Origin of the sequence: Actinomadura rubrisoli (genome assembly GCF_004349215.1) — a bacterium.
In the GTDB taxonomy this organism is placed as follows: domain Bacteria; phylum Actinomycetota; class Actinomycetes; order Streptosporangiales; family Streptosporangiaceae; genus Spirillospora; species Spirillospora rubrisoli.
Genome location: NZ_SMKU01000027.1, coordinates 1 through 46,436 on the forward strand (window position 1 = coordinate 1; position 46,436 = coordinate 46,436).

A 46,436-nucleotide genomic window follows, 5' to 3' on the forward strand; every position below is an offset into this window, starting at 1 on the left:
CCACCACCCCGCGGGTGCTGTCCGGTATCCAGCCCACCGCCGACTCGTTCCATCTCGGCAACTACCTGGGCGCGCTACGGCAGTGGGTGGCCCTGCAAGACACGCACGAGACGTTCTACTGCGTGGTCGACCTGCACGCGATCACCGTCGAGCACGACCCTCCGACCCTCCGCCGCCGGACGAAGGTCGCCGCCGCGCAGCTGTTCGCGATGGGCGTCGACCCCGAGCGCGCCGCCGTGTTCGTGCAGAGCCACGTCCCCGAGCACGCCGAGCTGGCGTGGGTGCTGGGCTGCCTCACCGGGTTCGGGGAGGCGGGCCGCATGACCCAATTCAAGGACAAGTCGTCCAAACAGGGCACTGGGGGCACCAGCGTCGGCCTGTTCACCTACCCGGTCCTCCAGGCCGCCGACATCCTGCTGTACTCGCCCGAGCCGGGCGCGGGGGAGCGCGTCTTCCACGTGCCGGTCGGCGAGGACCAGCGGCAGCACCTGGAGCTCACCCGCACCCTCGCCGGGCGCTTCAACCACCGCTTCGGCGAGACGTTCGTCGAGCCCGAGCCCTACATCCCGGCGGGCGCCGCGAAGATCACCGACCTGCAGGAGCCGACCGCGAAGATGAGCAAGTCGGCGTCCTCGCCGCAGGGCATCGTCGACGTGCTGGAGGAGCCCGGCCCGATGCGCAAGAAGATCATGCGCGCGGTCACCGACACCGGCTCCGAGGTCGTCTACGACGAGGAGAAGAAGGCGGGCGTCACCAACCTGCTGCGGATCTACTCCGCGCTGGACGGCTCGTCCGTGCCGGACCTGGAGCGCCGGTACGAGGGCTCCGGCTACGGGCAGTTCAAGAAGGACCTCGCGCAGCTCGTCCTGGACACGTTCACGCCGATCAGGGAGCGCACCCTGGCCCTGCTGGAGGACGAGGAGCGGCTCGACCTGCTCCTCGCGCAGGGCGCCGGGCGCGCCTCGAAGGTCGCGGCGCGGACGATGGCGACCGTGCGCGAACGGGTGGGATTCGTGGGACGTGGTCACTGACCAGGCGGCCTCGGGGGGCTCGGAGGGATCGGGGGCCGGCGGCGCCCGCATGATCGGCGTCGCCATCCCGATCCCCGACCCGTACGGCTCGGCGCTGCAGAGCAAGCGCGCCTCGTTCGGCGACCCGCTCGCCGACGCCATCCCGACGCACATCACCCTCCTCCCGCCGACCGAGGTGGACGGGGAGGCGCTCGGCGTGGTCGAGAAGCATCTGCGCCGGGTCGCGCGCACCGAGCGGCCCTTCCGTATCCGGCTGCACGGCAGCGGAACGTTCCGACCCGTGTCCCCGGTGGTGTTCGTGTCGCTGGCCGAGGGGATCGGCGACTGCGAGCGCGTCCAGTCCCGGGTGCTGTCCGGGCCGCTCTCCCGGACGCTGCCCTTCCCGTACCACCCGCACGTCACCATCGCCCACCACCTCGCGGACGAGGTCCTGGACCGGGCGTTCAAGGACCTCGCCGGATACCGGGCCGAGTTCGAGGTCTGGGGGTTCTCGCTGTACGAGCACGGCGACGACGGCGTGTGGCGGCGCCAGCGCGACTTCGTCTTCGGCTCCGGCTCCGGCCCGGACACGTAGTGTTGAACGGCCGGTCACCGTGCGCCGCATCCTGCGGCCCGATCTGGGTACGGTGCCGTACATGCGGCAGGTGATCAATAGAGTGCAGCGGCAGGCCGAAAGCCTGCTGGACACCGGAAAAGACCTGCTGCGCGGCGCGCGCGCACGCTGGAGATGGTTCGACCACCTCGGACGGGCCTTCGACCGGTACCAGGAGCGGCGCGGCGACCGGCTCGCGGCGGCCCTCACCTGCTACGCGTTCCTGTCGTTCTTCCCGCTGCTGGCACTGGCGTACTCGCTGCTCGGCTACCTCGTCGGCGTCAGCAAGCAGGCCCGCGACTACTTCGTCGACGCCATCTACTCGCTGTTGCCCGGGCTGTCCGACCAGCTCCAGGTCGAGGAGATCGCCAGGTCCAAGACCACCGTCGGCCTCTTCGGCCTGGCGGCCCTGCTGTTCACCGGGCTCGGCTGGGTCCAGGTGCTGCGCGAGTCCCTGCGCGATATGTGGGGGAACGAGCCGGGCGGCGGCGGCAACTTCTTCCTCAAGTGGCTGTGGGACCTCGCCGTCCTGGTGTTCCTCGGCGTGATCCTGATCTGCGGGATGGTGACGTCGACCGTCACGACGTCCGCCACGCACACCGTCCTCAAGTGGTTCGACCTGGAGGACGTGCCGGGGGCCGGGACGGGCCTGCGGCTGCTGTCGCTGGCCTGCGCGATGGCGTTCAACACGGTGATCTTCCTGGTGCTGTTCACGCGGCTGTCGGGCACCCGGGCGCCGTGGCGGCGGATCGCCAAGGGCGCGCTGTTCGGCGCGATCGGCTTCGAGGTGCTCAAGCAGACCGCCACGCTGCTGATCGGGCGGACGACGCAGAACCCCGTCTACGCCTCGTTCGCCGTCCTGGTCGGGCTGATGGTGTGGATCAACGTCGTGTCCCGGTTCTCGCTCTTCGTCGCCGCCTGGACGGCGACCCGCAGCGTCGTCCTGACCGCCGACGCCGAAGCGGAGGCCAGAGCGGAAGCGGAGGCCAGAGCGGAGGCCGAGGCCGGTGCCGAAGCGGAGGCCGACGTCGAAGCCAAGGAGGCGGACGAGAAGCCGGACGAGGCGTCGCCGCCAAGCCCCGCGGAGCAGCGTGCCGAGCCGCTGCGCCGCTGAGCCTGGCTGAACCGGGGCCTAGGGAGCCCTTACCGGCCGGGGTCGTCGTAGGTCGGCTCCGGGGGGCCGTGCGGCTGCCGCGCGGACGAGCCGTCCCGGCGCCGGCGCCGTAGCACCAGGAACAGCACGCCGATCGCCAGACCCGCGCCGACCGCGCCGCCGCCGACCAGCATCCACATCCGGGTCGAGTCGTCGGAGGCCAGCGGCGCGTCCGGCAGCAGGCTGCCCGAGCCGTCCTTCCTGGTCTCCGAGGCGTCGCCGGGCGCGACCAGCGTGCCCACCGGCTTGATCTTGCCGCGCGTCGCGAAGCCCCAGTCCAGCAGCTCGGTCGCGTACTTGGAGGGCGGCATGTCGGCCTTCATCAGTGAGATCACGATCGTGTGCCCGCCGCGCCGCGCCGCGGCGACGTAGGTCTGCCCGGCGGCGATGGTGTAGCCGTTCTTGCCGCCCAGCATCCCCGTGTAGGCGTACCGCTCGCCCGGCAGCAGCTTGTTGTGGGTGTGGATCGGGTACCCGCCGACCTTCCGGCCCTTCTTGCGCTGGCTCTTGGACGGCGGCGCCGGGAACTGGAAGTCGATCGCCTGGACGTACTTGCGGTAGTCGGCGTTGCGCAGCCCCTCGCGCAGGATGAGCGCCAGGTCGTACGCCGAGGTGTGCTGGGTGCGGATGTTGAGGCCGAGGTCCTTGTCGAGGCCGTTCGGCGACCCGGCGAGCGTGTCGCGGGCGTTGATCCGCCTGGCTTCGGCGTTCATGTCGGCGAGCGCCTTGGCCATCCCGCCGTCGGCCTCCGCGAGCGTCACCGCCGCGTCGTTGGCCGACATCATCATCAGCGCGTGGAACAGGTCGGAGACCTTGTACTGCATCTTCGGCGTCAGCCCGACCTTGGTGCCCTCGACGTCGCAGGCCCGCTGGGACGGCCGGACGAGCCGGTCCGGGTCCAGCTTGGGGACGAGCGCCAGCGCGGTCAGCGTCTTGAGCGTGCTGGCCGGCAGGTACTTGCCGTGCGGGTCCTTGGCCGCCAGCACCTCGCCCGTGTCGGCGTCCGCGACCATGTACGAGGACGCCTTGATCTTGGGCGGCGCGGGCACCCCGGCCGCCTGGTTGACGACCATCCCCCGGCCGGCGAGCTGCGGCCCGCCGACCGGATCGGCCGGCGGCGCGGCGTGCCGTGCGGCCCGTCCCACCCCGGCCGCCGTGGCCGGTGGCGCCGTCAGCGAGACCGCGACGAGCGGCACCGTGATCACCGTCGCGGTGCGGCGCAGGCGCGCTCGCATCCGCCGTCGCTGTGGTCGCAAGCTCTCGCCGCTCCTCGTTCCCGCAGCCGCGAAGCTGCCCCCTACGCCCATGACTCCCCCGAAGACTAGGCGACGTATCCGGAGAAGAGGTACCCGAACGTGGAGACGGCGATCCTCGGGACGTACGGGATTCACCGTACGTAGGGGACGACTAGAATCGGTTACAGTCCGTCGTGCCCGGTAATTTTGGTCGGACTGACTAGTTCGTTCGAGTGGTGTCGCGGACAGGAGTGATGACCGAAAAGTACGCCCCGGCGCGTCCGGTGGAGGCCCGGACGAGTCAAATGATCCGCAAAGGGCATGGACACCCGACGGGGTCGCGCGCACGGCGTCATCATGGAGCGAACACCTGGCCTGGACCGGCGTTTGTCCAGGCTTAGGGACCCGCTGGCTGATTAGCGCCACGTGCCACGCAACGACCTGCAAGGATTGTGGACGGAGGTTGGCCGTGGCCATTGACTTCAACGCATCGAACGGGGCGACCCTCGGGGTCGAGTGGGAGCTCCAGCTGATCGATGTGGAGACCAGGCACCTGCGGCAGGACGCACGCGAGGTGCTCGCCGCCCTGCCGTCCCTCAGCGAGGGCTCGGTCAATCCCAAGATCAGGCACGAGCTCATGGAGTCGACGGTCGAGATCGTCACCGACATCTGCCACACCGTGGGCGAGGCCAAGAGCGACCTGACGGCCACCCTCGCCGCCCTCCGGGCCGCCGCCGCCGAGCGTGACATCGCGCTGGCCTGCACCGGCACCCACCCCATCAGCGACTGGCGCGACGCGGTCATGGCCCCGATGGGCCGCTACGCCCAGCTCATCGAGCAGATGCAGTGGCTGGCGCGGCGCATCCAGACCTTCGGCGTGCACGTCCACGTCGGCGTCTCGGACGGCGCCAAGGCGATCCCGATCGTGAACGCCCTGTCGGCCTACCTGCCGCACTTTCTGGCGCTGACGGCGTCCAGCCCGTTCTGGAGCGGCAGCGACACCGGGCTGGCCTCGTGCAGGGCCGTCGTCTTCGGACAGCTGCCGACGGCCGGTCCTCCCCACTCGCTAGACGATTGGGCGGCCTTCGAGGATTACATGGCGACGCTGATGCGCGCCGGAACGATCCGGACCATCAAGGAGGTCTGGTGGGACATCCGCCCGCATCCCGACTTCGGGACGGTCGAGATCAGGATGTTCGACGGCATTCCCACCCTGCGGGAGGTGGGCATGGCCGCCGCCCTGTGCCAGAGCCTGGTCACGCTGTTCGACCAGCAGCTCGACCGGGGCTACACGCTGCCCCGCCCGGACACCTGGGTGGTGCGCGACAACAAGTGGCGCGCGACCAGATACGGACTCGACGCCATCGTCATCACCGATGACACTGGAAGCACCGCACCACTCCGCGACGACCTGTACGAGCTGATCCGGGAACTGGAGCCCGTTGCCGATCGGCTCGGCTGCGCGGAGGAGCTCAAGGTGGTAGGGGAAGTTCTCGAACACGGGGCGCCGTACGAGCGGCAGCGGGCGATCCGCGCGGAGGGCGGGTCGCTCGAGAACATCGTCGACGCGGCGATCACCGAGCTCGCGGAGGACAGGTTCGTCACACTGGGGGAGGTCGCACATGCCGGAACCTGAGGAACCGGCCCGCCCGGGCGAACGGCCCGCGCGCCAGAGCCGCCCGGGGTCCCCGCCGCCCGGACGGCCCGGCGCCGCGTCCGGCCGGGGCCGCCCGGCGGGGGCCGCCGGGGACGCGGGCGGCGACGGCGAGGCCGCCGAAGCCGCCGGGGACGCCACGAACGTCAGAGCCGCCGAAGACGTCAGAGACGTTAAGGGCTCTGAAGACGTTAAGAGCACCGAAGACGTTGGAGATGCCAAGGACGTCGGGAGCAGCGGTACCGACACCACCATCGGGCGCGAGCCGTTCGGCTCCGCCATCGCGCAGGGGGCGCACATGACACATCCGGGACACGGGGTGATGCCCGGCCTAGAACCACCGACCGCTCCGGGCTCCGCGGACCCCGCGGGCCCCAAGGGCCTTGGCAACGGAGATGCCCGGGGCGGCGCCGCGGCGGGGACCGCGTCGCCCGCCCCGGTGTCCGGCGCGTCCGGTGCGGCCGGGCCGGGCTCCGCCGCGACGCTCGGGGGCGCCGCGTTGCAGCCGCAACTCGACGCGTTCCTGGCCGGGCACGAGGACGAGCTGGTCGCCTTCCGCCGCGACCTGCACATGCATCCCGAGCTGGGGTACGCCGAGCACCGCACGACCAAGCAGATCGCCGAGCGGCTGCGCGCGGCCGGGCTGGAGCCGCGGATCCTGCCGAAGGGCACGGGCCTGTTCTGCGACATCGGTCCCGCCGACGGGACGACGGTCGCGCTGCGGGCCGACATCGACGCGCTGCCGCTGCAGGACGAGAAGGAAGGCGCCCCCTACCGCTCGACGGTGCCGGGCGTCGCCCACGCGTGCGGCCACGACGTCCACACCGTGATGGTGCTGGGCGCGGGGCTGTTCCTGGCGCAGCAGGCGGAGGCGGGGCTGCTGCCCGGCCGGGTCCGGCTGCTGTTCCAGCCCGCCGAGGAGACGCCGGGCGGGGCGCTGGACGTGATGGCCGCCGGCGGCATCGCGGGCGTGGACCGCGCGTTCGCGCTGCACTGCGACCCGCGCATCGAGGTCGGCCAGCTCGGCCTGCGCACCGGTCCGATCACCGCGGCCTGCGACAAGGTGTACGTGAAGGTGACCGGTCCCGGCGGGCACACCGCCCGGCCGCACCTGACCGCCGACCTGGTCTACGCGCTCGCCAAGATCGTCACCGAGCTCCCGTCGGCGCTGTCGCGCCGGGTCGACCCGCGCTCCAGCCTGTCGCTGGTGTGGGGACGGGTGTCGGCCGGGTCGGTCGCCAACGCGATCCCGGACGACGGCATCGCCGAGGGCACCGTCCGCTGCCTGGACGACGAGGCGTGGCACCGGGCGCCGGAGATGATGAAGTCGCTGCTGCAGTCGGTGGCCGCCGCCTACGACGTGGAGGCGTCGCTGGAGTACATCCGGGGCGTCCCCCCGACCGTCAACGAGGCCGCCAGCGTGCAGATGTTCCGCGACGCCGCGGCGCAGGTCATCGACGAGGAGGGCGTGGTGCCCACCCCGCAGAGCCTCGGCGGCGAGGACTTCGGCTGGTACCTGGAGTCGATCCCCGGCGCCCTGGCGCGGCTCGGGGTGCGGACACCGGGCTCGCCGGGCGAGTACGACCTGCACCGGGGCGACTTCGACGTGGACGAGCGGTGCATCCCCGTGGGCGTGCGGGTGCTCGCCGCGACCGCGCTGACCGCGCTGTGGGAGGGCGGGCGTCCGGGCGACGCCGAGCCGATCGAGGGCGCCGCACTGGCCTGAACCCCCCGAGTAGCTCCCTTCCCCCCGGAGGGTCCCCCCGCTTCCGCGCAAGCCATGCCCTGACCTGTGGCGATATGTGTACGCATTGGTAACGGACCTGTTGCGAAACAGTGCAAGCAGGGAGTTTTCCACCAGCAGCGAGGTAGCGTCCCGATCGATTTCGGTGGCCGGTCGGCCGCCGACCGTGGGTGGGGAACGGAAGGAGCGCTACCTTGCGCCGTGGACTGAAGATTTCGCTCGTCACCGTGACGGGTGCGGCGCTGACGCTCAGCGCCTCCGCGTGCGGTGGCAAGAAGGCGGACACCGGCAAGGACGACGGGGACGGCAAGAAGTCCCTCAAGATCGGCCTCGCGTTCGACATCGGCGGCCGCGGCGACCAGTCGTTCAACGACTCGGCCGCGGCCGGGCTCGACAAGGCCAAGAAGGACCTGAACGTCACCACCGAGGAGATCTCGGCCAAGCCCGACGAGCCCGACTCCGACAAGGAGTCGCGGCTGCGCCTGCTCGCCAACAAGGGCTACAACCCGGTCATCGGCGTCGGGTTCGCCTACACCACCTCGCTGGTCAAGGTCGCGAAGGACTTCCCGAAGACCAGGTTCCTCGTCGTCGACGCCGACCAGTGCAAGGTGACGGGCGCGAACGTCAAGGGCGCCTGCTTCTCCGAGGAGCAGGGCTCCTTCCTCGTGGGCGCGGCCGCGGCGCTGAAGTCCAAGACCGGCAAGATCGGCTTCATCGGCGGCGTCAACGTGCCGCTGATCACCAAGTTCCAGGCCGGCTACGAGGCGGGCGCGAAGAAGGCCAAGCCGGGCATCAAGGTCCTGCCCGCCAAGTACCTGACGCAGCCGCCGAACTTCGACGGGTTCAAGAACCCGGCGCTCGGCAACGAGGCCGCCAAGGGGCAGCTCGACGGGGGCGCCGACGTGATCTACCACGCGGCGGGCGGCGCCGGGATCGGCGTCATCAAGACCGTCGGCGCGGCCAAGAAGTGGGCCATCGGCGTCGACTCCGACCAGTACAACCAGCCCGCGGTCGCGGGGGCCAAGGAGTTCATCCTCACCTCCATGATCAAGCACGTGGACGTGGCCGTGTTCGACTTCGTCGAGAGCGTCGCCAACAACACCTTCCAGCCCGGCACGAAGAAGTACGACCTGTCCAACGACGGCGTCGGCTACTCCCTCACCGGCGGCAAGATCGATGACATCAAGGCCAAGCTGGACGCGCTGAAGGCCGACATCGTCGCCGGCAAGATCACGGTCCCGACGAAGCCCTGACCCTCCTTCGCGGGGTGAGGAGGCACGTCCAGCGCAGCACGTCCAGCACAGCGCGTCCAGCACAGCGCGTCCAGCACAGCGCGTCCGACGCGGGACGTCCGAGGCAGGAGGAGGGGGTCTCGTGCCCGACCAGGTGCCGGCCGTGCGGCTGACATCGATCACCAAGCGGTTCCCCGGGGTGGTGGCCAACCGCGACATCAACCTCACCATCGAGCGCGGCGAGGTCCACGCGCTGTGCGGTGAGAACGGCGCCGGCAAGTCCACGCTGATGAAGATCCTCTACGGGATGCAGCGGCCGGACGAGGGCGCCATCGAGATCGACGGCGAGAAGGCCGCGTTCCGGACCCCCGCGGACGCGATCGCCCGCGGCATCGGCATGGTGCACCAGCACTTCAAGCTGGCCGACAACCTCACCGTGCTGGAGAACGTGATCCTCGGCGCGGAGCCCCGCCGCCGCGGGCGCATCGACTTCGGCGCCGCCCGCGCCAAGATCAAGGAGATGTCGCAGGCGTACGGGCTGCGCGTCGACCCCGACGTGCTCGTGGAGACGCTCGGCGTCGGCGAGCGGCAGCGCGTGGAGATCCTCAAGGTGCTCTACCGGGGCGCCCGCGTGCTGATCCTGGACGAGCCGACCGCCGTGCTCGTCCCGCAGGAGGTCGAGGAGCTGTTCGGCAACCTGCGGGTCCTGCGCGCCGAGGGTCTGACCGTGCTGTTCATCTCCCACAAGCTGGACGAGGTGCTCTCGGTCGCCGACACCATCTCGGTGATCCGGCGCGGCACCACCGTGGCGACGCGGCTCGACCCGTCCGAGGTCACGTCCCGGCGGCTGGCCGAGCTGATGGTCGGCTCGGAGCTGCCGACCCCGGAGCTGCGCGAGTCGACCGTGACCGAGGACGTCCAGCTGGACGTCGGCGGGCTGACGGTGCTCACCCCCGAGGGCCGCCCGGTCGTGGACGGGGTGTCGCTGCGCATCCGGCGCGGCGAGATCGTCGGGCTGGCCGGGGTGGAGGGCAACGGGCAGAGCGAGCTGATCGAGGCGATCATGGGCATCCGGCACGCGGACGCCGGGACGATCGCCTGCGGCGGCGAGGACATCACCCACTGGACGACCCGCCGCCGCCGCGAGGCCGGCATCGCCTACATCCCCGAGGACCGGCACCGGCACGGGCTCGTCCTGGAGGGGACGCTCTGGGAGAACCGCATGCTGGGCCACCAGACCCAGCGCCCGAACGTCCGCGGCCCGTGGGTCGACCGGCGCGGCGCCCGCCGCGACACGACCCGGATCGTCCGCGAGTACGACGTGCGCACCCCGGGCATCGACGTGCCCGCCGCCGCGCTGTCGGGCGGCAACCAGCAGAAGCTCATCGTCGGGCGGGAGATGTCCGGCGAGCCGCGCCTGCTGATCGCCGCGCACCCGACCCGCGGCATCGACGTCGGGGCCCAGGCCGCCATCTGGGACCACCTGCGGCGGGCCCGCGCCGCCGGGCTGGCCGTGCTGCTGATCAGCGCCGACCTTGAGGAACTCATCGGAATGTCCGACACCCTGCACGTGATCCTGCGGGGCCGGCTGGTCGCGGAGGTCGATCCGCGGACGGTCACCCCGGAGGAGCTCGGCTCCGCGATGACCGGCGCCGGAGGCGCGTCATGAGCGAGCCGAACGACCCGGCCCCCGGTTCCCCGGAACCGCCCGGCGGCGAGGACGCCCCGAAGCCCGCCCCGTCCGGGCCGGACATGGGGAAGGGCGGCGCGGCGAAGGGCGAGGCGGCGGCCGTGGACGACGTGCCGGAGCCGGTTCCGGCGTGGAAGGCCGTCCTGCAAGGGCTGGGCCCGCGCGGGCTGGCGCTGAAGATCGGCGCGCCGGTCCTGGCACTGCTGATCTCGCTGCTGATCACGATGGCGCTGCTGCGGAGCACCGGCGCCGACCCGGTCAGCTCGATCCAGAGCATGATCGACTACGGCACCACCGAGAACTCGATCGTCGACATCGTCAACCGCGCCACCCGCTACTACCTGTCGGCCGTCGCGGTGGCGATCGGCTTCCGGATGGCGCTGCTGAACATCGGCGTGGACGGCCAGTACCGGCTCGCGGCGATGCTGTCGGCGTCCCTCGGCGGCGCGCTCACGCTGCCCGCCCCGTTCGGCCAGATGCTGGTGATCGTGGCGGCGATGCTGGTCGGCGGGCTGTGGGCCGCGATCGCGGGCGTGCTGAAGGTCACCCGCGGGGTCAGCGAGGTGCTGTCCACGATCATGCTGAACGCCATCGCCACCGGCCTGATCGCCTACCTGCTGAACGACAAGCGGCTGGCGGAGGTGCGGCCCGGCAGCAACAACGTCGCGACCCCGCAGATCCCGTCCGACGGACGGGTCGGGCCGCTGAACGGCTTCCTGTCGGCGTTCGGGCTCGACCTGCCCGGCCGAGTGTACGGGCTGCTGCCGGTCGCGATCATCGTCGGGATCGTCTTCTGGGTGGTCATCAACCACACCCGGTTCGGCTTCGACCTGAAGGTGTCGGGGCTGTCCCCGACGGCCGCGCAGGCCAGCGGCGTCAGCGCCCGCCGGATGATCGTCATCACGATGGTGGCGTCCGGCGCGGTGGCGGGCCTGATCGGCATGCCGGAGCTGCTCGGCGCGTCGTATGAGTACTCGCTGAACTTCCCCGCGGGCCTCGGCTTCACCGGCATCACGGTGGCGCTGCTCGGCCGCAACCATCCGGTCGGCATCGCCCTCGCGGCGCTGCTGTTCGCGTTCCTCGACCAGACCTCCGACGTGCTCCAGGAGGTCGACGTGCCCAAGGAGATCGTCGGGGTGATGCAGGGCGTGGTCGTGCTGACCGTCGTCATCGTCTACGAGCTGGTCCGGCGCTGGGAGATCCGGCTCCAGCAGCGGACCGTGGCCGTCGAGCTGGCCACCGGCCACGACCTGGCCCGCGAGGGCGCTGGGAGCCCCTCATGAGCGCTACCGAGATCGTCGCCAAGGCGAAGGCGGCCGATGGCCGGGCACGGCTGCGCTGGCCGCACTACCTGCTGATCGCCGCGGGCCTGCTCGTCCTGCTGTCGCTGGTCCGGCTGATCGACGACGCCGACGACGTGACCTCCAGCGGGACGGTCAGCGCCGCGCTGCGGCTCGCCGTGCCGATCTTCCTGGCGGGCCTCGGCGGGCTGTGGTCCGAGCGCTCCGGCGTGATCAACATCGGCCTTGAGGGCATGATGATCCTCGGCACCTGGACGGGCGCCTGGGCCGGGTACCAGTGGGGCCCGTGGATCGGCGTGCTGTTCGGCGTCCTCGGCGGCGCGCTGGGCGGCCTGCTGCACGCCATCGCGACCGTGACGTTCGGCGTCGACCACATCGTGTCCGGCGTCGCGATCAACATCCTGGGGCTCGGCCTCACCCAGTTCCTGGCCGGGCTGATCTTCAACACCGGCGAGGCGAAGGCGCTGGGCGGCGGACCCCGGCAGTCGCCGCCGGTCGACCCGATCAGGACGCTGACGCTGCCGGTGCTGTCCGGCGGCGAGATCGGCGGCTGGAAGAGCCCGGACTGGCTCGGGTCGCTGGAACGCCACCACTGGTTCCTCGTCTCGGACGTGGCGGGCATCCTGCGCGGCCTGACCAGCGGGATGTCGCTGCTGACGCTCGTCGCGGTCCTGCTCGTCCCGCTCAGCTTCCTGGTCCTGTGGCGGACGGCGTTCGGGCTGCGGATCCGCTCCTGCGGCGAGGACCCGTACGCGGCGGAGTCGCTCGGCGTGCACGTCTACCGGATGAAGTACGCCGCGGTGATGATCTCCGGCGGGTTCTCGGGCCTGGCAGGCGCGTTCCTGGTCACCATCGCCGCCCCGCTCTACCAGGACGGCCAGACCGGCGGCCGCGGCTTCATCGGCCTCGCCGCCATGATCTTCGGCAACTGGCGTCCCGGCGGCCTCGCGGCCGGCTCGCTGCTGTTCGGGTACACCGACGCGATGAACGTGCGCGGCGGCGGCCAGGCGGTGCACGCGCTGCTGCTGTTCGTCGCGGTCCTGCTGATCATGGTGGCGGCCTGGCAGGCGGTGCGCGGCAACCGGCTCCGCCCGCTGGTCGCGACCGACCTCGGCCGCCGGGAGGTCCGCAACGCCTACATCGGCGCCGCCCTGGCGCTGGTCGCGTCCGCGGGCCTGCTGGCGTGGTTCCTGACGAGCGAGGCCGTCGCCGGCGAGCTGGTCTCGTTCACCCCGCACCTGACGACGCTCCTCGTCCTGGCCCTGGCAAGCCAGCGCCTCCGGATGCCCGCGTCGAACGGCCTCCGGTACAGGCGGGGTGAGGCGCGTTAGAGATCATGGACGTATGACGGATATTGACTGGGGTGCGCTGCGGGTTGCCGCGCGCGAGGCGATGGGGCGGGCCTACGCGCCCTACTCCGACTTCCCCGTCGGCGCCGCCGCGCTGGTGGACGACGGCCGCGTCATCACGGGCTGCAACGTGGAGAACGCCTCGTACGGGCTCGGCCTGTGCGCGGAGTGCGCGGTGGTGTCGGCGCTGCACGGCCCCGGCAAGTCCGAGCGGCCCCGCCTCGTCGCGCTGGCCGTCGTCGACCGGCACGGCGATCCCCTGATGCCGTGCGGGCGCTGCCGCCAGCTCCTCTGGGAGCACGGCGGCGCCGCGATGCTGCTGGAGACGGCCCGGGGCGTCCTGCCCATGTCGGACGTCCTGCCGGACGCGTTCGGCCCCGACGACCTGACCGACCGAGCCTGAGAGGAACCACGTGGACGCCATCGACGTCATCCGCGCGAAGCGGGACGGCGCGACGCTGACGCCCGAGCAGATCGACTGGGCGGTCGACGCCTACACCCGCGGCGTGATCGCCGAGGAGCAGATGTCGGCGCTGGCGATGGCGATCCTGCTGAACGGCATGACACGGCCGGAGGTGGCCCGCTGGACGGACGCGATGATCCGGTCCGGCGAGCGCATGGACTGGTCGGCGCTGGAGCGCCCGACCACCGACAAGCACTCCACCGGCGGCGTCGGCGACAAGATCACCCTGCCGCTGGCGCCCGCCGTGGCCGCGTGCGGCGCCGCCGTCCCGCAGCTGTCGGGCCGGGGCCTCGGCCACACCGGCGGCACCCTGGACAAGCTGGAGTCGATCCCGGGCTGGCGGGCCTCCCTCAGCGCCGGCGAGATGCTGGACGTGCTCCGGCGGACGGGCGCGGTGGTCTGCGCGGCGGGCGGCGGGCTGGCCCCGGCCGACCGCAAGCTCTACGCGCTGCGCGACGTCACGGGCACCGTCGAGTCGATCCCGCTCATCGCGTCCTCGATCATGTCGAAGAAGATCGCGGAGGGCACCGGCGCGCTCGTCCTGGACGTCAAGGTCGGCTCCGGCGCGTTCATGAAGACCGTGGAGAACGCCCGCGAGCTGGCAGAGACCATGGTCGCCATCGGCACCGACAACGGCCTGCGGACGGTCGCCCTGCTGACGGCCATGGACCGTCCGCTCGGCAACGCGGTCGGCAACGCCGTGGAGGTCGCCGAGTCCGTCGAGGTCCTGGCGGGGGGCGGCCCGGCCGACGTGGTCGAGCTGACGGTGACGCTGGCCCGCGAGATGCTCGCCGCCGCGGGCGTGGCCGGCAAGGATCCGGCCGACGCCCTGAAGGACGGCTCGGCGATGGACGTCTGGCGCCGGATGATCTCCGCGCAGGGCGGCGACCCCGACGCGCCGCTGCCCGCCGCCGCCGAGACGCACACCGTCACCGCCCCGTCCTCGGGCACCCTGTCCAAGCTCGACGCCTACGGGGTCGGCGCGGCCGCCTGGCGGCTCGGCGCGGGCCGCGCCCGGAAGGAGGACCCGGTCTCGTCCGGCGCGGGCGTCATCTGCCACGCCAAGCCGGGCGAAACGGTCACGGAGGGTCAACCCCTTCTCACCCTCCACGCCGACGACGCGTCCCGCTTCGCGCGGGCCCTGGAGTCCCTCGAAGGCGCCTACGAGATCGCGGACACCGCCGCCCTCCAACCCCTGATCATCGACCGGATTGCCTGAACTGGGCGGTTTGTTAACAATCACCGTTGACGGGGCTTCAGTCCCCTCTGGAAGCTGATCAGGTTTCGTTCAGCTTCGGAGGAGCAACGGTGCGACTCTCACTACTGACCGTGACGGCGTTCGCGGGCATCACCGGCCTCGCCGCCGGCGTCACGCCCGCGTTCGCCGACACGGCGCGTCCCCACATCGTCGTCAAGGACGGCAAGACACAGCCCACGTTCTCCTTCAAGGACGCCGTCCGCGAAAAGGTGTTCGTCGAGACGAACGTGGACAGCGACCACGACGGCAAGCGTGACCGCGTGTCGGTCTTCGTCACCCGCCCCAAGGAGACGAACGGCGGCCTCAAGGTCGCCTCGATCCTGGAGGGCAGCCCGTACTACGCCGGGACGCAGGACCCGCCCTACCACCCCGCCGACGTCACCGACTACCCGCGCCTCGCCCCATGGGCGGTGCCGCCCGGCCCGCCCGCGCCCGTCAGCTACTCCCGCGTCTACTACGACAACTACTTCGTCTCGCGCGGCTACGCCGTCCTCGCCGCCGACACCCTCGGCACCGGCGACTCCGACGGCTGCCCCACCGCCGTCGGACCCAACGAGACCGACGGCATGACGTCGGTCATCAAGTGGCTCACCGGCAAGGCCACCGCCTACGACGCGCACGGCAAGAAGATCAAGGCGAACTGGTCGACCGGCGACGTCGGCATGGCCGGCAAGTCCTACGACGGCACCCTGCCCCTCGCCGCCGCCGCGACCGGCGTCAAGGGCCTCAAGACCGTCGTGTCCGTCTCCGGCGTCTCCAACTGGTACGACGAGTACCGCGCCAACGGCGGCGTCGTCGCCCCCGACGGCTGGGAGGGCGAGGACCTCGACCTGCACGCCAAGGCCGTCCTGACCCGCAAGAACCTCGCCGTCTGCGAGAAGGTCATCCGCGACCTCGAACCGAAGATGGACCGCGTCACCGGCGACTACAACCGCACCTGGGACGAACGGAACTTCGCCAAGAGCGCCCCCCACTTCAAGGCCAGCGTCTTCATGACGAGCGGCCTGGCCGACTGGAACGTCAAGCCCGTCCAGATGTCCCTGCTCTGGAACGGCCTCAAGAAGGCCGGCGTCGCCCGCAAGCTCTGGATCCACCAGGCGGCCCACGACGAGCCCTTGGACGTCCGCCAGGGCGCCTGGCTGGAAAGCCTCAACCTGTGGTTCGCCCACGAGCTCTACGGCGTCCGCAACGACATCACCAAGCAGCCCAAGGTCGACCTTGAGCGCACCCCCGGCCAGTGGGAGACGCACAAAGACTGGCCCGACCCGTCCGCCCGTCCGGTGAAGCTGGGCCTGTCGCCCGGCACCCTGGGCCAGCGCGGACACGGCACCGACACCCTTGTGGACGACCCGTCCCGCAAGGCCGAGGACCTCGCCGCGGGCCAGGACAAGCCCGACCCGAACCGCCTCATGTACCTCTCGCCCAAGCTGACCAAGGCCACCAAGCTCAGCGGCACGGCCCAGATCAGGCTCCGCGCGTCCGTCGACGGCAAGTCCCCGTACCTGTCGGCCCTCCTGATCGACTACGGCGCCGACGAGCGCGTCTCCGGCTTCGCCCCCGCGTCCCCGCCCCAGAAGTGGTGCTACGGCGACTCCATCCCGGGCGACGAGGGCTGCCGGACCGTCCGCAAGTACTCCACCGCGGTCACCCCGTTCAAGATCGTCACCCGCGGCTGGACGGACGTCCGCAACCGCCACTCCATCTCCGTCACCGAGCCCGTCAAGGCCGGCAAGGACTACACGTTCAGCTGGCCCATGCAGCCCTACGACTACGTCTTCAAGCCGGGTCACCGCATCGGCCTGATGCTCCTGGCCACCGACCACGCCTACACCCTCCGCTACCCGGCCGGCACCAAGGTCGCGGTGGACCTGCGCGGAAGCACCCTGACCCTCCCCCTGACCGGCTGACCCCACCGGCCCCGCCGCCCACGCGGCGGCGGGGCCACCGACTGCCGGGCCTGGCCCACAACGGCCACACACGCCATTCGCCTTGACCGGTCCACTGACCCTTGCCACGATCGTCTGTCGATCGGATTCGCCAGGGAAGGACCGCGCGTGAGCCACCATCCGATCCATCGGCTCCCGGCCACGAATCGCGATCCGCGAACGGTACGTCGACTACAGCCCCTACACGATGTTGTACATCGGCCATGCCGACGTAGCATCCCTCTGGCATTCCCACCGTTGATCTCCCGACTGCGCGATCAGTTGAGCGCCTCCGGATGGTGTCCGCGCGAAGTCGTCCTCGAAGCCGCCCAGGCCCGCCTGCTGATCGAGGCGCCAGTGGACGGATATGGCGCACGGGTCCTCGGTATCACCACCACGACCGGCCGCCCCCGCGTCGCGGTGTACGTCTCTTCGCCCTGTCTTCTCCACCCGGACAGACGGGGTGCCCGAACGTCTTGACGCAGGTCAGCGCCGGTGCAAGCGTGGAAGGAGATGGTGCAAAGGGGGACCCATCATGATCGAGATCAAGAGCATCGAGAAGCCGGACGACCGGCGGGACTTCCTGCGGGGGCATCTGGAGATCGTCCAGCTGACGGGGCTGGTCTTCGCCAAGGCGACGTTCGAGCCCGGCTGGCGCTGGACGGAGTCGATCAAGGACATCGCGGGCACCGACCTGTGCGAAGTGCACCACAACGGATACATCGCCGAAGGCAGGCTCCGCATCCGCACCCAGGACGGCGCCGAGCAGGAGGTCGGCCCCGGTGACGCCTTCGTGGTGACACCCGGCCACGACGCCTGGGTCGTCGGCGACGAGCCCTGCGTGGCGTTCGACTTCGCCGGCGGCATGGACGATTACGCGAAGGCGACCGGCTCCTAGACGGTCACTGCGCGGGCTGACCGAGTCGGCCATGGCCGACTCGGTCAGCCGGGCGGCCAAGTCCTCCAGGACCTTGGGTCCCGCCGTGCTGGCCGGGACGCGGACGCCGGTGTTGGGGGGCATCAGCCTATGGAGCGCTGCAGTTCATGGCGGGTGCGGCCAACCCGTACACGATGGCGGGTTCGGCCGATTCGATCGCGGCCGACCGGCTGTCGCACTTTTTCGACCCGCGTGGGGAGCATGGCGGTGGACACCGCGTGCCCGTTGTCGCTGGTGGCGCTGGAGCGAGCATGCCGAGTGCTGCTGGAAGACGACGGTTGCCGGGTAGCGCTGGCGTGCTGGGTGAATGTGCTGATGTCAACGCACCATTCCGTGGGGATTCTGTCCGACACGCTTATGACGAGACCCAGAGCCTGGCGGGCCAGCTCCCAATGGGATGCTGCTGACCTGCAAGGGCCTGGGCCACACCGCCTACGGCCGCAGCAACGGTTGCGTCACCGGCGCCGTGGACGCCTACCTGACCGATCTTCGTTCGATCAGATCCGGCACGGCCTGCCGAGCGAGTGCGTCGGAGGACAGGGAAGCACCGGCCGGTCCGAACGCGAAGGGGTGCAGGGTGAGGTCAGAGCGAACGGGGAGACGTCACCGCCGGATCCCCGCCTTGATCCTGGTGGCGGGGGTCACCGCCTGCGCCACCCCGGAGACCCGGGCCTCTGACCCGCCCGCCGAGTCCTCCGGCTGGACGGCGACCGTCTACTACACCGCGGTCGAGTCCTTCCACCACGGCCCTCGGCGGACGGTGCGCGGGTGCCCGCGCCTGGACTGCGACCACGGCCGCGACGACCTCGGCTCCTATCCGGAGGACTTCGCCAAGGCCGTGCGTGACGAGGGCACCGGCCGCATCACCGACGGCCCTCGGCGCGGGCGCTACCTCAACTGGTCGCACGACGTCGGCTACTGGCTGGACACCGCTCCGCGCGACACGGCCGGGCGTCCACTGCGCCCCTGGGTATCGGCGGCCGCCGACCGCTCGGTGCTGGCGCCGGGACACCGGTTCACCATCACCCGGTGCGGCAACGACGACGACGGCGCCGCCATCGAGGCGCGGATCTGCGCGCGCTTCCGGTCGTCCCGCTGGACGGTCGTGGACGAGTTCACCCCGGGGCTCGGCGGGCCCCGCCACATCGACCTCTATATCGGCGAGGAGACCGGCCCCGATTTCACCGAGTCCCCCCTCTACACCACGCTTCACGGCGCGTCCCTGCGTCCGTCCTCCTGACCACGATCCGCCGGTGACCGTCGTGGCGTTGAGGGGCGGCTCGTATATCTCTGGACGGGTGTGCGATGCCCCGGATCCTCGTGGTGGACGACGAGCCAACATCCGTGACCTCCTGGCGCAGGCCCTGCGGCTGGTCGGCTCCGAGGTGCGGGCCGCGGCCCGCACCGCCCTCACCACCGGGTCCGCCCTCGCCACCGTCACCCGCGTCACCGGCTTCGCCGCTTCCGCCGCGTTCGGCGTGGAGATCATGACGCGCCTCGCGGCTCATGGAGCTGACCGGCGGCCACGGCGTGGAGGCACCGGCTGTGCTGGCGGACCTGGGCGCGCGCGGCGCCACCGCCACCCCGTACACCGCCTACCCGGAGGCCACGGCCGACTCTTTAATCCTGGCAATGTCGTCTCGTCCCTTTCCCGCTTCGCCCCGGCAGCCACCGGTTCCACCGTCCCAGGAGCCGCATCAGCGCCGGGACCAGGACCAGCCGGATCAACGACACGTCCAGGATCACCGCGGTCGCCACCAGGAACCCCAGCCGCCGCAACTCCTGGCGGGCGGCGGTCAGCAGCGCCGCGAACGTCACCACCAGCACCGCGGCGGTCAGCGTGATCGGCTGTCGCCGAGCCCCAGCGCGACAGCGTCAGCAACCGAACGCCGCGCCCGTGGCCAGCGCGTTCATCGGTGGTGGCGCTTCCGGGGCCGAGAAAGATCCGGGGCTGCGCGAACTTCTCTGTGCCGCCAGTACATCCAGACGCCCGCACCGGCACGCGGGTTCGGGACGCGCCGGGTCGGATTGATCACGTCCAGGCGCGCCAACCCCGCCGGGCCGCGCCCGCATCTCACCCGGTACAGCGCGATCATGAAGGACGCGCACCGAGGACGGGAGCGGGGACCCATGCGGAAGATCGTGATCACCGGGGTGGCGGTGGCGCTGGCGCTCGGCCTGACGGCCTGCAGTGGGGACGGCGACGGCAAGACCGCGGCGGCGCCCTCGTCGCCCGTCGGCTCCGCGCCCGCGCCGAGCGGCAGCGCCACGCCGGACGCCTCCTCCACTCCCGGCGGCGCGTCCACCCCCGGCACCCCGTCCACCCCTGAGGGCTCGGACGGTTCGGACGCCCCGGTGACCCAGAACACCCCGACCGCGCGCCCGGGTGGCCAGCAGATCAAGTCGGCGACCGGACGGCTGCGCTACCTGGCGCCGGGCAAGTTCACCGTCGGCAACGTCACCTTCTTCACCGCCAACGACACCGTCTTGTACGTCGCCGGGAGCACGTGCCCGGACGGCAGCACCCCGCCCGACGTCAGCAGGTGCTCCATGACCGGATTCGACGATTGGGCGAAGGCCGCGCCGCACAACGCCACCGTGCGCTTCTCCGGCCAGGCCGCCACCCTCATCCGGGAGACCCAGTAGGGACCAGCAGCTTGGGACGACGTGAACCAGTTGCCCGAGCGGGTGGGGTCGAACCAAGTGTTCAGTGACTCGTGACAGCCCGATCGGCTGCCGTCCTACCTGGGGGAACGGTTCCTTGGGAAGGGCGGGTGGCCTCCCAGGCGGCCTCGATCATCTGGAAGATCTCGTCCACCGCGGCCTCCGGGTCGGCCGCCTCGCGGGCCAGCGAATAGGCGTCGATCACGAATCTCGCGATCGTCCGGCAGGCCGTTGTGGTCTGTGGCAGGTCGGGATCGGCGGCGATGGCCGTTGCCAGCGACTCCGCATGGCGCAGCCTCATCGATTCCTCGTACTCCCGCAGGGCGGGCGATGCGTCGACCATGCGCCAGATCGGGGCGGCGCCGTCCGCCGTGCAATGTCGCACCAGGGCCTGGATCTCGCGGCGCAGCGCAGGAATGAGCGGCTCGTGCGGCGTTCGGCCGGTGACCGCCTGCGTGAGGCGCTGCTCGAAGTTCTCGTCCTGCTCGAACACCAGGGCCTCTTTGGAGGCGAAGTGGGAGAAGACCGTGGTGACGGCCACGTCGGCCTCGGCGGCCACGTCGCGGATGCCCACCGCGTCGTACCCGCGTTCCAGGAAGAGCCGCAGGGCGGTGTCGGCGATCTTCTGGCGGGTCGCGGCCTTCTTGCGCTCACGGCGTCCGGGCGGCACGGTCACACCCTGACACTATCAGATACAAAGGCGGAACCGTTTTGAAACGCTAACCGTTAGTGCTATGGTCGGCCGCATGAAGAGAGTGAGCTTCGCCGAGTTCGGCGGTCCGGACGTTCTGCAGCTCCTGGACGCCCCGGAGCCCCACGCGGGCCCTGGTCAGGTACGCGTCGCCGTGCGGGCGGCGGGCGTGAACCCCGTCGACTGGAGGATCCGTGAGGGCCAGTTCCAGAAGGTCCATCCGATCGAGCTGCCCGCCGGTGTCGGGCTGGACGCCGCCGGGGTGGTGGACGAGGTCGGCGAGGGCGTCGAAGGGGTCGAGGTCGGCGACCGCGTGTTCGGCGAAGGCTCAAGCACCTATGCCGAGTTCGCCGTGCTGTCGGCCTGGGCCCCGATGCCCGAGAGTTTGACGTTCGAGGAGGCGGCCGGGTACCCGTCGGTGGTGGAGACCGCGCTGCGCATCATCGGCCAGGTCGGTGTGCGACCCGGGCAGACGCTGCTGGCCAGCGGTGCGTCCGGGGGAGTCGGGTCGGCGGTGTTGCAGATCGCCCGCGACCGCGGCATCACGGTGATCGGCACGGCGGGGGCCGCGAACCAGGACTATCTGCGTGGCCTGGGCGCCCTCGCCACGACGTACGGCGAGGGCTGGGTCGAGCGGGTGCGGCGGCTCGGCTCGGTCGACGCGGCTCTCGATCTGGCCGGCTCGGGCGTGATCCGCGAGCTCGTCGAGCTGACGGGGGATCCGCGGAAGGTGGTCTCCATCGCCGATCTCGGTGCACCGGAGCTCGGTGTCCGATTCTCCGGCGTGGCCGGGAGCATGCCGGAAGCGCTCGCCGAGGCCGCCGGCCTCATCTCGCGGGGGAAGCTCCACATCCCGGTCGAGAGGTCGTACACGCTCGCCGACGCCGCGGCGGCGCACATCGACAGCCGTGCCGGTCACACGCGCGGGCGCCGGGTCATGGTCATCTGAGCCGTTCCCGTGCGGTGGACGGGTCAGTCGTGCAGGGTGGGCCGGTAGGTGAGCTCTTGGGTGCGGCCGTCGAGCGTCCGGCTCTCGATCAGTTCGAGGTCGAAGTCGGCCGCACCCTGGAAGATCGGGTCCAGCCCGGTCCGTCCGGTGATCACGGGGAAGATCGTGACCTGGACGCGGTCGACCAGTCCGGCGGCCATCAGCGCCCGGTTCATCGACAGGCTGCCGTGCGAGCGCAACGGCACCTCGGACTCCTCCTTGAGCCGGGCGACGACCTCGACGGCGTCGCCGCTCACGAGCGTCGCGTCCGGCCAGTCGAGGGGCCCTTCAAGGGTGGTCGACACCACCGTCGCCGGCAGGTTCCTCATCCGGGTGACCCACGGGTCACGGACATCGGAGTCCTCGGCGCTTGAGGCCAGCATCTGCGCGAACGCTCGATACGTGTTGGCGCCGAAGACCATCCGCTGCTCCTCGCCGTGCACGGCGAGGCGGTGGTCGAGCAGCTCGGGGCCTTGCTTGCCCCAGTAGCCCGTCCAGTTGCCGCTGGTGGCGCCGAAGCCGTCGAGGCTGGAGAAGACATCGAACGTGTACGTAGCGGTCATGATGATCTCCTCATGCGGTTGGTCGCGTGTCAGGAATACAGACTGGCGACCGCGGCGAGACTCATCACCCTCGCACGCCTGGAGCCCGGCCGTCCCGACAAGGCGCAAGGTCAGCGAAAGTGTTGCGACTCGGCGGATCTACGGCTCCCCCGCGAAATCCGGAATATTGCCCCGCAGGTTCCCGCCGCAGCCATTGAGGCCCGGTATGTTCCCACCGCAACCTGGCGGCAGCGGGGACCGGAAGGTGGGCAGGGCGACTGCGCTTCCGGTGGTTCCTGCCAGCAGCACCAGAGCCAGCGTCGCTGCTGTCAGCGCGCGGCGGGTAGAAGGCCGTGTCTTCGGCTTTGCGGATCGGAGTCGTTGTTCAGCGGCGATCATCTGTTCTCTCAGACTGTCCGCCTGTTCTTTCAGGATTTGGACCTCGGCGGCCAGTTGGGCTTTGTCCTTGCGGGTTTGCGCAAGCGTCCGCCGGCGCACCTGCTCGCGCAGGCGGTTGAGTTCCATGGCGTGCGTCCCGCCGCCGGCGATGCGTTCCCAGGCCGCCACCCACGGCCCGAGGTCTTCGGCTGAGACCATGCAGGCGTGCACCAGCGCGATCAGCTCGTCCCTGGTGGGGGCGCGGTCCCCGTTGAGGATCTTGCTGGCGGTGGTCCTGGTCAGATGCAGGCCGGCGCGGCGCGCCCTGAACTCCAGATCGCGCAGGCTCAGCTTCCCGGCCCGAGCCCGCAGCATCCGTAGCCTCGCCACCAGTTCGGCGTCGGTGGCGACCGCCGCCAGGTCCAGATCCTGAGTGCCAGGCGCAATGTCCACGACCATTCCCGTCCACAGCCGTCTCAACGTGTCCACGGGCTTTCATTGCCCAGCGTAGAAGCGGCCGCCGCCATTGACGAGTGAATGTCCACGGCCGTGGCGCCGGTGTCCACAACCGGGCGTGATCGGTTCGCTCACGCCGGTGTTTCGTCCATGCCTCTGGTGCCGCCGGGGCGGCCCGCAATGCCCTGGTGCGCGTCTCTTTATCCGGATGCTGGACGGGGGGCGATCATTTGCGTCTTTCCTGGGGTTCGCTGGTGATCCAGTTCCAGCTGGTGATCGTGGTGCGCATCAGGCGGGCGGCGGTCGACAGGTGGCTGTCGGTGCCCCAGTAGAGGGTGAGCTTGCGGCGGCAGCCGGGGTCGTCGACGGCGATCCAGGCCCCGGGGGGACGGGTGGCGGTGCGTCGCGCGATGGAGGGGACGAGGCCGATGCCGAGTCCGGCGCTGATCAGGTCGGCGATGGCGCTGGGTTCGTCGCCTTCGCAGACGATCTTCGGGGTGAGGTCTCTGTCGGCGAAGAGGCGGTCGAGGAGCCTGCGCTGCCAGTGTCCCTTGCGGGCGGTGACGAAGGGCTGGTCGGCGAGTTCCTCGATGCTCACCGAGGTACGGGCGGCCAGCGGATGGTCGAGCGGCGTGGCCACCCACACCGCCTCGTCGTGCAGTTGGACCGACTCCAGGCCCTCGGCGTGGATCGGCTGTGAGGCGACGCACAGGTCCACGTCCTGGGCCCGCAGGCGGCGGGCCATGTCCTCGGCCGGCGTCCAGAGGAGTTCGACCTCGATGCTGGGATGTGCCCGCTTGTAGGCCGCCAGCGGTCCGGTGAGGGTGAGGAACGTTTCCGACGCCAGCCTCACGGTGCCCACGCCTTCGCTGGTGGCCTCGGCGACGGCTCGCCGTCCCGCGTCGAGTTCGCCGAGGGAGCGTTCGACGTGGTCGCGGAAGAGCTTGCCCGTGTCGTTCAGCCGGAGGCGGCCGGCCCGATCGAACAGCGGGGTGCCGAGTTCGTTCTCCAAGCGGCCGATGGTGCGGCTGAGCGACGGCTGGGCGACGCGCAGTTCGTCGGCTGCGCGGCTGAGGTGTTCGAGCCGCGCCACCACCAGGAACTGCCTGAGCGTGTTCAGGTCCACGGCCCTCTCCTCCAACTGAGGTCATGCCTGCAGCGTGATAACTGCATAGCAATATTGATCTTAGACAGAATAACTCGCCGATCATAGTGTCGTGGCGATCCCGAATCGAGAAGCGTGAGGAGGACGGCCATGGCCACCGCGGCCGACAAGTTCCGTCCGGCCCTGCCGGTCGCGCATCGCAGGAGGCTCAGCGGGTGGGTACTGCGGGCCGTCGTCAGCGTGCACCTGGTTGCGATCTTCGGCCAGCCGGTGTTCGCCGGCGTGTTCCTGAGCGGTGACTACGACGGCCTGCGCTGGCACGAGGCCGGCGCCAACGTCACCACCTCCGTCGGCTACGTGCAGCTGATCGCGGCGATCGTGGTCTGGGTCCGGCTGCGTCAGAGCTGGCCGTTCCTTGTCACGTTGGCCCTGGTGGTCGCCGAGACGGTGCAGTACTTCGCCGGGATGGACGGTGCGCTCTGGCTGCATCTGCCGCTGGGGGTGATCACCATCGTCGCGCTCGCCGTGGTGTTCATCGCCGTATGGCGCCGGCCCCTCCAACGGCGCGAGCGGGTGCGGGCCACGACCGCGCAGGAAGGGGACGGCGATGAGTGAGCAGGGACGTGCCCGTGGAGTGACCAGGCGCCAGGCACTGGGCATCGGCGGGGCGCTGGGGCTGACGGCGGTCACCGGGCTGTCGACCGCGGCCGGGCTGGCCCGCCGGCCGCCGGTCACCGGTGACGAACTGCGCAGCGCCGTGCCGCTGCCGCCCGCGTTCCAGGTGCCGCTGCCGATCCCCGCCGTGCTCGCGCCGGTCGGCACCTCGGGCGGTGCCGACCGTTACGAGATCACCCAGCGCGAGGCGGCCGTGGAGATCCTGCCCGGTATCAGGACGCCGATGTGGACGTACGGGGGGACCTTCCCGGGGCCGACGATCGAGTCGCGTCGCGGCCGTCCGATCACCGTGAGGCATCGCAACGAGCTGCCCGTCCCGACCGTCGTGCATCTGCATGGCGGACGGACCCCGGCAAGCGCCGACGGGTACCCGACCGATCTCGTCCTGCCCGAGGGGTGGCCGGACGCCGCGCGCACCGGCCACGGCGGGCACGGCATGGGCGGGCACGGCATGCACGATCCGCGGGCGGCGGTGACCAGGCTGACGCGGGACTACGCGTTCCCGCTGGACCAGCGGCCGACGCTGCTGTGGTACCACGACCACCGGATGGACTTCACCGGCCCCGCGATCTGGCGGGGCCTCGCCGGACTGCACATCGTGCGCGACGACGCGGAGGACGCGCTCGGCCTGCCCGCGGGGCGGCGGGAGCTGCCCCTCATGATCGCGGATCGGGTGTTCGCCGCCGACGGCCGTCTCGACTACCCCGCGCTCGACCCGAGCCTGCGGGAGCGGCCGGGCGTTCGCGGGGCCTTTCTCGCCGGAGTCCTCGGGGACGTGATCCTGGTCAACGGCGCCCCGTGGCCCGTGCACGAGGTCGACGCGGCGCGGTACCGGCTGCGCATCCTGAACGCCTCGAACGCCAGGCACTACGAACTCGAAGCGGTCACGGGCGACGGGCGCCGGCTCGATCTCGTCCAGGTCGGCGCCGACCAGGGCCTGCTCGCGGCGCCGGTCACCCACCGGCTCCTGCCGATGGCGCCGGCCGAACGGTACGACGTGATCGTCGATTTCGCCGGCGTCCCGGTCGGCGGCCGCGTCCGGGTCGTCAACCGGCTGGGCTCCGGGCGCACCCGCGACGTGATGGCCTTCCGGGTCGCGCGCAAGGACACCGACAAGAGCCGCATCCCGCGCGTCCTCTCCAGGGATCTGCCGGCCTGGCGCCGGTCGGACGCCGCCAGGGTGCGCGAGATCTCCTTTCGCGCCGGACGGATGCACGGCGGTCATGGATGGCTGATCGACGGGAAGCCGTTCGACCCCGCCCGTACCGACGTGACCGTCCGTCTCGGTGAGGTCGAAGTGTGGCGGCTGGTCGCGGACGTGCACCATCCCGTCCACCTGCATCTGGTCGGCTTCCGCGTGCTCGCGCGCGGCGGCGGGCGGCCGCTGCCCCACGACGCGGGCCTCAAGGACACCGTGTCGTTGCGGCCGGGCGAGTCAGTGGAGATCATCACCCGTTTCGACGGCTATCGCGGGCGCTTTCTCTTCCACTGCCACAACGCCGAACACGAGGACATGGGAATGATGGCCAATCTTGAAATCGTCTGACGCCGCGCATTAAGGAGCAATCATGTCCGCCGATCCTGGCATCGTCATTGTTGGAGCAAGTCTCGCCGGAGCCAAAGCGGCGCAGGCACTTCGTCTCGACCACGGTTATGACCGCCCGATCACGCTTGTCGGCGACGAGCCTCATCTGCCGTACGAGCGTCCCGCGCTGTCCAAGGGCTACCTCCTCGGCACCACCGAGACCCGGGAACTCGACGTCCTGGAGCCGCGGTTCTATTCCGACCAGGACATCACCCTCGCCCTGGGCGCCCCGGCGACCGTCCTCGACCTCGATGCCCGGCGGGTGCGGACCGCCGGCGCCGCCGAGTTCGCGTTCTCGCGGGTGCTGATCGCCACGGGCTCCCGTGCCGGGAACCTCCAGGTGCCGGGCGCCGGCCTCGTCGGGGTCCACTACCTGCGCGACCGCGATGACAGCGAGCACCTTGGCGAGGCCCTGCGCGCAGCCGACCACGTCGTCATCGTCGGCGCCGGATGGCTCGGCTCCGAGCTCGCCGCCGCCAGCCATGCCCTCGGCAACCGCACCACCGTCATCGACCCGCTGCCCACGCCGCTGTACACCGTGCTGGGCGACGAGATCGGCGGGCTGTTCGCGCGCCGGCACCGCGACCACGGCGTCGACCTGCTCACCGGCGACGGCGTCGAGGCCGTCCTCGGCACGCACGCCGTCGAGGCCGTCCGAACGATCAAGGGCCGCCGGATCCCCGCCGACCTCGTCATCGTCGGCGTCGGCGCCGTCCCCAACACCGAGCTCGCCGAGGCTGCGGGCCTGCGCGTCGACGGCGGCATCCTCGCCGACCGGCACCTGCGCACCTCGCACCCGGCGGCCGTGGCCGCGGGCGACGTCGCCCGCCACCAGCATCCGCGCTACCTGAATCCCGTACGGATCGAGCACTGGGACAATGCCGTGGTCCACGGCACCGCCGCCGCGGCCACCCTGCTCGACAAGCCCGTGACGATCGATCACGTGCCCTATTTCTTCTCGACCCAGTACGGCTCCACGCTCGAATACGTCGGGTACCCGACGCGCTGGGACCGCGTCGTCACCCGCGGCGAACCCGATGCCCCCGGATTCACCGCCTTCTGGCTCGACGGCGCGACGCCCGTGGCCGCCATGACCATCGACAACTGGGGCGCCGCCGACCATCTCCGCGCCCTCGTCGCCGCCGCGCACCCCGCCGACCCGCGACGGCTCGCCGACGCCGGAACACCACTGCCGGATCTCCTGCCGAGCGCGCCGAGCCGCGCACTCTGAACGGTGTGCCATGGCCGACGTCTGCCCGCCGACAGCCACCGAGGCCTGGGGAGTCGTCGACGTCTGCTCACGGCTGCGGCAACTCGGCCACGTACAGGGAGAGGGGCTCCCGGCGAACCGGGAGCCCCACGGGAGCCGGGTTACTTGAGGGTGAGGCCGCCGGCCTGGAGTGCCTCGTCCAGCGGCTGGAAGTAGGACTGGTAGTTGGCCCGGCAGGCGCCGGTGGTGCCGCCGGAGACGATCCCGACCGCGGTGGTGCCGCTCTGCAGCGAGCCGCCGCTGTCACCGGGCTGGGTGCAGGCGGTGGTCTCGATCAGGCCGGTGACCGTGCCCTCCTGGTAGTTGACCGTGCGGTCGTAGCCGCGGATCGTCCCGGAGGTCGTGCCGGTCGTGGAGCCCTTCTTCTGGATCTGGGAGCCGACCGCCGGACGGCCGACCGTGGTCAGCTGGGCGTTGTTGTTCTGCAACGAGGTGTTGGTCACCTGAATCGTGCCGTAGTCGTTGCCGGGGAAGCTGCTGACGTCCCGGCTGCCGATGCTCTGGCCGTCCCTGGTCGTCCAGGTGGCGTACGCCTTGGTGCAGTGCCCGGCGGTGACGAGGTAGTCCGTCCCGCCCTTGACGCCGATGGCCGAGACCGAGCACCGCGCGCCGCCGGAGATGATCGCGTCGCCGGGCGCGACCATCGGGCGCGGTGCGGCCGGCACGCGCTTGATCTGGACGGTCTTGCCCATGGACGTGGCGCGCTTCACGAACGCCTTGGTGGCGGCGTCGTTGTCGCTCTTCGGCACACTCACGACGACGGTGTTGGAGACGACGTCGATGCCCCAGGTCAGCCCGACGGCGCCCTTGGTCCCGGCGAGGCGGTCGAGCCTGGTCTTGGAGTCGGTCAGCGGGCGGATGCCGTGATCGACGATCCGGGCCTTGGCGCCGGCGGCCGTGACCTGCCGGGCGGCGGCCGCGCTGGTGACGTTGACGACGAGGTTTCCCGTGCCGTCGATGTAGGAGCCCGCGTGCTGGGAGCCGAGCCGGCCGGTCAGCCGGTCGGCCAGCTTCTCCTGCGGGAGCTGGGCCTGCCGGACGGTTCCGGCCGAGTGCGTGTCGGCCGTCGCGGAAACGGTCCCGAACGCAGGGAGGGTGATCAGCGCCGCGGCACTCAGCAGTGGGGTGGCCACGCGTTTCAGGTGCATTCCACGGTTCACTCTGGTCCACCTTTCGCCACCGATCGCCGGTAGGCGTGGGCGGCAACTCGGGTTGCGGGGGGCACGCGCCTGACCACGCGAACCCGCCGGTGCGGGCCCGCGTGAAAGATGACGTGTGACAGTAAGGTACGTCGGCGAGCTGTCAGTAACCAGCTTTAAGCCACAACTGAAATTTCAGTGCATTATCAATGCGCACAATCGCCGAAGGCCCGCGCCGATATCAGGCGAAAAGCGCCAGGCCATGCGCTCCGTATAGCCCGCTGTACCGGAAATCGGCGCGCTGGCTGGATCGTCCGCACGCGCCCGGGCTCCTAGCGTCGAGACGCACGATCATCAACGGATGGTCGCCTTGTCCGGGAGCCGAACGCGTTTCCTCCGCTCCCGCCCTTTCAGGAGGATCTGTGAGCTCAAGAACGTCCATCACCACGAGGGCCGCCGCAGGAGGGACGGCCGCCGCGCGCTCTCTCCGCCTGGCCTTGGCCGCGTCCGCCGTGGCGCTGCTGTGGCTCGGCCTGACCGCGCCGTCCGCTCTGGCCGAACCCGTCCCGCCCCGGCCCGGCGGCACCGCGTCCACCATGATCATCGGTGGGGAGGACGCGACCGGCCCGTACTCGTTCATGGTGTCGCTGCAGACCCGGGAGGGGCACTTCTGCGGGGGCAGCCTGATCACCAGCCAATGGGTGGTGACCGCCCGGCATTGCTGGGACGTCAGGAAGCCCGAGGACGCTCAGCTGCGCATCGGCAGCCTCCGCAAGGACCAAGGCGGGACCACCCGCCGGATTGAGCGGCTCGTCGCGCACCCCGAGGGCGACTCGGCGACCCACGACATCGCGCTGCTCAAGCTCGACCGGCCCGTGTCCGGCGCGCCGGTCCCGCTGGACGTCCGGCGGCCCGCCGGTACCCCGGTGCGGCTGCTGGGATGGGGATGCGCCAGCGTGGGCTGCGGCCTGGAGGACCAGCCCGTGGTGCTGCAGCAGCTCGACTCGGCGATCCGGCAGCCCGACGCCTGCACCAACATCGTGAGGCCCATGGATCCGGCCTCCGAGGTCTGCACCGGGAACCCCGAGACCAAGGCCGGTCCCTGCTTCGGCGACTCCGGCGGGCCGCTGCTGCGCCGCACGGCCGCCGGCTGGAAGCTCATCGGCGCGTTCAGCCGGGTCAGGGTCGCGCCCCCGGACCCCGGCGAGCCCAACGAGCCCCCGAACTGCCGCAGCGGGATGGGCATCTACACCGACGTCCCCGCACACCGGGAATGGATCAACAGCGTGATCTCGTCCGCGGCCTAGAAGACCCTCGCGGGGGCACTGGCCGCACGCCCGGTTCCCCCGGCTGGTCGTCCTCCGGACGCCAGCTGGGGGAGTGTCAGAGGGGCAGGCTACGGTCGCGGGTATGGAGGAGTATGCGGTACCCATACTGCCCAGCCGGGATCTGGACGAGACCCTTGGCTTCTATGCGCGGCTCGGGTTCGAGGCGCGCGGGTCGTGGCCGGAGCACGGATACCTGATCGTGGTCCGGGGGAGCGTGGAGTTGCATTTCTCGCGCGAGTCCGACCACGATCCGCTGACCACGGCCGCCAGTTGCTATGTGAACGTCCGTGACGCGGACGCCCTGTACCGCGCATGGGACGAGATCGGGGTGGCCACCGACCCGGCCACGGGGAGCCGACTGGTGGCGCCTGTCGACACCGATTACGGGATGCGGGAATTCGCGCTCGTGGACGGCAGCGGGAACCTGTTGCGCATCGGCAGCTCGCTCTCGTCCGATTCCTGACGCGGTCTCCAGCCACGTCTCCCGTCGTCGACGACGACTGGGCCCCCTGGACGCCACTGCGCGGCTCGCGACGGCGGTAGTTTCTATAGATGAGCGATCGGCCCACACTGGACGACATCCGGCGCGCACCGAAGGTGCTGCTGCACGATCATCTCGACGGAGGGGTGCGCCCCGCCACCATCGTGGATCTGGCCCGGGAGACCGGGTACGGGGATCTGCCGACCATGGACGCCGACAACCTGCGGACATGGTTCACCGAGGCGTCGAACTCCGGGTCGCTGGAACGGTACCTGGAGACGTTCTCCCACACGGTGGGGGTCATGCAGTCCGCCGAGGCGCTGTCCAGGGTCGCCTACGAGTGCGCCGAGGACCTGGCCAAGGACGGGGTCGTCTACGCGGAGGTCCGGTACGCGCCCGAGCAGCACGTCAGCGCCGGGCTGACGCTGGAGCAGGTCGTGGAGGCCGTCCTGGACGGGTTCGCGCGCGGGCGCCGCGAGCACGGGATCCGGGTCGGGGCGCTGGTGACGGCGATGCGGCACCAGGCGCGGAGCATGGAGATCGCGGAGCTGGCCGTCCGGTACCGGGACGCCGGGGTCGTCGGGTTCGACATCGCGGGGGCCGAGGCCGGGTACCCGCCCACCAGGCACCTGGACGCGTTCGAGTACCTGCAGCGGGAGAACGCGCACTTCACCATCCACGCGGGCGAGGGGTTCGGGCTGCCGTCGATCTGGCAGGCGATCCAGTGGTGCGGCGCGGATCGGCTGGGGCACGGGGTCCGGATCATCGACGACATCGAGGTGGACGGGGGGACGCCGAGGCTCGGACGGCTCGCCGACTACGTGCGGGACAAGCGGATCCCGCTGGAGATGTGCCCCACGTCCAACATCCAGACGGGGGCGGCCAAGTCGATCGAGGAGCACCCGATCGGGCTGCTGCGGCGGCTGAGCTTCCGCGTGACGGTGAACACCGACAACCGGCTGATGAGCGGGACGACGCTGTCGGAGGAGTTCGCGAAGCTCGTCGACGCGTTCGGATACGGGTGGGACGACCTCCAGTGGTTCACGGTGAACGCGATGAAGTCGGCGTTCGCGCCGTTCACCGACCGGCTCGAACTGATCAATGGGGTGATCAAGCCCGGTTTCGCCCAGCTCAAGTGGAGCGGTGCCCGTCCACTGGCATGATCGTGCCATGACCATTCGTTCCACCGGCGGGCGCGTCGCCGCGTACGCCTGGCTGGTGTTCGCCGCGCTCAACCTGGCGGATCTGGCGTTCGGCCTCACCGGCGACACCCACTACAACCTGACGACGGCGACCATCGCGGTTCTGCTGCTGCTCGGCTGCGGGCTCGCGTACGCCATGGGCCTGCGGCCGGCGATCCTGGGGGACGAGGAGGCGGTCACGCTCCGCAACCCTCTGCGGGACGTGCGGGCGCCGTGGCGTGCCGTCCGGGAGATCCAGGGGACGCACGCGGTGGTGGTGCGGTTCGCCGGGCCGGACGGGGCGGAGCTGAAAGCGCGGGCGTGGGTGCACCAGACCTCGCCGCGCGCCCAGGCCAAGGCGGAGGCGCGCGCGCGGCGGGACGAGGGGAGCAAGGTGCCCGGCGCCCATCTGAAGGGCCGGACACCGGCGGCGTACGCGGCGCAGCAGCTGAACGAGATCCGCGACCGTCACCGTCCGCGGACGAGGTCGGGCGCGCCGGACAAGGCCGCGGCCGCCAAGGCGGATGCCTCGTCCACCACCGGGACGATCTCGTGGGCCCTCCCGGCCCTGGCGTCGCTGGCGATCCCGCTGGTGGCGCTGGTCGTGCTGGCGGTCGCGGCCCTCGTCAACTGAGCGCGAGGCCCGCCGTGAACCGAGCGGGAGTCCCCTCGTCAGCCGAGGGAGTCGTCGTCAGCCCAGCGCGAGGACGGCGGCGGCGCCGGTCCGGAGGGCGTCCAGCTCGGCGGCGGCGCGGGCCCGGGTCGCGGCGACGTCCCCGTCCACGGGAAGGACGACCTCCAGATAGCACTTGAGCTTCGGTTCCGTGCCGGACGGGCGGATCACGACCCGTGCCCCGCCAGCGAGGCGGAGGCGCAGGCCGTCGGTGGGCGGCAGGCCGTCCGCGCCGAGGGACAGGTCCTCGGACGACTCGACGGCGCGCCCGCCCAGCTCGGCGGGGGGGTCGGCGCGCAGCCGCGCCATCGCGGCGGTGATCAGCGACAGGTCCTGGACGCGGACGGAGAGCTGGGACGTGGCGTGCAGCCCGTACCGGCGGGCCTGGTCGTCGAGGAGGTCGAGCAGGGTGCGGCCGTTCCGCCGCGCCTCGGCGGCCAGGGCGGCGACGGCGAGGGCCGCGCCGATCCCGTCCTTGTCGTCGACCAGGACGCCCCGGTCGTCGCCGACGCTGTAGCCGAGGGCCTCCTCGTAGCCGAAGACGAGGCGGTCGCCGGGCGCCCCCGCCTTCATGATCCACTTGAAGCCGGTGAGGGACTCGGCGAACCGGACGCCGTGCGCGCGGGCGATCGAGCCGAGCAGGGACGACGAGACGATCGTCGTCGCGACCAGGCGGTCGTCGCCGGAGGTGTGCCGCAGGACATGCTCGGCGAGCAGGCCGCCGACCTCGTCCCCGGTCAGCGCCCGCCAGCCGGACGGGGTGGGCACCGCGACCGAGCAGCGGTCCGCGTCCGGGTCGTTGGCGATCACCAGGTCGGCGCCACGGGCGGCGGCGAGGGCCAGGGCCAGGTCGAGCGCGCCCGGCTCCTCCGGATTGGGGAACGCCACGGTCGGGAAGTCGGGGTCGGGCTCGGCCTGCTCCGCGACGACGGCGGGCGCGGGGAAACCGGCCCGGTCGAACGCGCGGAGCAGGACGTCGCGGCCGACGCCGTGCAAAGGCGTGTAGACGATCGAGATGTCGCGGGCGTCGCCGAGGCGGAGGCCCGTCACCGCGTCCAGGTAGAGGCCGGCGTCGTGGTGGACGGGCCAGTCCTTGCCGAGCGGCAGTTCGTCCACGCGTCCGACCGCGTCGATGGCGGCGGAGATCTCCGCGTCCTGCGGCGGGACGATCTGGGCGCCGTCGTCCCAGTACACCTTGTAGCCGTTGTCACGCGGCGGGTTGTGGCTGGCGGTGACCACGACGCCCGCCACCACGTCCTCGAACGTCCGCACGAAATGCGCCACGACGGGGGTCGGGACGGGACCGGCGAAGACCTCCGCGCGGAGCCCGGCGCCGGTCAGGACGGCCGCCGTGTCATCGGCGAACTGCCGTGATCCGTGCCGTGCGTCGAACCCGACGATCACACGGCCGCCCTTGGGGAGCCGCGCGGCGAGACCGGCGGCGGCGCGCATGACCGTCACCCGGTTCATCCGGTTCGGCCCGGCGCCCAGCTCGCCCCGGAGCCCCGCCGTACCGAACTCCAGCCGCGCGCCGAAGCGGTCCGCGAGGGCCTGCTCATCGCCCGCGTCCAGGACGGCTTGGAGCTCGGCACGGGTACCCGGATCGGGATCCTGGGCGAGCCACTCCCGGGCGTCCCGTCGAAGATCGTCCATGGCTTCGGAGCGTCTCACAGCTTGGTCAGGACGGTGCCGAGCAGGGCGCCCATCCGGCCGGCGGAGGCGCGTCCGGCCTCCAGGACCTCCTCGTGGTCCAGGGGCTCGTCCGACAGCCCGGCCGCGATGTTGGTGACCAGCGACACGCCGAGCACGTCCGCGCCGCCCTGGCGGGCCGCGATCGTCTCCAGGACGGTCGACATGCCGATCATGTCGGCGCCCATCGTCCGGAGCATGCGGATCTCGGCGGGCGTCTCGTAGGTCGGGCCGCGGAACGCCGCGTACACGCCCTCCGACAGCGTCGGGTCGACCTCCTTGGCGAGGGTCCGCAGCCGTCCCGAGTACGCCTCCGTCAGGTCCAGGAACGTCGCCCCGGTCAGCGGGTTCGCCCCCGACAGGTTCAGGTGGTCGGAGATCAGCACCGGGTCGCCCACGCGCTGGTGCTCGGGCCGCAGCCCGCCCGCCGCGTTCGTCAGGACCATCGTCTCCACGCCCGCCGCCAGCGCCGTCCGGACGCCGTGCACGACCGCGTCCACCCCCCGCCCCTCGTACAGGTGCGTCCGGCCGAGGAACACCAGGGCCCGGCGGCCGCCGACCTCCACGACCCGGATCCGCCCGGCGTGGCCCTCCACGGCGGGCGGCGCGAACCCGGGCAGATCGGTGACCTGGAGCTCGGCGACGGGCTCCCCGAGCGCGTCGGCCGCGGGGACCCAGCCGGAGCCCATCACCAGGGCGACGTCGAAGGAGTCGATGGAAGTGCGCGCGCGCAGCTCGTCCGCTGCGGCCCGCGCCAGTGCAAAGGCGTCGTTACTCACGTCGCCGACATTACAGGCGAGATCCCCCAGCTCAACGAACTAGAGTGTTTCCTACGGACCCCGGCCGCCGTGAGCGGCGCGCGGCTGGATGTAGATCCAAAAAGACGCGCTAGTCGCCGAGCGACGTGCAGGGACGAGCGCGCAGATCCTTGACGTAGTCGTCGGGCGCGCCCGCCTTCTCCGCCGCGTCCGCCAGGATCCCCAGATAGCGGGCGGACGGCAGCCCGCCCTCGTAGTCGTCCAGGACGTACAGCCAGCACAGCGCGTCGCCGTCCAGCGTCTGCACCCGGATCCGGATCTTGCGGTAGACGTTCAGCTCGGCGCCCTCCCAGGCGTCGAGTTCCGTCTCGTCCCAGGCGGGCACGTCGTAGATCACGACGAAGACCTGTTCGAACCGGTCCTCGACCACCGTCGCCAGGGCGCCGTCCCAGCCCTTGTCCTGCCCGCCGAAGGTCAGCCGCCAGCCGGTGAGCCAGCCCGTGCCGCGCATAGGGGAGTGCGGAGCCCGGCTCGCCATCTGCTCGGGATCCATGTTGGAGGCGTATGCCGCGTACAGAGCCACGTTGGCCAAGCGTACGCCACCCTTTTCCCGCGTCGGCGCCGAAGCCGCGTTAGCGGGACGGTTCACTGCCGCGAGTAGGAAACAATGGAAGATGTGACCCGCATCGTGATCATCGGAGGAGGCCCTGGCGGCTACGAGGCCGCTCTCGTCGCGGCGCAGCTCGGCGCCGACGTGACCGTCGTGGAGCGCGACGGCCCTGGCGGCGCCTGCGTGCTCACCGACTGCGTGCCCTCCAAGACGCTCATCGCCACCTCGACCCGCATGGCCGTCATGTCCGAGTCGGCGGGCCTCGGCCTGCGCTTCTCCGGCGGCCCGGACGGGATCGTCGGCGGCCTCGAAGCCGACATGGCCACCGTGAACAAGCGCGTCAAGGACCTCGCGCGGGCCCAGTCGTTCGACGTGGCCGAGCGGCTCGCCTACGAGGAGGTCAAGATCGTCCGGGGTGGGGCGCGGCTGGTGGAGCCGCACGTCGTCGCGGTCGGCGAGCGCCGTATCCGGGCCGACATCATCCTGCTCGCGACCGGCGCCACGCCGCGCGTCCTGCCCGGCGCCGAGCCCGACGGCGAGCGCATCCTCAACTGGCGCCAGCTGTACGACCTGCCCGAGCTGCCCGAGGAGCTGATCGTCGTCGGCTCCGGCGTCACGGGGGCCGAGCTGGCCGGGGCCTACCTGTCGCTGGGCTCGAAGGTCACGCTGGTGTCCTCGCGCGACCGGATCCTGCCGACCGAGGACGCGGACGCCGCGTCCGTCCTGCAAGAGGTCTTCCTGCGCCGGGGGATGAACGTCATGTCGCGGTCCCGGGCCGCGGGGGTGGAGCGGTCGGGCAACGGCGTGATCGTCACGCTGGAGGACGGGTCCAAGGTCGAGGGCACGCACTGCCTGATGACCGTCGGGATGGTCCCGAACACCCAGGGCATCGGCCTGGAGGAGATCGGCGTCCGCTGCGACGCGCGCGGCTTCGTGGAGGTCGACAAGGTGTCGCGGACGACCGTCCCGCACATCTACGCCTCCGGCGACTGCACCGGCGTGCTCATGCTGGCCTCGGTCGCGGGCATGCAGGGGCGCATCGCCATGTGGCACGCGCTCGGCGAGGCCGTCCAGCCGCTCAAGCTCGGTTGGGTCTCCTCCAACATCTTCACCGACCCCGAGGTCGCCTCGGTCGGCGTGACGCAGCACATGGTCGACTCCGGCGACGTCAACGCCCGGACGGTCATGCTGCCGCTGTTCACGAACGCGCGCGCCAAGATGCAGGGGTTCGAGGACGGCTTCGTGAAGCTGTTCTGCAGGCCGTCCACCGGAATCGTCCTGGGCGGGGTCATCGTCGCCCCGCGCGCGAGCGAACTGATCCTGGGCGTGTCGATCGCCGTCCAGCAGCACCTGACCGTCGACCAGGTCGCCCACACCTTCGCGGTGTACCCGTCCCTGTCGGGCAGCATCACCGAAGCGTCCCGCCGCCTCATGTCAGAACACGCGTACTAAACGCGACCCGGCCCAGCGGCCAACCTCGATTATCGCGCGAGCGCACGACCTGACCGGTGGGACGAAACCAAGGCGTCCCGCCGCTTCATGTCGGAACACGCATATGAGACGCGATCCGGCCCAACGACCTCAACGGTCGCGCGAGCGCGCGACCTGACCGGGGCTGCGAAGCCGAAGGCGAGCAGCCCCGGGAAGATCGCGAAGCGATTCGCGCTCGCACAAGCACGGTCAAGGCGCGAGCCGCTAGGCGAGCGCCTTGGGCCGGGATTGCTTGAACACCTTCAGAACCCGCCGAAGTCACCGCCCCCGCCGCCGCCGAAGTCACCGCCGCCGAAGTCCCAGCCGCCTCCGATGTCGCCTCCGTCGCCGCCGAAGCCGCCCATGTCGCCGCCGTAGCCCCCGCCGAAGCCGCCGCCCATCATCGAGCCGAGCATGGTGCCGATCATCATGCCGCTGAGCAGGTCGATGCCGCCGTAGCCGTAGTAGTAGCCGCCGGCGTACGGCGCGTACGCGGGTCCGGCGTCCCAGTACGGACGGCGCCCACCGCCATACGGGACCATGCGCACGTCAGGGTCGACCCCGTTCAGTACCGCTTCGGCGTCGGCGGCGCACGCCGGGACGGATCGCGCCACGCCCCCCGGAGGCGCCCACGTGACGTCCTGGACGGACGGCCCGTGCTGCGGGTTGAAGAAGCACGGCGCCCGCCGCTCGGGGATGGGCTCCTCGGCCAGCCGCGCGCGCGTGGCCGTCATGTAGTAGCGGCCGTCCTCCAGGGCGGTCGTGACGGTCTGCATGTCCTCGGGCTTGGCGGCACGTTCGGTCGCCGTCTTGGCGCTGTCATAGGAGTTCATGGCGCGCTCGTAGTCGGCGCGAGTGTCGGGGTCGAGATCCTTGTCCATGACGTCGAGATCCAGGCGCGCGATGTCCTCGCCGAGGAGCGTCACGTCCTCCTCGACCCCCGTCTTGAGATCGGCCATCTGCTGCGCCTGGCGCGTCCGGCGCCGCTGGCGGACGACCAGGAACACCCCTGCGGCCGCCGCCACCAGCAGGATCAGCACGCCGAGCGTCGCGTACCCGGCGACGGCCTTCGACCGGGCCTTGTCGTCGACCTTCTTCTCCGCGAGGTCGCCGAACTGGATCAGCCGGTCCTTCAGCGACGCGCCGTTGGTGCGCGTCGTGATCTGGTTGATCTCCTTGGTGTCGAGCTTCTTGGAGATCCCGCCCATCCGCCGGCCGTCGGCGGTGACGGCCACGTACGTCTGGCCCTTGCCGACGCGGTCGGCGACGGCCCGCAGCGTCTGGCCGACCTCGATCTTGCTGATGTCGTTGCGTACCACGACGGCGCGGATGTCGGCGTCGCCGTCCCGTCCGAGGGCGGCCTTGACCTGCTCCTGGTCCGCCGGGGACAGCGGCGACCCGGTCTCGGTGGTCACGTACAGCCGGGAGTCGATGAGGCCCTTGGCGATCTGCCCGACGGTGTCGTTCAGCGGCGGGGCGGCCGATCGGGCGCCCGCCACGGCCGCGGCGGCCGGTTGGGCGGACGCGGCGGTGGCGTGGGCCGGTGCGGTGAGGGTGAGCGCCAGCAGGACGGCGGCGACGGCCGCCGGGAACGCGCCGCGGCGGGCCGCCCGGATGGTCGGAGTCTCGGAGCTCATGATGTCTGTTTGCCCCCTTTAACAGCTATGACGTCCGAGGGCGAGGACTCGTTCCGCGACCCGGCCCTCACCGGGGAGCCCGCTGACCATGAACCCTGCCCCGTCAGGCGCCGGGAAACCGTCCGCACCGCCATGGACCGCAGCATCCGCCGCATACGGGAAACGGGAGGACCGCCCGGAGGCGTCCTCCCGTCTCGCCACGGCGGGTACGGCGCCCGGTCAGGAGTCCTTGATCTCGCAGATCGTGGCGCCGCTGGAGACCGTCTGGCCGACCTCGGCGGACAGGCCGGTGATCGTCCCGGCCTTGTGCGCGGTGAGCGGCTGCTCCATCTTCATCGCCTCCAGGACGACGACGGCGTCGCCCGCGGCCACGGTCGCGCCGTCCTCGACGACGATCTTGACGATGGTGCCCTGCATGGGGCTGACCAGGGAGTCGCCGGACGCCTGGGCGCCAGCGGCCTTCGTGCCGGCGCGCCGCCTGCCCGGCGCGGACGTGCCCGCCGCCGGGGCCGCGGAGGCGCCGAGGCCCGCGGGCAGGACGACCTCGATGCGCCGGCCGCCGACCTCGACCGTGACGCGCTCCCGCTCGCCCTCGTCCGCCTCGTCCCCGGGGGCGGGGGCCGGGTAGGGCTCGATCCGGTTGTCGAACTCGGTCTCGATCCACCGGGTGTGGACGGAGAACGGCTCGTCGTCGTCGGCCGGGACGAACGCCGGATCGTCCAGGACGGCCCGGTGGAAGGGCAGCACGGTCGGCATGCCGTCGATCACGAACTCGGCCAGGGCCCGCCGCGACCGCTCGACCGCCTGTCGGCGGGTCGCGCCGGTGACGATCAGCTTGGCGATCAGCGAGTCGAACGCCTGCGGGACGGTCTGCCCGGCGCCGTAGCCGGCGTCCAGGCGGACCCCGGGGCCCGTCGGCGGCTCCCATGCGGTCAGGGTGCCGACGGCGGGCAGGAAGCCGCGCCCGGCGTCCTCGGCGTTGAGGCGGAACTCGATGGAGTGCCCGCGCAGCTCGGGGTCGCCGTAGCCGAGCTCCTCGCCGTCCGCCACGCGGAACATCTCCCGGACGAGGTCGATCCCGGAGACCTCCTCGGTGACGGGGTGCTCGACCTGGAGCCGGGTGTTGACCTCCAGGAACGAGATCGTCCCGTCCTGGCCGACGAGGAACTCGCACGTCCCCGCGCCGACGTACCCGGCCTCCTTCAAGATGGCCTTGGACGAGCCGTACAACAGTTCGAGCTGCGCCTCGGACAGGTACGGCGCCGGGGCCTCCTCGACCAGCTTCTGGTGCCGCCGTTGCAGCGAGCAGTCGCGGGTCGACACGACCACGACGTTGCCGTGCTGGTCGGCCAGGCACTGCGTCTCGACGTGCCGGGGCTTGTCCAGGTAGCGCTCGACGAAGCACTCGCCCCGTCCGAACGCGCCCACGGCCTCGCGCACGGCGGAGTCGTACAGCTCGGGCACCTCTTCGAGGGTGCGGGCCACCTTCAGGCCGCGCCCGCCGCCGCCGAACGCCGCCTTGATGGCGATCGGCAGGCCGTGCTCGCGCGCGAACGCGACGACCTCGTCCGCGCCCGAGACCGGGTCCTTGGTGCCGGCGACCAGCGGCGCGCCCACCTTCTGGGCGATGTGCCGGGCCTGCACCTTGTCGCCCAGCGCGGTGATCGCCGCCGGCGGCGGACCGATCCAGGTCAGGCCGGCGTCCTGCACCGCGGCGGCGAAGCCCGCGTTCTCGGCCAGGAACCCGTAGCCGGGGTGGACGGCGTCCGCGCCGGACTCGGCCGCGATCTTCAGAAGCTTGCCGATGTCCAGATAGCTCTCGGCCGCGGTCCGCCCGCCCAGGGCGAACGCCTCGTCGGCGACCCGAACGTGCAGCGCCTCCAGATCCGGCTCGGCGTACACCGCCACACTGGCCAGCCCCGCGTCGCGACAGGCACGGGCTATACGGACCGCGATCTCACCGCGGTTGGCGATCAGGACCTTGCGCACGTGGGTCTCCTCCCTAACCTCGCACCGGGCAGTCTAGATAGTCACCCTTCCGGGATTTCGTAAGCCCCTCCTTATGGACGGATTCGCCCGAAGAACCGTAGTTCTGATCGATAAGGCCCCGGGATGGGCGGATCCGCGCCAGACTCCCGTCCGTCTGATCAGGAACCCGGGGGCCGAACGGCCCGGGCGGGGAGAGGAGCTGGCCGTGGCTAAGAAGGAGACCTCCGGCGCGATGTCGGGACTGCGCGCGCCGCGCAGGAGCACCGCGATCACCATCGCGGTGATCCTGGCCGTGGTGGTCCTGCCTGTGCTGAGCGCCCTGCTCGGCGGCTACGAGCGCACCAGCGGCGGCGAGATCGCGGTCGTTCGCAACGGCGGTTTCTTCGACAACAACAAGATCCGCCAGGTCATCGACCCCGGCTCCGGACGCACCTGGGTCGGCCTGTACTCCAAGGTCCACAAGTACCCGGCGCAGCAGCGCTTCTACACGATCACCTCCGACGCCGACAAGGGCGACGAGTCCGGCGTGGACGTCGTCACCGTGCCCAGCTCGGACGGCGTCAACATGGGCATCGAGGGGACGCTGTACTTCACCCTCAACCAGGACCACCAGTCCCTCAAGGAGTTCGACGACAAGTACGGCACCCGCAAGTTCCGCAGCGCGAACGGCAAGACCTACTCCCCGTTCGACGGCGACAAGGGCTGGTCGGCGTTCCTCGACCAGATCGTCCGCCCGGTGATCGACAACGACCTGCGCAGCCAGGTCAACAGCTTCCGCTGCGCCGAGCTGGTCTCGTCCTGCGCCCTGGTGCAGAACGCCTCCGCGCCCCCGCAGCAGCGCAACGCCCGCACCGGGGCCGTGGTGCCGGAGAGCAACAACGGCAACATCGCCAAGGTCCAGAACGCGATCAACACCAGCCTGGCCGCGGACCTGCAGTCGACGCTGGGCGGCAGGTTCGTCACCAACATCCACTTCAACCTGGTCCGGGTCACGCTGCCGGAGAAGGTGCAGGACGCGGTCGACCGCGCCCAGGCCGCCTTCGCCCAGGTCAGCGAGGCCCAGGCGAAGGTCGCCACGGCCAGGGCCGAGGCCGCCGCCAACAAGGCCCGCCAGGACGGCTACAACAAGTGCCCGACCTGCGCGAGAATCGAGGAGCTGAAGGCGCTCCCCCAGGGCATCACGGTCTACGCGCCGGGGAACCCGAACGGGTCGCTCCTGCCGCGGCGGTGACGAGGAGGCGGTCATGAGGTTCCTGGTCCTCCTGGCGATGCTCGCGCTGGCCGCCGTCGTGATCGTCCTGGTGCTCTACGCGCTCGGCGGCCTCTCGCCGGACGGACGGCGCCGGACGCCTCCCGAGGTCCGCTGGGAGGCCGACACCGAGTCGTCCGGCGGCGTGACCACCGTGATCGTCCGGCACGTCGCGCGGGACGCGGCCGGGCTGGTGACCGAGCACGGCCGCCAGACGATCGCCGCCATCCCGGACGACGCTCCGGACTGGGAGATCCGCTACCACGACGCCATGGCCCAGGCCCGCTCCCGTGTGGCCGCCCTGGGCAGCGAAGCCGACTGACCCTCGTCCATGCCGAAGGCCCGCACCCTTCGGGGTGCGGGCCTTCGCGGTGCCGACGGGCCGGTGGCCGTCAGCTCCGCGGACGGTTGTAGCGGCGGTTGAACTTCTCGACCGCGCCGGTGGAGTCCAGCGCGCGGTTCTTGCCCGTGTAGAACGGGTGGCTCGCCGAGGACACGTCCACGTCCACCACCGGGTAGGCGCGGCCGTCCTCCCACTCGATCGTCTGGCTGGTCACGGCCGTCGACCGGGTCAGGAAGGCGACGCCGGCGCCGCGGTCGCGGAACACGACGGGACGGTACTCCGGATGGATGTTCTTCATCGTTCCTCCGATCGGACGGGGTGGCTTCTCAGGTCCTCGACGGTGTAAACATAACGATAACCGTTTTCATTCCAGGAGGAGCGAGTGCCGAGCATCCCCGTCGCCATCGTGTCCGGCCTGCACGCCGAGGCCCGCGGAGAGACCGTGCGCCGGCTCCTGACGTCCACCCCGCACGCGGTCGCCGTCCATCACGACCTGCGCGGATTCCCCCAGGGCCGCGTCGACCGCGTCGTCCTGGACGCCTGGGGCATCCGCGAGCGCACCGAGGTCCCGATCGCCCACGGGTGCGCGTCCTGCACGATCCGCGAGGACGTCCAGCCCGCCATCGAGGGCCTCGCCGCCGACGCCCGGCTCCTCGTCGTGGAGACGTGGGGATCCGTCGAACCCCGCGCCATCGCGTCCGAGGTGAGCAAGGTCACAGGCGTGCGGCTCGCCGCCGTCCTCACGGCCGTCGACCCCGGCGCCCTCCTGGACGATCTGAGCTGCCGCGACCGGCTCGCCACCCGCGCGCTCACCGCCGCCGCGACCGACGAGCGGCATGTGGCGGAGACGCTCGCCCGGCAGATCGAGTACGCGTCGGGCCTGGTCCTCGGCGAGGGCACGGCGCCCGAGCCCGCACGGACCGTCCTGGAGCACCTCGGCGCGGGCACCCCCGTGACGGCGCTCGACGACCTGCTCTGCCCCACCGGGCCGGTCTCCGCCGACGACCTCGCCGCCAAGGTGTCCCCGGCGACCGTCCGGCTGCCCTGCGACCGCGACTCGGGCGACGTCGCCACCGTCGTCTGGCGGCGGCTCCGGCCCCTGCACCCGGCCCGCCTCCACGACGCCCTGCGCGACCTCGCCGCCGCCGCCGTCCGCAGCAGGGGCCGCTTCTGGATCGCCAACCGTCCGAACACCCTGCTGTCCTGGGACTGCGCCGCCGGGCTGCTCGCGATCGAGGACCACGGCCCCTGGCTCGCCGCCCGTCCCCGGGCGGCCTGGACGCGGGAGCCGCCCGCCCGGCGCATCGCCGCCGCGCTCGACTGGCGCCCCAAGATCGGCGACCGCACGCAGCTCATCGCGTTCACCGGCCCCGCCCTCGACCGCGCCGCCCTGTTCGCCGTCCTGGACGGCTGCCTCCTCACCGAGGACGAGATGCTCGCCGGCTCCACGACCTGGGAGACCTATGCCGACCCCTTCGCAGGGGTCCTCGATTGAGCCCGGCCGGTGTATCTTCGCCTCTGTTCTGCGGAGGAGGCCGATGGTTCGCCAATGGACCCGGGCCGGCCTGGCGGTCGCCGTGGCCGGCTGCACGCTGCTGCCCTCCGCGTCCGCCTTCCGCGACGCCGCCCCCACGCTGGACGCCGACACCACCCGGCAGCTCACCGTCGCCGCGGGCACCCTGCTGGACCGCCGCTCGCAGGCCCTCGTCCAGCAGCGGCACGGCGACCGCCGCCCGCCCGCGGAGATCCTCGGCGTCCGGATCTCCCCGCGGGTCGCCGGCGTCCAGGAACGGGCCGTCCGCGAACTGGAGACCCGCAACCGCGCCCCGGTCGAAGGCGGCCCCGCCTACACCGGCGCCCGCACCCGCCTGGACGGCGGCAAGGCCGTCCGGACCGGCGACCGCATCACGCTGGAGGCCGTCGAGCACACCGAGGTGCGCTACGACAGCGGCAAGCTCACCCAGTCGGTCCGCCGCCGGTTCGAGTTCCGCGCCCGGGGCGAGGAGATCACCCTCGTCGGCGAGCACGTCCTCGACCCGGCCGCCCGCCCGGTCAACGACCCGGACCTCCCCGCCCGTTGAGCCCCTTGCGCTTTCCCCTTCCACGTGTCCCCGCGTTCGCCGAGAATGTGCCGTCCGCCTGATTCGGGGCCTCGCTCTGAAAATCCCTTGACGCACAGTAATGAAGGAGGTCACGGGATTGCGGAGCGTCACCCCGCCGCAACGATTGGTGTCCACATCCGGTCATCCCCAGATGGTTGGAATGTGGCCGTTTCGGAAGAGGTTTCGCTGGGCACCGCTGGATTCGGGTGATCGGACGGGCGTAGGCTGTCGCCATTCTTTACGCATGGCCCGAAAACGTTCCAGCCAAGTCCGCGCAGGCGGGCGACGAAAGGTCGAGCGATGAGCGGTGACAAGCGCGGCGCCAACATCGGCGAGCTGGAAGAGCTCTCCCGGATCTTCAGCAAGCACTCCAAGAACCTCGATGCCCTGATCAAGGACCTCAACGGCCGCACGGTGAGCAGCTCCCAAGCCTGGTGGGGCCCCGGCGCCGACCGCTTCCGGTCCGCGTGGGCCGAGGCCAAGACCGCCTTCGACAAGATGGCCGTCGCCCTGGAGCAGGGCAGCCAGGACATCAAGAAGTCCCAGCAGAACATCGAGGCCGCCACCCGCTGACGCCTCCCCACAGACCGCGGGTCCCGGCCCATCCCCCCGAGGTCGGGGCCCGCACCATTTCCCCCGTCGGCGACTCCGGAGGAGCGGCGTGAAAGAAGCCGACGCCGTCCTGTTGCAATTCATCCTCAGCCGTATCCAGACCCTCTCGGACGAGCACTGGCACACGTTCACCTCGTCCCGCAAGGCCATGGACGATCACGCCTGGGTCGGCGGCACCTCGTCCCACGGCTTCGCCGGCAAGCTGGAACGCAACGACGCGGCCCTCCACGCCGAACTGCGCAAGGCCCTCCAACTCGTCCAAGACAAGCTCCGCCAGTGAAGGACGACTGGCCCGGCCCGGACACCTGCGGCGTGAAGCTCGCGCAGTTCGAGCACATGACCCAGCAGATGACACAGGCGGCGCCCAGGCTGGAACAACTGGCCGACGAACTGTGGCAGGCCCTGAACGGCGCCGGGGTCAGCACCGCCCCCGCGATGGAGATCAAAAGGATCGCCGCCTGGGCCGGCCAGGCCGCCTCCGACCTCCGCAGGCGGAACCTACTCGTCCACGACCTGGATCGGCAGAAGCTCGCCTTCACCGTCTGCCGCCCCGACGGTACCTACCTCACGCTCCCCGACCGCTACACCGACCAGGTCGCCTACGCCGACGGCCGCCGCGCCGCGGAACTGTTCCGCCGCGCCGCGTCCGGTGACGCCTCCGCCCAGTCGGCGTTGCGCGGCATCCAGCCGGACGACATCACCCCGATGTTCGCCAGGGCGCTGATCGAATCGCTCGGTGCCCGGGCACTGGTCAAGCTCCCGATGTCCCTCACGTTCCGGATCGTGGGCGACCGAGACCAGCGCCACGCCGCCGACACCAGGGCGACCCTCGCCCTCCTCGGCCGCGCCCTCGCCCTCGCCACCGACCCGAACGGCAAGGGCTACGTCGGCGGCGAATACCTCAACGCCCTGCGTACCGCGGGCCGTGCCAACTTCCCGCCGCTCAGCACGCCGCCCAACGGAACGTCCGGCTACCAGTCCCTGGCCACCCTGATCGGCTCCAGCAGCGGCACCCGCTTCTCCGCCCACTTCATCGACGTCGTCGGCAACGACATGATCGCCTACGACACCGGTCTCCGGAAATCCCTCGGCCAGGCGCCCCTGCCCGACCTTACCGGCGAGTACGGCCTCGGTAACGCCCTGGACCCGTCCACGACCAAGCCCATCCCCGGCGAACGCAAGACCGACTTCCTCGCCCCCCTCTTCGAAGCGGCCGCCGCCTCCGGCAAGGCCGCCTCCCAGGCCCTCCTGACCCAC

At 71.2% G+C, this 46,436-nt stretch carries 44 protein-coding genes and 2 pseudogenes; 33 read left to right on the forward strand and 13 right to left on the reverse strand.

Going from position 1 to position 46,436, the window contains the following annotated elements:
- The 3 genes from trpS to E1298_RS08490 all read left to right on the forward strand — a co-directional run.
- Window positions 1–1,031: tryptophan--tRNA ligase (gene trpS, locus E1298_RS08480; protein ID WP_131890757.1), on the forward strand; the 1,031-nt coding region annotated here is incomplete at its 5' end.
- On the forward strand, window positions 1,021–1,605 hold the full coding sequence (locus tag E1298_RS08485) for a 2'-5' RNA ligase family protein (protein ID WP_243725456.1): 585 nt from the start codon (window positions 1,021–1,023) through the stop codon (window positions 1,603–1,605). The genes trpS and E1298_RS08485, both read left to right, overlap by 11 nt.
- A 61-nt stretch (window positions 1,606–1,666) precedes the next feature.
- Window positions 1,667–2,737: a YihY/virulence factor BrkB family protein gene (locus E1298_RS08490; RefSeq protein WP_131890760.1), complete on the forward strand. Its 1,071-nt coding sequence runs from the start codon at window positions 1,667–1,669 to the stop codon at window positions 2,735–2,737.
- A 29-nt stretch (window positions 2,738–2,766) separates the two neighbouring features.
- Here the strand turns inward: E1298_RS08490 and E1298_RS08495 are convergent, their stop codons facing one another.
- Window positions 2,767–4,011 (reverse strand): D-alanyl-D-alanine carboxypeptidase family protein, encoded by a 1,245-nt coding sequence (locus E1298_RS08495; protein WP_131890763.1) that lies wholly within the window; start codon window positions 4,009–4,011, stop codon window positions 2,767–2,769.
- A 469-nt stretch (window positions 4,012–4,480) separates the two neighbouring features.
- Here E1298_RS08495 and E1298_RS08500 point away from each other — a divergent pair, with 469 nt between their 5' ends.
- The 13 genes and pseudogenes from E1298_RS08500 to E1298_RS08555 all read left to right on the forward strand — a co-directional run bounded on the left by E1298_RS08500 (window position 4,481) and on the right by E1298_RS08555 (window position 18,804).
- On the forward strand, window positions 4,481–5,647 hold the full coding sequence (locus E1298_RS08500) for a glutamate--cysteine ligase (RefSeq protein ID WP_131890765.1): 1,167 nt from the start codon (window positions 4,481–4,483) through the stop codon (window positions 5,645–5,647).
- Between the two features lie 316 nt (window positions 5,648–5,963).
- Window positions 5,964–7,391 carry an amidohydrolase gene (locus E1298_RS08505; RefSeq protein ID WP_243725461.1) on the forward strand — a complete coding sequence of 476 codons (1,428 nt, stop codon included), beginning with the start codon at window positions 5,964–5,966 and terminating at the stop codon, window positions 7,389–7,391.
- A gap of 212 nt (window positions 7,392–7,603) precedes the next feature.
- Window positions 7,604–8,662 (forward strand): BMP family lipoprotein, encoded by a 1,059-nt coding sequence (locus tag E1298_RS08510; RefSeq protein WP_131890768.1) that lies wholly within the window; start codon window positions 7,604–7,606, stop codon window positions 8,660–8,662.
- 121 nt (window positions 8,663–8,783) lie between these two features.
- On the forward strand, window positions 8,784–10,310 hold the full coding sequence (locus E1298_RS08515) for an ABC transporter ATP-binding protein (protein WP_131890770.1): 1,527 nt from the start codon (window positions 8,784–8,786) through the stop codon (window positions 10,308–10,310).
- On the forward strand, window positions 10,307–11,614 hold the full coding sequence (locus E1298_RS08520; RefSeq protein WP_243725457.1) for an ABC transporter permease: 1,308 nt from the start codon (window positions 10,307–10,309) through the stop codon (window positions 11,612–11,614). Before E1298_RS08515 ends, E1298_RS08520 begins: the two co-directional genes overlap by 4 nt.
- Window positions 11,611–12,963 (forward strand): ABC transporter permease, encoded by a 1,353-nt coding sequence (locus E1298_RS08525; protein ID WP_131890773.1) that lies wholly within the window; start codon window positions 11,611–11,613, stop codon window positions 12,961–12,963. Before E1298_RS08520 ends, E1298_RS08525 begins: the two co-directional genes overlap by 4 nt.
- Before the next feature lie 13 nt (window positions 12,964–12,976).
- Complete coding sequence (locus tag E1298_RS08530) at window positions 12,977–13,384, forward strand: cytidine deaminase (protein ID WP_131890776.1); 408 nt, start codon at window positions 12,977–12,979, stop codon at window positions 13,382–13,384.
- Between the two features lie 10 nt (window positions 13,385–13,394).
- The gene (locus E1298_RS08535; RefSeq protein ID WP_131890778.1) at window positions 13,395–14,663 is read left to right on the forward strand and encodes a thymidine phosphorylase; all 1,269 of its coding nucleotides are present in this window, start codon (window positions 13,395–13,397) and stop codon (window positions 14,661–14,663) included.
- A gap of 89 nt (window positions 14,664–14,752) precedes the next feature.
- Complete coding sequence (locus E1298_RS08540; RefSeq protein ID WP_165975370.1) at window positions 14,753–16,609, forward strand: Xaa-Pro dipeptidyl-peptidase; 1,857 nt, start codon at window positions 14,753–14,755, stop codon at window positions 16,607–16,609.
- A gap of 553 nt (window positions 16,610–17,162) precedes the next feature.
- Window positions 17,163–17,525: a cupin domain-containing protein gene (locus tag E1298_RS08545; protein ID WP_131890783.1), complete on the forward strand. Its 363-nt coding sequence runs from the start codon at window positions 17,163–17,165 to the stop codon at window positions 17,523–17,525.
- 240 nt (window positions 17,526–17,765) lie between these two features.
- A pseudogene (locus E1298_RS51770) lies at window positions 17,766–17,903 on the forward strand (beta-ketoacyl synthase N-terminal-like domain-containing protein); the annotation flags it as partial.
- A gap of 58 nt (window positions 17,904–17,961) precedes the next feature.
- Window positions 17,962–18,069, forward strand: a pseudogene (locus E1298_RS51775) (alpha/beta hydrolase); the annotation flags it as partial.
- A gap of 126 nt (window positions 18,070–18,195) precedes the next feature.
- Window positions 18,196–18,804 carry an RlpA-like double-psi beta-barrel domain-containing protein gene (locus E1298_RS08555; RefSeq protein ID WP_243725462.1) on the forward strand — a complete coding sequence of 203 codons (609 nt, stop codon included), beginning with the start codon at window positions 18,196–18,198 and terminating at the stop codon, window positions 18,802–18,804.
- 380 nt (window positions 18,805–19,184) lie between these two features.
- Here E1298_RS08555 and E1298_RS08565 read toward each other — a convergent pair whose 3' ends face one another.
- The gene (locus E1298_RS08565) at window positions 19,185–19,409 is read right to left on the reverse strand and encodes an MMPL family transporter (RefSeq protein WP_131890786.1); all 225 of its coding nucleotides are present in this window, start codon (window positions 19,407–19,409) and stop codon (window positions 19,185–19,187) included.
- Window positions 19,410–19,694: 285 nt separating this feature from the next.
- Here E1298_RS08565 and E1298_RS08570 point away from each other — a divergent pair, with 285 nt between their 5' ends.
- Window positions 19,695–20,210, forward strand: coding sequence for a hypothetical protein (locus E1298_RS08570; protein ID WP_131890789.1), 516 nt, complete (start codon window positions 19,695–19,697; stop codon window positions 20,208–20,210).
- A gap of 61 nt (window positions 20,211–20,271) precedes the next feature.
- Here E1298_RS08570 and E1298_RS08575 read toward each other — a convergent pair whose 3' ends face one another.
- A complete protein-coding gene (locus tag E1298_RS08575; protein ID WP_131890792.1) occupies window positions 20,272–20,904 on the reverse strand; it encodes a TetR/AcrR family transcriptional regulator in 633 nt (210 codons plus the stop codon).
- 70 nt (window positions 20,905–20,974) lie between these two features.
- On the opposite strand from E1298_RS08575, the gene E1298_RS08580 reads away from it, so the two are divergent.
- Window positions 20,975–21,868: an NADP-dependent oxidoreductase gene (locus E1298_RS08580; protein WP_131890794.1), complete on the forward strand. Its 894-nt coding sequence runs from the start codon at window positions 20,975–20,977 to the stop codon at window positions 21,866–21,868.
- A gap of 23 nt (window positions 21,869–21,891) precedes the next feature.
- Here E1298_RS08580 and E1298_RS08585 read toward each other — a convergent pair whose 3' ends face one another.
- The 3 genes from E1298_RS08585 to E1298_RS08595 form a co-directional block, all read right to left on the reverse strand.
- The gene (locus tag E1298_RS08585; protein WP_131890797.1) at window positions 21,892–22,470 is read right to left on the reverse strand and encodes a dihydrofolate reductase family protein; all 579 of its coding nucleotides are present in this window, start codon (window positions 22,468–22,470) and stop codon (window positions 21,892–21,894) included.
- A gap of 138 nt (window positions 22,471–22,608) precedes the next feature.
- Complete coding sequence (locus E1298_RS08590; RefSeq protein WP_131890799.1) at window positions 22,609–23,316, reverse strand: helix-turn-helix domain-containing protein; 708 nt, start codon at window positions 23,314–23,316, stop codon at window positions 22,609–22,611.
- A gap of 193 nt (window positions 23,317–23,509) precedes the next feature.
- Entirely contained in the window at window positions 23,510–24,409 is a 900-nt protein-coding gene (locus E1298_RS08595; RefSeq protein WP_131890802.1) for a LysR family transcriptional regulator, read from the reverse strand.
- A gap of 129 nt (window positions 24,410–24,538) precedes the next feature.
- On the opposite strand from E1298_RS08595, the gene E1298_RS08600 reads away from it, so the two are divergent.
- The 3 genes from E1298_RS08600 to E1298_RS08610 are packed head-to-tail and all read left to right on the forward strand — an operon-like array spanning window position 24,539 to window position 27,879.
- Window positions 24,539–25,003, forward strand: coding sequence for a hypothetical protein (locus E1298_RS08600; RefSeq protein ID WP_243725458.1), 465 nt, complete (start codon window positions 24,539–24,541; stop codon window positions 25,001–25,003).
- On the forward strand, window positions 24,996–26,609 hold the full coding sequence (locus E1298_RS08605) for a multicopper oxidase family protein (protein WP_131890805.1): 1,614 nt from the start codon (window positions 24,996–24,998) through the stop codon (window positions 26,607–26,609). The genes E1298_RS08600 and E1298_RS08605 overlap by 8 nt, the downstream gene beginning before the upstream one ends.
- A 22-nt stretch (window positions 26,610–26,631) precedes the next feature.
- A complete protein-coding gene (locus E1298_RS08610; RefSeq protein WP_131890807.1) occupies window positions 26,632–27,879 on the forward strand; it encodes an NAD(P)/FAD-dependent oxidoreductase in 1,248 nt (415 codons plus the stop codon).
- A 140-nt stretch (window positions 27,880–28,019) separates the two neighbouring features.
- Here the strand turns inward: E1298_RS08610 and E1298_RS08615 are convergent, their stop codons facing one another.
- Window positions 28,020–29,078, reverse strand: a complete 1,059-nt coding sequence (locus tag E1298_RS08615; RefSeq protein WP_131890810.1) for a S1 family peptidase — start codon at window positions 29,076–29,078, stop codon at window positions 28,020–28,022.
- A gap of 401 nt (window positions 29,079–29,479) precedes the next feature.
- Between E1298_RS08615 and E1298_RS08620 the strand changes: the two genes are divergently transcribed.
- The 4 genes from E1298_RS08620 (at window position 29,480) to E1298_RS08635 (ending at window position 32,681) form a co-directional block, all read left to right on the forward strand.
- Complete coding sequence (locus E1298_RS08620; RefSeq protein ID WP_165975371.1) at window positions 29,480–30,364, forward strand: S1 family peptidase; 885 nt, start codon at window positions 29,480–29,482, stop codon at window positions 30,362–30,364.
- 103 nt (window positions 30,365–30,467) lie between these two features.
- Window positions 30,468–30,848, forward strand: a complete 381-nt coding sequence (locus E1298_RS08625) for a bleomycin resistance protein (RefSeq protein WP_131890815.1) — start codon at window positions 30,468–30,470, stop codon at window positions 30,846–30,848.
- Window positions 30,849–30,937: 89 nt separating this feature from the next.
- The gene (locus tag E1298_RS08630; protein ID WP_131890818.1) at window positions 30,938–32,029 is read left to right on the forward strand and encodes an adenosine deaminase; all 1,092 of its coding nucleotides are present in this window, start codon (window positions 30,938–30,940) and stop codon (window positions 32,027–32,029) included.
- A gap of 7 nt (window positions 32,030–32,036) precedes the next feature.
- On the forward strand, window positions 32,037–32,681 hold the full coding sequence (locus E1298_RS08635; protein WP_131890821.1) for a PH domain-containing protein: 645 nt from the start codon (window positions 32,037–32,039) through the stop codon (window positions 32,679–32,681).
- 57 nt (window positions 32,682–32,738) lie between these two features.
- Here the strand turns inward: E1298_RS08635 and E1298_RS08640 are convergent, their stop codons facing one another.
- The 3 genes from E1298_RS08640 to E1298_RS08650 form a co-directional block, all read right to left on the reverse strand.
- Window positions 32,739–34,373, reverse strand: a complete 1,635-nt coding sequence (locus E1298_RS08640; RefSeq protein ID WP_131890824.1) for a phospho-sugar mutase — start codon at window positions 34,371–34,373, stop codon at window positions 32,739–32,741.
- A gap of 14 nt (window positions 34,374–34,387) precedes the next feature.
- A complete protein-coding gene (locus E1298_RS08645) occupies window positions 34,388–35,188 on the reverse strand; it encodes a purine-nucleoside phosphorylase (RefSeq protein ID WP_207944512.1) in 801 nt (266 codons plus the stop codon).
- A 109-nt stretch (window positions 35,189–35,297) separates the two neighbouring features.
- The gene (locus E1298_RS08650; RefSeq protein ID WP_131890867.1) at window positions 35,298–35,750 is read right to left on the reverse strand and encodes a gamma-glutamylcyclotransferase family protein; all 453 of its coding nucleotides are present in this window, start codon (window positions 35,748–35,750) and stop codon (window positions 35,298–35,300) included.
- Window positions 35,751–35,843: 93 nt separating this feature from the next.
- Between E1298_RS08650 and E1298_RS08655 the strand changes: the two genes are divergently transcribed.
- Window positions 35,844–37,229, forward strand: coding sequence for an NAD(P)H-quinone dehydrogenase (locus tag E1298_RS08655; RefSeq protein WP_131890829.1), 1,386 nt, complete (start codon window positions 35,844–35,846; stop codon window positions 37,227–37,229).
- Between the two features lie 281 nt (window positions 37,230–37,510).
- Here E1298_RS08655 and E1298_RS08660 read toward each other — a convergent pair whose 3' ends face one another.
- Window positions 37,511–38,884 (reverse strand): hypothetical protein, encoded by a 1,374-nt coding sequence (locus tag E1298_RS08660; protein ID WP_131890832.1) that lies wholly within the window; start codon window positions 38,882–38,884, stop codon window positions 37,511–37,513.
- Window positions 38,885–39,103: 219 nt separating this feature from the next.
- Complete coding sequence (locus E1298_RS08665; protein ID WP_131890834.1) at window positions 39,104–40,873, reverse strand: acetyl/propionyl/methylcrotonyl-CoA carboxylase subunit alpha; 1,770 nt, start codon at window positions 40,871–40,873, stop codon at window positions 39,104–39,106.
- Between the two features lie 205 nt (window positions 40,874–41,078).
- Here E1298_RS08665 and E1298_RS08670 point away from each other — a divergent pair, with 205 nt between their 5' ends.
- Window positions 41,079–42,104: an SPFH domain-containing protein gene (locus tag E1298_RS08670; RefSeq protein ID WP_243725459.1), complete on the forward strand. Its 1,026-nt coding sequence runs from the start codon at window positions 41,079–41,081 to the stop codon at window positions 42,102–42,104.
- A gap of 13 nt (window positions 42,105–42,117) precedes the next feature.
- On the forward strand, window positions 42,118–42,444 hold the full coding sequence (locus tag E1298_RS08675; protein ID WP_131890837.1) for a hypothetical protein: 327 nt from the start codon (window positions 42,118–42,120) through the stop codon (window positions 42,442–42,444).
- A 70-nt stretch (window positions 42,445–42,514) separates the two neighbouring features.
- Here E1298_RS08675 and E1298_RS08680 read toward each other — a convergent pair whose 3' ends face one another.
- Window positions 42,515–42,763: a type B 50S ribosomal protein L31 gene (locus E1298_RS08680; RefSeq protein WP_131890839.1), complete on the reverse strand. Its 249-nt coding sequence runs from the start codon at window positions 42,761–42,763 to the stop codon at window positions 42,515–42,517.
- Between the two features lie 84 nt (window positions 42,764–42,847).
- Here E1298_RS08680 and E1298_RS08685 point away from each other — a divergent pair, with 84 nt between their 5' ends.
- The 5 genes from E1298_RS08685 to E1298_RS08705 all read left to right on the forward strand — a co-directional run.
- On the forward strand, window positions 42,848–43,960 hold the full coding sequence (locus E1298_RS08685; RefSeq protein WP_131890842.1) for a GTP-binding protein: 1,113 nt from the start codon (window positions 42,848–42,850) through the stop codon (window positions 43,958–43,960).
- Window positions 43,961–44,003: 43 nt separating this feature from the next.
- A complete protein-coding gene (locus tag E1298_RS08690; protein ID WP_131890845.1) occupies window positions 44,004–44,546 on the forward strand; it encodes a hypothetical protein in 543 nt (180 codons plus the stop codon).
- Between the two features lie 321 nt (window positions 44,547–44,867).
- Window positions 44,868–45,140 (forward strand): WXG100 family type VII secretion target, encoded by a 273-nt coding sequence (locus E1298_RS08695; protein ID WP_131890848.1) that lies wholly within the window; start codon window positions 44,868–44,870, stop codon window positions 45,138–45,140.
- An 88-nt stretch (window positions 45,141–45,228) separates the two neighbouring features.
- On the forward strand, window positions 45,229–45,459 hold the full coding sequence (locus tag E1298_RS08700) for a hypothetical protein (protein WP_131890851.1): 231 nt from the start codon (window positions 45,229–45,231) through the stop codon (window positions 45,457–45,459).
- A partial coding sequence (locus E1298_RS08705) for a hypothetical protein (protein WP_131890854.1) occupies window positions 45,456–46,436 on the forward strand: 981 nt, incomplete at its 3' end. The genes E1298_RS08700 and E1298_RS08705, both read left to right, overlap by 4 nt.

Coding starts and splice junctions, on each gene's coding strand:
- E1298_RS08490 (WP_131890760.1), top strand. CDS start 1,667: ATGCGGCAGGTGATCAATAGAGTGCAGCGGCAGGCCGAAAGCCTGCTG.
- E1298_RS08495 (WP_131890763.1), bottom strand. CDS start 4,011: ATGCGAGCGCGCCTGCGCCGCACCGCGACGGTGATCACGGTGCCGCTC.
- E1298_RS08505 (WP_243725461.1), top strand. CDS start 5,964: ATGACACATCCGGGACACGGGGTGATGCCCGGCCTAGAACCACCGACC.
- E1298_RS08520 (WP_243725457.1), top strand. CDS start 10,307: ATGAGCGAGCCGAACGACCCGGCCCCCGGTTCCCCGGAACCGCCCGGC.
- E1298_RS08525 (WP_131890773.1), top strand. CDS start 11,611: ATGAGCGCTACCGAGATCGTCGCCAAGGCGAAGGCGGCCGATGGCCGG.
- E1298_RS08530 (WP_131890776.1), top strand. CDS start 12,977: ATGACGGATATTGACTGGGGTGCGCTGCGGGTTGCCGCGCGCGAGGCG.
- E1298_RS08545 (WP_131890783.1), top strand. CDS start 17,163: ATGATCGAGATCAAGAGCATCGAGAAGCCGGACGACCGGCGGGACTTC.
- E1298_RS08570 (WP_131890789.1), top strand. CDS start 19,695: ATGCGGAAGATCGTGATCACCGGGGTGGCGGTGGCGCTGGCGCTCGGC.
- E1298_RS08580 (WP_131890794.1), top strand. CDS start 20,975: ATGAAGAGAGTGAGCTTCGCCGAGTTCGGCGGTCCGGACGTTCTGCAG.
- E1298_RS08585 (WP_131890797.1), bottom strand. CDS start 22,470: ATGACCGCTACGTACACGTTCGATGTCTTCTCCAGCCTCGACGGCTTC.
- E1298_RS08600 (WP_243725458.1), top strand. CDS start 24,539: ATGGCCACCGCGGCCGACAAGTTCCGTCCGGCCCTGCCGGTCGCGCAT.
- E1298_RS08605 (WP_131890805.1), top strand. CDS start 24,996: ATGAGTGAGCAGGGACGTGCCCGTGGAGTGACCAGGCGCCAGGCACTG.
- E1298_RS08610 (WP_131890807.1), top strand. CDS start 26,632: ATGTCCGCCGATCCTGGCATCGTCATTGTTGGAGCAAGTCTCGCCGGA.
- E1298_RS08625 (WP_131890815.1), top strand. CDS start 30,468: ATGGAGGAGTATGCGGTACCCATACTGCCCAGCCGGGATCTGGACGAG.
- E1298_RS08630 (WP_131890818.1), top strand. CDS start 30,938: ATGAGCGATCGGCCCACACTGGACGACATCCGGCGCGCACCGAAGGTG.
- E1298_RS08635 (WP_131890821.1), top strand. CDS start 32,037: ATGACCATTCGTTCCACCGGCGGGCGCGTCGCCGCGTACGCCTGGCTG.
- E1298_RS08640 (WP_131890824.1), bottom strand. CDS start 34,373: ATGGACGATCTTCGACGGGACGCCCGGGAGTGGCTCGCCCAGGATCCC.
- E1298_RS08660 (WP_131890832.1), bottom strand. CDS start 38,884: ATGAGCTCCGAGACTCCGACCATCCGGGCGGCCCGCCGCGGCGCGTTC.
- E1298_RS08675 (WP_131890837.1), top strand. CDS start 42,118: ATGAGGTTCCTGGTCCTCCTGGCGATGCTCGCGCTGGCCGCCGTCGTG.
- E1298_RS08680 (WP_131890839.1), bottom strand. CDS start 42,763: ATGAAGAACATCCATCCGGAGTACCGTCCCGTCGTGTTCCGCGACCGC.
- E1298_RS08690 (WP_131890845.1), top strand. CDS start 44,004: ATGGTTCGCCAATGGACCCGGGCCGGCCTGGCGGTCGCCGTGGCCGGC.
- E1298_RS08695 (WP_131890848.1), top strand. CDS start 44,868: ATGAGCGGTGACAAGCGCGGCGCCAACATCGGCGAGCTGGAAGAGCTC.